This window comes from Bacteroidota bacterium (assembly GCA_018266755.1).
In the GTDB taxonomy this organism is placed as follows: Bacteria; Bacteroidota; Ignavibacteria; order Palsa-1295; family Palsa-1295; genus JAFDZW01.
The window spans coordinates 1-47,355 of the sequence record JAFDZW010000010.1 but is presented as its reverse complement, the minus strand read 5'-3'; the positions used below and the strand labels follow the sequence as shown (position 1 = coordinate 47,355).

Annotated in this window: 31 protein-coding genes; 11 read left to right on the top strand and 20 right to left on the bottom strand. The window is 51.8% G+C overall.

Features of this window, described 5'->3' with window-relative positions:
* Window positions 1-1,002: hypothetical protein (locus JSS75_14475; GenBank protein MBS1904908.1), on the bottom strand; the 1,002-nt coding region annotated here is incomplete at its 3' end.
* Between the two features lie 642 nt (window positions 1,003-1,644).
* On the opposite strand from JSS75_14475, the gene JSS75_14470 reads away from it, so the two are divergent.
* The 4 genes from JSS75_14470 (at window position 1,645) to JSS75_14455 (ending at window position 9,918) form a co-directional block, all read left to right on the top strand.
* Window positions 1,645-2,316 (top strand): sigma-70 family RNA polymerase sigma factor, encoded by a 672-nt coding sequence (locus JSS75_14470; protein MBS1904907.1) that lies wholly within the window; start codon window positions 1,645-1,647, stop codon window positions 2,314-2,316.
* A 21-nt stretch (window positions 2,317-2,337) separates the two neighbouring features.
* Window positions 2,338-3,003, top strand: a complete 666-nt coding sequence (locus JSS75_14465; protein MBS1904906.1) for a hypothetical protein — start codon at window positions 2,338-2,340, stop codon at window positions 3,001-3,003.
* A gap of 145 nt (window positions 3,004-3,148) precedes the next feature.
* Window positions 3,149-5,317 carry an OmpA family protein gene (locus tag JSS75_14460; protein ID MBS1904905.1) on the top strand — a complete coding sequence of 723 codons (2,169 nt, stop codon included), beginning with the start codon at window positions 3,149-3,151 and terminating at the stop codon, window positions 5,315-5,317.
* Window positions 5,314-9,918, top strand: coding sequence for a choice-of-anchor D domain-containing protein (locus JSS75_14455; protein ID MBS1904904.1), 4,605 nt, complete (start codon window positions 5,314-5,316; stop codon window positions 9,916-9,918). Before JSS75_14460 ends, JSS75_14455 begins: the two co-directional genes overlap by 4 nt.
* On the opposite strand, the gene JSS75_14450 is transcribed toward JSS75_14455, so the two are convergent.
* Window positions 9,915-11,426 (bottom strand): NAD(P)-binding protein, encoded by a 1,512-nt coding sequence (locus JSS75_14450; protein ID MBS1904903.1) that lies wholly within the window; start codon window positions 11,424-11,426, stop codon window positions 9,915-9,917. The two genes, JSS75_14455 and JSS75_14450, sit on opposite strands and share 4 nt — an antisense overlap.
* 70 nt (window positions 11,427-11,496) lie before the next feature.
* On the opposite strand from JSS75_14450, the gene JSS75_14445 reads away from it, so the two are divergent.
* The gene (locus JSS75_14445) at window positions 11,497-12,054 is read left to right on the top strand and encodes a dCTP deaminase (protein MBS1904902.1); all 558 of its coding nucleotides are present in this window, start codon (window positions 11,497-11,499) and stop codon (window positions 12,052-12,054) included.
* A 52-nt stretch (window positions 12,055-12,106) separates the two neighbouring features.
* Here JSS75_14445 and JSS75_14440 read toward each other — a convergent pair whose 3' ends face one another.
* A complete protein-coding gene (locus JSS75_14440; GenBank protein MBS1904901.1) occupies window positions 12,107-12,820 on the bottom strand; it encodes a VOC family protein in 714 nt (237 codons plus the stop codon).
* 169 nt (window positions 12,821-12,989) lie between these two features.
* Here JSS75_14440 and JSS75_14435 point away from each other — a divergent pair, with 169 nt between their 5' ends.
* Complete coding sequence (locus JSS75_14435; protein ID MBS1904900.1) at window positions 12,990-13,274, top strand: hypothetical protein; 285 nt, start codon at window positions 12,990-12,992, stop codon at window positions 13,272-13,274.
* 121 nt (window positions 13,275-13,395) lie between these two features.
* On the opposite strand, the gene JSS75_14430 is transcribed toward JSS75_14435, so the two are convergent.
* The 10 genes from JSS75_14430 to JSS75_14385 all read right to left on the bottom strand — a co-directional run bounded on the left by JSS75_14430 (window position 13,396) and on the right by JSS75_14385 (window position 20,820).
* Window positions 13,396-13,845 carry a MerR family transcriptional regulator gene (locus tag JSS75_14430; GenBank protein ID MBS1904899.1) on the bottom strand — a complete coding sequence of 150 codons (450 nt, stop codon included), beginning with the start codon at window positions 13,843-13,845 and terminating at the stop codon, window positions 13,396-13,398.
* A gap of 196 nt (window positions 13,846-14,041) precedes the next feature.
* Entirely contained in the window at window positions 14,042-14,428 is a 387-nt protein-coding gene (gene acpS / locus JSS75_14425) for a holo-ACP synthase (protein ID MBS1904898.1), read from the bottom strand.
* Between the two features lie 142 nt (window positions 14,429-14,570).
* Window positions 14,571-15,146, bottom strand: a complete 576-nt coding sequence (locus JSS75_14420; protein MBS1904897.1) for a pentapeptide repeat-containing protein — start codon at window positions 15,144-15,146, stop codon at window positions 14,571-14,573.
* The gene (locus JSS75_14415; protein MBS1904896.1) at window positions 15,143-15,811 is read right to left on the bottom strand and encodes an HAD-IA family hydrolase; all 669 of its coding nucleotides are present in this window, start codon (window positions 15,809-15,811) and stop codon (window positions 15,143-15,145) included. The genes JSS75_14420 and JSS75_14415 overlap by 4 nt, the downstream gene beginning before the upstream one ends.
* Window positions 15,812-15,862: 51 nt before the next feature.
* On the bottom strand, window positions 15,863-16,267 hold the full coding sequence (locus JSS75_14410; protein MBS1904895.1) for a GNAT family N-acetyltransferase: 405 nt from the start codon (window positions 16,265-16,267) through the stop codon (window positions 15,863-15,865).
* 138 nt (window positions 16,268-16,405) lie between these two features.
* Complete coding sequence (locus JSS75_14405; GenBank protein MBS1904894.1) at window positions 16,406-17,182, bottom strand: hypothetical protein; 777 nt, start codon at window positions 17,180-17,182, stop codon at window positions 16,406-16,408.
* A gap of 238 nt (window positions 17,183-17,420) precedes the next feature.
* Complete coding sequence (locus tag JSS75_14400) at window positions 17,421-18,188, bottom strand: MBL fold metallo-hydrolase (protein MBS1904893.1); 768 nt, start codon at window positions 18,186-18,188, stop codon at window positions 17,421-17,423.
* A gap of 16 nt (window positions 18,189-18,204) precedes the next feature.
* Window positions 18,205-18,483 carry a hypothetical protein gene (locus JSS75_14395; GenBank protein MBS1904892.1) on the bottom strand — a complete coding sequence of 93 codons (279 nt, stop codon included), beginning with the start codon at window positions 18,481-18,483 and terminating at the stop codon, window positions 18,205-18,207.
* Window positions 18,484-18,495: 12 nt separating this feature from the next.
* Window positions 18,496-18,786 (bottom strand): hypothetical protein, encoded by a 291-nt coding sequence (locus tag JSS75_14390; GenBank protein ID MBS1904891.1) that lies wholly within the window; start codon window positions 18,784-18,786, stop codon window positions 18,496-18,498.
* Window positions 18,787-18,816: 30 nt separating this feature from the next.
* Window positions 18,817-20,820 carry a M1 family metallopeptidase gene (locus JSS75_14385; GenBank protein ID MBS1904890.1) on the bottom strand — a complete coding sequence of 668 codons (2,004 nt, stop codon included), beginning with the start codon at window positions 20,818-20,820 and terminating at the stop codon, window positions 18,817-18,819.
* Window positions 20,821-20,900: 80 nt separating this feature from the next.
* Between JSS75_14385 and JSS75_14380 the strand changes: the two genes are divergently transcribed.
* Together JSS75_14380 and JSS75_14375 are read left to right on the top strand one after the other, a co-directional pair.
* Entirely contained in the window at window positions 20,901-22,070 is a 1,170-nt protein-coding gene (locus JSS75_14380; GenBank protein MBS1904889.1) for a sigma-54-dependent Fis family transcriptional regulator, read from the top strand.
* Complete coding sequence (locus JSS75_14375) at window positions 22,067-22,552, top strand: LptE family protein (GenBank protein ID MBS1904888.1); 486 nt, start codon at window positions 22,067-22,069, stop codon at window positions 22,550-22,552. The genes JSS75_14380 and JSS75_14375 overlap by 4 nt, the downstream gene beginning before the upstream one ends.
* Window position 22,553: 1 nt before the next feature.
* On the opposite strand, the gene JSS75_14370 is transcribed toward JSS75_14375, so the two are convergent.
* The 3 genes from JSS75_14370 to acs form a co-directional block, all read right to left on the bottom strand.
* The gene (locus tag JSS75_14370) at window positions 22,554-23,297 is read right to left on the bottom strand and encodes a LysE family transporter (GenBank protein MBS1904887.1); all 744 of its coding nucleotides are present in this window, start codon (window positions 23,295-23,297) and stop codon (window positions 22,554-22,556) included.
* Window positions 23,294-23,770, bottom strand: a complete 477-nt coding sequence (locus tag JSS75_14365; GenBank protein MBS1904886.1) for a DinB family protein — start codon at window positions 23,768-23,770, stop codon at window positions 23,294-23,296. Before JSS75_14365 ends, JSS75_14370 begins: the two co-directional genes overlap by 4 nt.
* Window positions 23,771-24,014: 244 nt before the next feature.
* Window positions 24,015-26,006 carry an acetate--CoA ligase gene (gene acs, locus JSS75_14360; protein MBS1904885.1) on the bottom strand — a complete coding sequence of 664 codons (1,992 nt, stop codon included), beginning with the start codon at window positions 26,004-26,006 and terminating at the stop codon, window positions 24,015-24,017.
* 213 nt (window positions 26,007-26,219) lie between these two features.
* Here acs and JSS75_14355 point away from each other — a divergent pair, with 213 nt between their 5' ends.
* The 3 genes from JSS75_14355 (at window position 26,220) to JSS75_14345 (ending at window position 36,744) form a co-directional block, all read left to right on the top strand.
* Complete coding sequence (locus JSS75_14355) at window positions 26,220-28,004, top strand: T9SS type A sorting domain-containing protein (protein ID MBS1904884.1); 1,785 nt, start codon at window positions 26,220-26,222, stop codon at window positions 28,002-28,004.
* A 1,282-nt stretch (window positions 28,005-29,286) separates the two neighbouring features.
* Complete coding sequence (locus JSS75_14350; GenBank protein ID MBS1904883.1) at window positions 29,287-31,098, top strand: hypothetical protein; 1,812 nt, start codon at window positions 29,287-29,289, stop codon at window positions 31,096-31,098.
* A gap of 36 nt (window positions 31,099-31,134) precedes the next feature.
* Window positions 31,135-36,744 carry a T9SS type A sorting domain-containing protein gene (locus JSS75_14345; GenBank protein ID MBS1904882.1) on the top strand — a complete coding sequence of 1,870 codons (5,610 nt, stop codon included), beginning with the start codon at window positions 31,135-31,137 and terminating at the stop codon, window positions 36,742-36,744.
* Between the two features lie 194 nt (window positions 36,745-36,938).
* Here JSS75_14345 and JSS75_14340 read toward each other — a convergent pair whose 3' ends face one another.
* The 4 genes from JSS75_14340 to JSS75_14325 form a co-directional block, all read right to left on the bottom strand.
* Complete coding sequence (locus JSS75_14340; GenBank protein MBS1904881.1) at window positions 36,939-37,520, bottom strand: hypothetical protein; 582 nt, start codon at window positions 37,518-37,520, stop codon at window positions 36,939-36,941.
* Window positions 37,521-37,605: 85 nt separating this feature from the next.
* Entirely contained in the window at window positions 37,606-40,686 is a 3,081-nt protein-coding gene (locus JSS75_14335; GenBank protein MBS1904880.1) for an IS66 family transposase, read from the bottom strand.
* A 736-nt stretch (window positions 40,687-41,422) separates the two neighbouring features.
* Window positions 41,423-46,660 carry a T9SS type A sorting domain-containing protein gene (locus tag JSS75_14330; protein ID MBS1904879.1) on the bottom strand — a complete coding sequence of 1,746 codons (5,238 nt, stop codon included), beginning with the start codon at window positions 46,658-46,660 and terminating at the stop codon, window positions 41,423-41,425.
* Between the two features lie 13 nt (window positions 46,661-46,673).
* Window positions 46,674-47,057 (bottom strand): T9SS type A sorting domain-containing protein, encoded by a 384-nt coding sequence (locus JSS75_14325; GenBank protein MBS1904878.1) that lies wholly within the window; start codon window positions 47,055-47,057, stop codon window positions 46,674-46,676.
* Window positions 47,058-47,355: the final 298 nt, after the last annotated feature.

The following is a 47,355-nucleotide window of genomic DNA, read 5'->3' as shown; positions in this document are numbered from 1 at the left end:
CGAGTGCCCGGTCACAACGGTCGTACCGGAAAACTCCTGCAAGACGACGGCGTTCGAGCTTTTGTCGATATACGCAACGTCAAATTTCGGTGTGATACCGGAATTTCGAACATCACATGCCACCGTGGGGCGCATTCCCGAGGAACCCGTTGTCGAGACTTTGATCGGGAAACCGCTCACTTGGGTACCGTCGACCATGTCGATCACAGTAGCCCAAACCTCCTCGGTTACGCCGATCGCCGTATTCGTCTTGGACGACCACACGATATAGAGACGATAGACGTCGCATGCAATATCGAACTCGTCGCGTGTGTCTGCCTCCGTGTTGTCAATTGTATGGTTTAGCGGTGTAGGAACGGCATGATCTTGAACAGTTGCATTTGGATAGGAATAGATACCATTCTTGACAATCTGGAGCTCAATTGCCGGGACAGGCAAGGAATCGACCTTGATATCAAGTTCGGGAGAGTGTCCACCTCCGGCCGAGCGTATATCGCTGAGACCCTGCACGATGAAGCTCAAATTATCGCTTGCTGGCCAGACATACCGAACCGCACCGTTAAGGTTCGCCGTTGCCTTCGGACTTCCCAAAGTACCCGAGAACGAACCGCCACTCACGACTCCGGGTGGCTGGCAATCGGGAGCGCCGCTGGAGGCATTCCATGCAGGTTTTGCCAGCGTATTGCCGAGTAAGAACCATCCGCTTTGACCATTCGTGAAGCTTCCCGCGGGGCTTGCATTCCAATCGTGCCCGGAGATGTTCGCATTACTGCCAACATTCGTCGTCATTGTCCATTGTCCGTAGCCATTGGCTGCGAGACAGTTCATCGTCAAATTGACTCGTGGATCGGTAGACGGATTGAACGCCGCATCGTCATCAACCTCGTACTGCACGGTATTCTGGTACTCGGTTGGTGTTGACGTGTACGACCACGGCTGTGCAGCCGAAGGTGCCGGCCGCAGGGACATCGCAAAGAGTGCGCCAATGAGATGCAAGAACATCGCTCGGCTTAAGTTGTGTGTGTGTCTTGTGGGCGCCCCACACGATGGTTCGGGTTCGTTGTTTTCATAGTATCAGTTTCTCTAATGGAAATGCGTTGATAGAAACCAGCTTTCCTGACCAGATAGAGTAGCGGCATCGGCAAATGTCGGACAATATCGTAGGGTTTGCAAATATATAAAGATTTTTCATAGTATGCAATAGGTGATTCACACTTATTTTTAGGAGATAGGTGCCCGTAATGTTAAATTTCCAAAAATAAGGAGTTAGCATGTTGCTAAAAAGGACATAATTCCGTATATTTGTACTCCATTCCACTTGTCATTCCGAGCGGAGCGGGGAATCTGGGGTTGGGGCCGACTTACGGGCATCCACGCGACTGAAAGAGCGGTATCGTCACGGATTCCTCCCGTTGGTCGGAATGACACACTGGAGAGATGAATCGTTACCAAGAGCCGGCGTTTGCCGGCTCTTGTGTATGGGGGAGACGGTGCGGGAGTGCACAATTAGGACGTTGATATGTAATGGGTTAACGGTACATCTTCGCGGATTCGGACTTAGGGACTGGGGATTACCCACAACTTTCACACAAATATTTTGTAACCAATTGAAGGGTCAGGTGTCTTCTAAGTAGACGAAACTCTATGTCAAAGCACGTACAGACCATCCCTGCAGCATTACCGGACGCACCCGATGCGATCTCGGCGGAGCAGAGCGAAGAAGAGCGCCGAGATCTCGAGCGCATTTCGGCGTTCATTGCGGGCGACGATCGTGCGTTCCTCGATCTCTACGCCAGATACGAAGCGCCCCTGCTCCACTACTGCATGAAGATGTGCCCGGACCACCGGGTAGCCGAAGACGCGTTCCAGGAAGCCTGGACGAAGATCTTCGAATTGCGGTCCAAACAAGGGACGGTCACCCGCTTCCAGCCGCTGTTGTTCCGCATTGCCCGGAACATCTGCTTGAATGCGCTGCGAGGCGAGCGTGTCCGTAAACGCGACACCGTCAATGCCGACAGTGTCGAGATCGGTGCACCGCCCGAGCACCTGCATGAAGACGAAGAACTCCGTGCATTGCTATCGCGCGCGCTGGGCAAACTCCCCGTCGAGTGGCGCGAAGTGTTCGTCCTGCATGAGTACTGCAATTTCACCTACGATGAGATCGCGACCATGCTGGGCCGGACATTGACAAACGTCAAAACCACCGCGTTTCGCTCGCGCGTTCGCCTTCGCCAACTCGTTGCCAGTTGGCTTGGGCTCGGCGAACACGACGAGCATCCGCACCTCCCGTCATCCCTTCTGAAACGCCCACTATAAGTTGATACAAAGGATACTGCCATGAACCTTCGCGACGAAGAACAACTGCAACGCTATTTTGAGCACAAGATGAGTGCCGGCGAGGAACAGAATTTCCTCATCGACATTGCCGCGCGCGACGATATGCGCCTGGCCTTCCGCTCCCAGCTCGAACTCCTCAAAGCGTTGCGTGCCGATAAGGATGCCACGATGGTTACCGCCGCGTTGGTTCGTTCGCATACGCTTTCCGCGCTCGGCCTCGGCGCTTCGCTGCTACCGAATGCGCTCAAAGAAAAAGAACAAGAAGTTGCTCAGTCCGCTGCGATGCCGGTCTCGAATGGCTCCCGGCTATGGTCATTCGTCCGGCGTCCGGCGGCAATGCTCGTTGCCGGCCTCTTGGCCGGTGCTGCCATCGTGTACTCGATCGTACCGAACGGCACAACCACACAGAACCACAATGCGTCGAAGCCCGTGATCAGCGCACCTGCGACGATCGAAATTCCGGCGCCGACGCCACAACAGGAAACCCACGCCGTCGAAACGCCGAACACTACGGCCCCGGCTGCGACGTTCTCGGCTCCGCATCAGCGCGTTGTATCGAAGACGACGAAGCCGCAGAAGGATGCGCTGCCGATCGTCACAAAGACGAACAGCGCACCGATCCAAGTGCACACGAACGTGCATAGCGGAGACGATTCCTCCAAGTAAGAATAAGCGATACTTCCTTCAGTAAGATTGAAGCGGCCCGCCACTACGGCGGGCCGCTTCTGTTTGGGGCCTTCGGACAACGAGCAACTACACGAACCTTGCAGGATTTGAGGGAGTTGTAGTTAACGGATAGTTATCGTCTGGAATGAAGTCCTGTACGACGAACGGGGGTACACGCAACACACAGACCCGAGGCCTTGTGGTCCGGCAGCTCCGCGCACTGTACGCGGCGAGTATTGTATTGTATCTTGTCAGCGCCACTGCAGTCGCACAATTGCATCAACCGACTGCGTCGAACGATGAAGCTATCCGCCCGTCGCTGCTACTGGGAGGGACGTATAGTTCTAACTTTACCCGTACTTCGATAGACGCCTACAGCGGGGATATCCTGTGCGGAGTGTTCACCAGCGGCAATGGCGGCCATTTCAGTCTGCGGGCCCAGTACGAGTCGCCGTTTGGGAGCGCATTCGGATTGCTTGTCGGTCTTTCCTTCCGAAATCTTTCGAGCCGATACACGACAGCACCGTTCAACAACGAACGAGCTCTGTATCCGACGACCGGTTCGCCGGTCACCATCAATCGTGAGCGTATCTACGATGTCTCGATGAATGCAATCGGTCCGAGCATCGGCGCAAGTTGGCATCCGTTATCGAGGGTCTCGCTCGGTGCATCGATGGCGCTCTATGCGGTGCCCAATGCATCCTATGTGCAGAGCGAGCACCTCATCACCGGTGGAGTTGTATACACCGATAATCTGCTTTCGACGCGACCCGTAGCAAACGGTTTGCTGCCGACGAATCATATAGCGAGCGCTCTCGAGCTACAAGCAGGGTACGATTTGCCTGTCTCATCGAGGATGGCGGCCCGAGCGTATGCCGAAGGCGTCATCGGCCTGACCTCACTTGCAAATGTCGCGGGCGCACCGTATCGGGCATACAGCGTGAATGGCGGGGTAGCGCTTGTCTATACGTTCCCGTCAGAGAATGTCGAACGCCCCGTAGAACCGATCATTATTCCACCACCAGCGCCAGAGCCGAAAGCAACGCCACCGGTTGCCACTGCAACGCCTGCTCCGAGACCGAAGCCATTGCGACTCGAAGTGCGGGCCGTCGGGTTGACCGACCATGACGAAGAAGTATCGCAGCCGGTCGTCGCCATCGAGAACGTACTCGTCACCGACGTATCGCCCATGCTCGGCTACGTGTTTTTCGACGATGGCTCGTCGAACATCCCGCACCGTTACCACTGCTACGAACGTGCGTCATCGACAAGCAGCTTCTCTACGAAACAATTTTATTCGCTCAATGCCGAAGGAATCAACCATGAGTTGCTGAATATCATCGGGAAACGATTACAGGATCACCCGAAAGCAACCATCACACTGACCGGAACGCGCAGCATCCATTCTCCACTGGATTCCGCAACGAGCGATACGATCGCGTTCGCCAGAGCACAGCGGGTGGCAGAATACCTGCAATCGGTTTGGCAGATCGCCCCACAACGTATTCGCACCAGATCGCGCGCGTTGCCCGAGCTCAGTTCGGACGATAACAACGAATCGGGACAGGCAGAAAACCGGCGAGTCGAGATCACATCGAACTCGCGTGAGATTCTCGAACCTGTCGAGACGCGGAAATTCGAGCAAACGGCGACTCCGCCTCGCATCATGTTCCACCAGGATATCTACACCTCGCATGGAATCGCCTCCAACAAGATTATTATCCGTCAAGGCGACCGCGTCTTGCAAACACGAGATCAACTCAGCGGCGATACCCGGTCGGAATGGTTGTGGAATATTACCGACGGCGACGCGCTCAAGAGCAGCGATTCGGTTTCCTGGACAATGGTGGTTACCGACTCCATCGGTGAAACAGCCGAAGTCTCGGGCATCATACGCATCAAACCACAGGAGCACACGACGACAACGCACGCAATCGATACCAGTGATGCCGACAAGTCGCTCGAACGGTTCCATCTGCTGCTGTTCGATTACTCCTCGAGTTCGGAACTCGGGCAAAATAGCGAATCGGTATTGAACCGGCTTGCCGCCTCCGTCACGCCGGATGCGGAGATTACCATCACCGGTCATACCGATATCACCGGAGATGCGGCATTCAACGAAAAGCTTTCGTATCAGCGCGCGTCTCGCGCGGCGCTTTTGCTTGGCAGCAAACTTCGCGCAATGGGCCGCAGTATCCCTTCGCTCCAACTGGAAGCACGAGGCTCGAAGGACCTGCTCTTCGATAACAGCGTCGCCGAAGGTCGCATGCTCTCGCGCACGGTACGAGTCTCGATCGAACGCAACTTGAAGTGATCCGAACGCGACTGAAATATCGCTCTGCTCTGGTCGTTGCATTCGTGCTGATGAGCATCGCTGCGTGTGCAGAACCGTGTCACAAGAATATGCTTGTGATCCCGGATGCCGACTCCTATGTCTCGGTCGATCTTCCGAAGCGAATGCCGACCGGTGCGCTCACGCTCGAATGCTGGGCGTTTGCAACTGGCGCAGTGACAAGCGGCTCCGGATTGATTGAATATGGCGACGCACCGGATACCGGCGCATTTAGTCTGCGTTTCGGCGATAATAATCGCATCGTCACGACGCTTCGGCTGAACAATGGGATTGTGACGTTGCTTGGCCCGAGCATTGCAAGCCCGGGTTCATGGCATCATTATGCAGTGACGTTCATTCCTGGCGACAGTATCTGTCTCTATGTCGATGGCAATTTGATCGCAGGCACGCCGGTAAGCGGCACATCGCTCGCTGGTTCGTACAATACGCTCTTTATCGGACGAAGCCCAGCCGGAGGGGTGAGCTTTGTCGGCGATATCGACGAACTGCGGATCTGGAACACGGCGCGCACCGCCGGACAGATCTCTGCATCGATGGCCCAACCGCTCAGTGGGTCAGAGACAGGACTCGTCACCTACTTTAAGTTCGACGACGATCCTGGCGCAATACACATACACGACTTTAGCGGCAACGACAACAATGCAACGTATACAGGAAGTGCATTCCTGACTACCAGTACCGCACCGATACAAGGCTCTGCGCCGAACGGCTATATGATCGCTTCGCGGACGTCGTCGCTCACATTTCCGACGCTTGCCTGTGGCGAGACGACAACTGATACCGTACGCGTGTACAACCGCGGAGACGAGAGCATCGAGATCGGGTTGATCGGATTTCTCAGTGGCAAGGTATTCAGCGTTGCATCGACGACCGGCTTCCCACTGCCGGCTGGCGATTCGACAAAAACCGCGTTGATCATCATTCAAGCCAACGTCTCGAAACCGGGCCTCTATGTCGATACGCTGGTTGTAGTCAGCTCGACTGTCTGCGGCGGTGAAGTGCGTATTCCTGTATCGCTGCGTAAAGACGTCATTGCTGTCGGCTTTCAGGATAGTATCTTCTACCTGAATAAACCCTACAAACTTCTCAATTGCAATCTGCCCATCGAGCGCCAAACGCGTTTGGAGAATCGAGGCACGAAAAAAGTCACGATCACCGCTCTGAGTTTTACTACGGGCAGCGGACCGATCACGATCATTTCTCCGTCCGTGCCGTTCACGATCGATAGTGGATCGTCTCAAGAGATCAAGTTTCGTGTCAATCCCGGACCACCGGCAATGATCAATGCAACGCTGCGAGCAGTTGTCCAAGAGTGTCCGGTACAAACGACAATGCAATTCATCGGCGAACGAGTATCACAGAGTTTTACCTTCCCGACGAACATTCTCTTCCCAATTGTTCACGATCCCCCGACGCCGTATTTCCTTTATGACACGATCCAGTTGCACAATACGGGTACAACAGATCTGATCTTTAGTCCCGCAATGCAGTTATTCGGTGCGTCCGGATTTCGGCTGATCACACCGACAAACGGGCTCGCTGTGGTCCGGCCCGATTCGATACTGCGAATCGTCATCCAGTTCCATGTGATTGAGTGTGGCTCCTATCAAGCCACTCTGACACTTCATTTACAAGATAGCAGGAATTGCCCGCTCGATACATCCATTTCGATTGGTGCGACAGTACTGGAACCGGATCTCGCAACGGTATCTGATTCATTCGATCTTGGTGCGGGCTGTTATGACCGCGATACGACCATCGTTCTGCATAACCGAAGCGGCCGTACCGTCACGATCTATCCGCCTGCGTTTTCTCTCGACAGCGTCCTTTTTCTTTCCGCGTCAACGCCGTTGCCCCGTACCCTCGTCGATGGCGACTCAGTAAGTCTCCGCTTTCACTTTGCGCCAAATAAGCCCGGAGAGTACGACTTTACTGCTCGTCTGCGACTTGATCCGTGTGGTGACCGGGTGCTGAATTTCCGTGCGATCTATGGTGTCGGCAAGATGTCGGTATCCGACAGCGTCATCGACTTCGGCAGCGGATGCGATCTCGTTCCGCAGACCCGAACCATCCGACTTCGGAATCTTGCCGGCAGAACCATACTCGTGAACGATACCACAATCGCTCATTCGGGTTCGTTCACGCTCGTCGATCCGACATTACCATTTGTAATGACCAGTGGTGAAGAAAAGACATTAACGATCCGCTACGCACCGACAACACTGAGTGCAGAACGTGGCGAGATTACCTTGAGTGAGGATGGATGCTATGTGAAAACATTGGTTGCAAAGGCGGTTCGCGAACATGCAACTGTCGTCGCTGACAGCAACTTCATTGAGTTCGGTCGCACATGCCCGTCGGACACGTCGTATGCCTCCGTTACGTTGACCAACCACGGTTATGGTTCGGTGCAGATCGTCGGTGCAGCGGTGATCGGCGACTCACAATTCAGGGTAGTGTCGATACCCACGACTTCATTCGCGCGTGGCGAGTCGCGTGATATCCCCCTTGCTTTTCTGCCGAACGATACACTAGAGTATGCAGGCATACTCGAAGTGATCTTCGGACCGTGTAACGATACCGCCTATTATACGTTGCATGGAAGCGGTGGACCAAAACCGACGATCATTGCTACTCCTTCTATGCTTGATTTCGGAACAGTCAAAGTCGGATACCCGGATACACTATGCCTCACATTGACCAATCCGAGTTGCATACCGATCCCTGTAATGCCGGGGATGTTCCCTCCGCTGCCCGCACCGTTCTCGTATGCGTCGATCTCGTTGGCGACAGCGATCGACAGTGCTCATCCGCTTGAAATGTGCATCGCATTCTCGCCGACGGCTAATGGGACATCCGAATATTTCGACACCATCCGAAGTGCGGGATATGGGGTCATTCTCGGTCTGCATGGCAAGGCAAGAGCCCCGAAGCTCCAATATGCCCATGTCGTCGATTTTGGGTCCGTCCCACTCGGCTCACCGCACACTCGGGTTTTCGCGGTGCAGAATATTGGTGATACAAGTACGACCATATCGTTTACCCCACCGATCGGGCCCTTCGATATACAACCTCGCGTTCTCGATGTTCCATCCGCTTCGTTGATCCTGACAGACTCCACGAAGTTTACCCCGACCACATTCGGTTTGCAGTCTGTGCTCGTACCGATCCACTATGATAATATCGACGATACGATCTCCTTGCGCGGAAGAGGCGTCGGTCCGGGGCCACTTTTCTCTGTTTCGGATATTGATTTTGGACCGGTACGCGTCCATACCCAACGAACGTTGGGGATCGATGTCACTGCCGACAAACCGACGAATATTACCAATGTAAGCCTTGCAGGTGCCCAGAGCGTGTTCAGCATCTACCCCACGGGTTCTCGAACGATCCGAGATTCGCTCGATACGATTCACTACACAATCACCTATACTCCGTTAACGGAGACGCACGATAGCACGACAATCGTTCTTTCGACGACGACATCGAATGATGTCACGCTCGGCGTAAGCGGCGACGGGGTTGAAGCACATCTTTCGGTGAGCGATTCGCTGATCGACTTCGGGGATGTTGCACTGCGGTCAACGCCTGCAACGCGCTTACTGCGAATTGCAAATACCGGCGGATACCCGTTGACGATCGCAAACAGCACGCATGTTCTTCCCGTCTTCGGCGCAACGACCGATTCGCTGCGGATCGGACCTATTGAGCCGCACAGCGACACATCGATCGTTGTGAGCTTCAAACCTCGCACCGATATCGCCTATACCGACACACTCACAATCGTTGCCGATGCGCCGGAGCGCCAAGCACGCATCGTCCTTCGTGGTAATGGTGTGTTCGCTCCGTTCGGGTATCCGATGATTACCTACTCGCTCCCGCATCTCGGAGCACGTGTCGGCGACGTCGTCGATGTGCCGGTATCGCTTGGCGGTACTGATCTGGATCTGGTAACGATCGATACATTCACCGTCGATATCAACTACGACCCGACAGTGGTTTACTTCCGCGACTCGCTTCATACGACGGACCTCACAGTAGGTTGGACGCTTTCGTTCGAGCGCCGAGCAACGGATACAATCCGGATCACGGGCCGCGGACCGAAAATCGTCGATACACTCGACCTTACGCTCCCTCTCTTTCGTGTACGCGCCGAAGCGCTGCTCGGACCGCACGACTCCACCGGGCTTGTCGTCACGGCAAGTAACCCGCGCAATGCAGCGACACTCGCGGAATCTGCCGGTTCGTTCATCGTGACCGATTGCGGCAATTACCGAGGCGGCATCGTGTTCGTCGGACCGTATTCGCTCTCGACACCAACTCCAAACCCCGCCGGCAGAGTCGTAACGATTCCGTATGAACTCGGGCTTGCGGCCAGAGTGCGTATAGAACTCTACGATCAACTCGGTCGACACATACGAACATTGTTGGATGCGGACCGTGGGATCGGCAAGCATACGCTGAGCGCATCACTCAATGATCTGCCGAATGGCGAGTATTACTATGTTCTCGAATCGTTGGAGTACCGTGCGACTCAGAAATTGATCCTGGTAGGACATTAATTTCTCGAGGCAATGCGATCGCAGAGGTTCATCGCACTCTGTACAACGGCCGGAGTCCCTTGACCCGGGAATACGGTATCACCGACAAGATAAAACCCATCCAGCGCCGTGACATTCGGCTGCCACCGTGGCATCCAATTCTTCACAGAGTGTGCGATCCCGCCAACCCAGCCATGCTTGCGGTGCGTATAAAATTCAAACGTTTTTGGAGTACCCATTTCAAGCAGTAGTTTTTCTGCATCCGCGTATCCGGGTAACCGTTCACGAAGCACTCTATCAAATCGTTTAAGCACCTCTTGTTGTGTGCGTGCATACGTTTGGTTATCCATCATTTGCCAGCGCGAGGCATTCGGTTCGTGCGACGAAACACTGATGGTACGATACCCGAGCGGTGCGCGAAGCGTATCGCCTCGGTGCGAAAGCGAGATGAAGAGCGAGCCGAACGATGTATGATACTGATGATAGAGCGACCCGCCGTCGTCGATACTATCCCCAATGACCCCGGTCATCATCATCGCCCCCCAGTGCTCGCCGTAGGGCTTGGATATGGCTCGCTGCAACTGCTGCTTCAACGATTGCGGCACGGTGCGAAGTAGCTCAGCAGTGTTCCAGATCGTTGCATTACTGATAAGACGATCGCACTCATACCTTCGCTCTTTCGAATCGGTTACTATGAACCTCTTCCGAGATCGATCGTAGTCAATCGCCGTTATTCTGGTTTTATGTTGGATTGCTCCTCCTCGATCGACAAGCGATCGTTCGAGCAGTTCGGCGAATGCATATAACCCGCCGTTTACATAGAATGTATGCGCCGGGTATTCGAGGCCGAGCGCGGCCACGAGGGTGCTTGCTTCGCTACTTGTGCATTGAACGGAGATCATCAATAACTGATCGACGAATTCCCGAAAACGCGCGTCCTCTGCCAGGCCGTGGTTGCGGAGTATCGTCACCAGTGGCGTACGAGCGAAATGAAGGAGTCGTAGGTCCGAGAGACGAAATCGCAGGCCCGACGCGATAATATCCGTAGCGGAAGCAAACGGAAAGCGTGGATACCGTGAGGACACCTCCCACGCCCGTGCTGCAATCGCATCGATCTCCTTCCAGAACCCGATGCTGCGCTCGCCGAACACACGAGAGGATTCGTCGTACCATCGGGCAGGATCGGCGTGACGGCGGACAATCGTACCGTTTTGAAGCATAATACTAATGCCTGGATCCATCGGAACTGCATCGAGTGCAAGACCGAGTTCATCAAGGAGTCGTTGGACGGGGCGAGTACCACCGAGACCGCTCAACGTAGTTGCACCGACATCGAGCCGAACGCGGAGCTTCTGTTCGCTCTTATCGATTCGTATATACCTATCGTACGCCGACGCGCAACCGCCACTAACGGTATGCGCTTCGAGAACGAGGACATGCTCGTCCGGTCTGCGGTGTTGCAGCAATGCCGCGGTTGCCAACCCGCCGATCCCGCTGCCGATAACGATCGTCTGTGCCACTGTGCTCATTCCTTCGGTGACATATACGTTCGTTTCGCTGTTGGTGTGTTTAAATCGAAGTATTTTTGCAGCCACATCTATGATTCTGACTGACGCCGAAATTCTCCGCGAGATCGAACGCGGCACCATTGTGATACAGCCCTACAACCGTGATAACCTCGGTTCGAACAGCTATGACGTCCATCTCGGTGCAGCACTCGCAACGTACAAAACGGCGGTCCTTGATGCTCGCGAGCATAACGAGATCGAACACTTTACCATCCCACCCGAGGGGTACGTGTTGCGGCCGGACACGCTCTATCTCGGAGTAACTGAAGAGTACACCGAGACGCACGCGCATGTCCCGTTTCTCGAAGGCAAGTCGAGCGTCGGCCGTCTTGGCATTGATATTCATGCGACTGCCGGAAAAGGCGACGTCGGGTTCTGCAATACCTGGACGCTTGAAATTTCGGTGAAACAGCCGGTACGTATCTATGCCGGCATGCCGATCGGCCAGTTGATCTATTTCGTCGTGCAGGGCGAGTGTATCAATCCATACGATTCGAAGTCGAGCGCCAAGTACAACGCTCGCACCGTCAAGCCTGTAGAATCGATGATGTTCAAGAACTTCGACAAAGAGAAGGGTACCTGGAAATAACTACAACCCGACCTCAGGGTAGTACCCCCAGTACTTCAAGACATGTGAACAATCAATACGCCCAATAGAAATTATCTACTTCGACCGAGAACCAGTACGGGTCGTTGCCGACCTTTAGCGGAATCGGCTCGAACCGCGTGAGTGTGAAGTCGTTGCCACTGCCCATGTGCCAGTAATCGCAGCATCCCTGATGCGCCTTGTTTGCCTCTGTAAGCGTGAGAATCCGCTCCATGACCTGTTTCATCCGCTCCCCACATGACAGTAGAATCCAATCAAGCCGGTAGACACCGTTTTTATGCCTCGTTGCCTCGTCACGACGAGAGAGACGGTGAGTTGGCTCAAAGACGATATCGAGAGGGTGACAAGAGTCCAGCGCAAAGCTCATGACCGCAGCATTCGTGTCGGCAGAAGACCTGCCGAGTATCCTGCATGCTATCCCATTATTACGCAATAGCTTATACAGAGAGTCCGGATCATTTACCTCGAACGTAAGCGCGGACATATGCGCCCCGTACCGAGCAACCGCCGCTCGTTGCCAGCCACCCGGATTCGCTGGGGATGCAGCAGCGAGTTCGATCTCGAACCCACTCTCTAAGTATATATTATCGCTAAAGATACCCGATGGTTCACGTTTACCGATCTGTACAGAAAATCCCTTTTTAGTGTATGAGCGAACAAGAGAGTCGAGGTTGCCGGTGAGGATTGTGATCTTCTTTGGCAGGATGCCGACGGATCCTGCTGGCTGGGCAAATAGAGCCTCAGTCATTAAACAACTGAAAAATAATAGGTTAGCCACCACCCGGCATAGTCGGAGCATTTTCACCGGACGAAAATACGGCACTTTTCGGACGCCGGACACTGTTGAAAACCGGAATTTGCAAGGACGCTCATTGCCTTGCGTCACAAAACAGAGAAGGAGACACAGAATAATGAGAATGGTACCGAAGGAAAAAGAGCTAACCCCCGGCTCTGAGGAACCGTCTATTAAGATTGCGACCCCCCTTTCGCGCCTTCAGGTTTCGTCGATTCAGGAAATGCTCCGCGACACCGGCTGGAAGCATTCCGATCATCTCCATTCGCACATGACGAACACGAGCATTCGCCCACTGTATAAAGTGACGCTCTTCCAGGCGAAAGTCGGCCTCAAGCGCAGCGAGGTCATCGACAAGCTCAAGAAAGAGATCAAAGTCGTCAAGATCGAGCCCGTCCGCTCGCGCTAAACGGCGACTCTATTTCAGGTTCTACGCTCGAAGAGGACTGGATCGGACTGTGAGTCCGACGCAGTGCTATACACCTCGTTTGCTGATTCAATCGCCCCGAATCGTGGCGGTCTAAATGGTTTTACGACTGCTTTGCCAATAACTCTCGGAGTTCGACCAGTTCTTTACGCAGGTCCGTGAGCGATTCGCGTTTGATGGCCAGCTCTTTCGGCGGCGGAGGCGGGATGATGGCAAGCTGGGCTTCGTCCACTTCTATACGCTTCGGCGGCGGGACTGTCGCCATGCGGCGCTCTTCTTCACGCTCTTCCTTGAGTACTTGTTTTGCTCCTTCGATCGTATAGCGCTCGTTGCGCAGCAGCTCTTTGATGCGGAAGATGAGCTTGATATCCTTCTCTGCGTAGATGCGGTTGCCGGCGCGATTCTTATGCGGACGCAACTCCTCGAACTCAGTTTCCCAATAGCGCAATACATACTGCTCGATCCCGGTCATCGCGCTCACCTCGGAGATCGAGTGATAGAGCTTCGGGATCGTGAAATCCTTGAGTCCGCGGCGTGTCCGTTCGGCCGCCATTACCGGTTCGGGTAGTTCGTCACCCGGCTTCGGGTCGCCAACATCGAAGAATTCACCTTGCACAGTCGTCTGAGGGGGTTTGGTTCAACGCATCTCTTCTACAGCTACAAATGACAGAAGCGGATGGAAGATTCCGCATTCCTCGGCGATACTCAGTGAGATACGACGCTTGGTATTCAGATCTACGCTCGACGATCTATAGCAACTCGATCGTCACGATCGCCTCGGCGATCTCGGCAGTGTGTGTCAGTGACGTGTGCACCCGAAAGTGCGAGCCGATCACATTCTTCGCCCGGTCGGTCATGTAGCCGGTCAGCTCGATCTGCGGGCGACCGGACATCTGGTTTCGCACCGAAACCTCTTTCCACCGAAACCCACGGCGCACTCCGGTCCCCAACGCTTTTGCAAATGCTTCCTTCGCTGCAAAGCGCGCCGCAAAATGCTCGTACTTCTTCGCGCGGCTCATACAGTAGGCAAACTCGACCTCGCTGTAGATGCGGTCGGTAAATTGTGCGCCATAGTGTTCGATCGCTTCTTGAATGCGACGCACTTCGATGGTATCGATGCCGATGCCGAAGATCATGAATCCAGTCTCTGCTGCGCGTTCATGGATTGTCTGTCATGTTGAACGAACCATTGCAAGGTGAAGAATCTCTTCGGGTGCAGTTCAACGGTGCATTTGTACCCGAAGGGATTCTTCGCTTCGCTCAGAATGACGTACTGTTTCATTCGATGATAATATCGTATTTGCCAAGGAGCCCCAACGCTCCGGCGAGTGAGAACTTCGCTTTCTTTATCTTGTTGCGCTCGGGGTCGAGCGTAATCTCGTTGCAGGTCGAGAGGTCTGCCTTCTGCAGGTTCGTACCGATAAACACGGCGCTTGCGATCTCGCATTCGTCGAACGTAGAACCGCTGAGGTCCGTATCCTCGAACAAAGTACGGATCATCGAGCACTTGCGAAAGATCGTCTGCTTGAGTGTCAGGCCGGAGAAGACTGCATAATCAAGAATGCAGCCGCTAAACGAGAACGATAGGAGCATCTCATTGCACGATCTGAAATCAACGCCGGTCAGCTTCGAGTCGATGAACGCCGTTTCGCGGAAGCTTGCATTCGCCACCACGGCGTTGCTCAGATTGCACGAGCGGAACGTGCATTCGCTGAACACCCGACCGCCGAGATGCTTGTCGGAAAAATCGATCCCACGAAATTCGCATCGCTCGTAATTGGCAAGCCCGAGTTTGCCATCCGGCAAATCATTCGCCTCAAATGTCTTCTCCTCTATGTATTCTGTTGCTCTCACACGACGATCTTCAAAAGTTCGGAAATATCGTTAAGCTCGAAATCCGCATCGTGCGTCGTCGTACCGAACGTGTCGCCGTAGCGTGCGAAGGCAGTCTTCATCCCGACCTTCTTGGCGCCGACGATATCGCGTTCGGGCCAATCACCGACCATGAGCGCCTCCTCCGGCTTCACCTCGAGTAACTCCAACACTTTTCGAAATGGTTTTTCCGACGGTTTGCGCTCGCCGGTATCGTCGAAGGTCACGGCCGTCGTAAAGATATGATGAAAGCCGATAAAGCACAGACGCAGCCATGCTTCGCGGCTGGGCGCATCGCTCAAGACGGCAAGCTTCGTCCCACGCCGAATGAGCTCCATGAGCGTCGCCGTCACATGCGGATAAGGTTTAAGCGCTGCCTCACGCGCACGGCGGTAGGCTACGATGCCCGAAGCAAGAATGCGATGATCGACTTTATTGAGCAAGCTGAACAGCAGGTCGTCGAAAATATTCTGGTACTCGATACCGCGCTCTTTGTAGATGGCATCGATGCGGGAAGCGACCTCTTCGCGCTGCAAATCCAGACCGGCATCGAGCATGGCGTCGATGGCCGCATCGATGGCGCGTCGCTTCATCGTCATGAAGTCAACGAGCGTGTTGTCGAGATCGAATACGATTGCTTTGATCATGAAGTTAGGTATGTCTCACAAAGATACGAGGCGTCCGTGCTTTCGCACTCTCTAGATGGTCCGCTTGATGATAAATCCGTTCTCCACACGCTCCATCCCGATCTTTGGGTAATACTCCATTGCATCGGGAGCCGACAACAGCAGAAGCATCGCACGATCGCCGATCTCGCGCTTCGTCAATCGGACGAGCTCCGTGCCAATGCCCTGATGCTGCAACGCTTTGGAGACAGCCAGATCGGATAGATAACAACAGTAGGAAAAGTCGGTGAGCGACCGCGCAAGCCCAACCAGCTTGCCGTCGAGGCGTGCACTCACGGTGAGGTTGGCGTGCCGCAGCATCTCGGCGATCCTTCCCCGATCGTATGTCGGACGCCGCAGACCGGAATCATCGTACAACTCAATGACCTCGTCGACGGTCGGATGATCGTTCAAACTGTAATGGATCGTTGACTGCATAGAGGGAAGAACACTTCTGCACTCGGATTTCTTCCGGCAAAGACCGGTATGCAGCTACCGGTTAGCCAACTTCACATCAAGCCACAGCTTGAGCGGTTCCATCGACTCTTGATTTTGTTGGCTGAACCCGCCGCGACCTCAAGCGCCTCGCATGCCTCCACCCATCCCGCCAATACCACCACCCATTCCACCGCCCATCCCGCCACCACGAGGCATTTCGCCCCCGTCGTTCTCCGGTCGTCGCTGTCGCATTTGCTCTCGCATATCTGTCGTCTCGATCCCGACGCCGATCTCTTTTCCTACGGCGGTACCGATCGCAAGCGGCGCAGAAGCGGATGGGTGCAAGGGCACGACAAGTTCATAGACAAGCGTCCCCAACGAATCGCTCAGTCCTACTTTGATACCGTTCGTGTTAAACGATGAGACAACCGGCAGCCTCTTACGATCGAGAGGATTCGGACCGATCACCTCGACCTCTCTCAGAGTTTCACGAAAACGCTCACGGATGCTTTGTATTTCGGCGCCGTCATCCTCCATCGCGCTAATATCGGGACGCCTGCCACGTGTTATGCCTATATCTTCGACACCCAGCGGAAAACGAATCCCGAAGATTTTTTTTGTACCACCGGTCGAATCGAACCAGATGGTGGTGCCGGTTCGTACAAGTTTGAGCATTGTCGGACGATCAATCGTTTTCAACACGATATAGAGATTGTCCCCATCATTCGCTATCCCCACTCCGATCTTCTCTTTCTCGTGATACTCAAGCCGGCCGTCCCAATCGTCATCTTGTCCGTTGATCGTCAGTGGCTGGGTGGTGTACCAACTTGCCTGATTGGGTGAGCCACAACCAGAGAGGATTGCACCGACAAATGCGAGCAGCGAAAGGCAACGAAATATCGAGTTGGTCTTCATAGCAGTAGAGTTGTTACGGGTCGTAACTTTTGGGGGAAATTGCGGTGTCAGAGAACATTGATATCCCACGATCTTTCGCTGAATAATTTGTAATGAACAGATGAACGTCATCATCCGACAGGTTGACACATAGGACTCAATCTCTCTGAAGCAGTGGGCTTTGTCGATGAAGGGTACCCGCAGAAAGTCTCTCTACCAGGACGCCGAGTACCTCAGCGATATCATGATGGCGATGCTGCTATAACTCGATCGCCAAACCATCGTAGGCAAGCCGAATGTTCGGCGGCAACCGTGACTCGGTTTCGGCGTGCAGCACATCGTGGTTCATGTGCGTGAGGTAGGTCATCTTCGGCCTGAGCTCTTTTGCGTACGCAATCGATTCGTCGATAGCCAGATGCGTCGGGTGGGGCGTGTGACGCAATCCATCGAGCACCATCACATCCAGGCTCTTCAGCTTCTCTTTTGAATCCACTGGGATACGCTTGCAATCGGTCAGATATGCAAAGCCCCCGATGCGAAAACCGAGAATATCCATCATGCCGTGATCGATGCGGACGGGTTCGATGAGCAGATCGCCAACGGCGAATGGCGTTTGTTCGATCACCGTAAACGGCACCTGCGGCACCCCGCCGCCGCCTGTATTCTTTACAAGGTCGAACGCATAGGGAAAGGTCTGGCGAATACCATCGTAGGTATCCTGATTGGCATAGCACATCGGCACGCCAAGGCGCAGAAATTGGAATGCACGAAGATCGTCGAAACCGGCGATGTGATCGAAGTGGCGGTGTGTATAGAGGATCGCATCGAGTTTGCGGATGCCGCGGTTGAGCATCTGTTGGCGGAAGTCCGGTGTCGTGTCGATGAGGATCGTGGTCTCCGGGGTTTCGATCAGTGCGCTCACGCGCAATCGTTTGTCGCGCGGATCGCTCGACGTACAGATACGGCACTGACACCCGATCATCGGGACGCCAGTAGACGTTCCGGTGCCGAGCAGGGTTATACGCATGGATCAGAGGTACCGCTTATGCGGCGCGCTTTTCGGCAAACGATTTGCTGACCTCGTCTTCGATCGCTTCGCGAAGCGCAGGCGCAACATATACGCTGTCAAGCCCGAACTCGTGTAAACCGAGGGCCAGGGTTCGGATCTTGCGCGGGACGCTCGTGCGACGATTGATCACGAGCATTCGCTGCTCGCGAAGCAGGCAGTACCCACCTTCGAAATTTCCGGTTTCGCTGCGGACTTTCAGCCCCATCTCGGAGGCCAGTGCTTTCAATTCATCCAGTAATTCTTCGCCGGTCATCGGTGGGCAGGGTTAGGCAAGCTTTCCTTCGGTGTCAATCGAGACCAATCCTTTCGAGAGCAGGTCGAGTTGCTCCTGAATATGAGCGACTACATCCTCGATCGGGAGTGTCTTCGGCGAAAAGCGCGAACGCGCAACACGCACAGCCTCTTCGAGCGTCGGCAGTTCGCCGCGCAGGTAGAGCCACACGTGATAGCCCAAGCGGTTACGGTCGTTCGGTTCGACGGTCGGGACCGCCTTCACCGAAGCATACGCCTTCTCGGCAAGTTCGTTATCTTCCGGTTTCGAAATGTGAAGCGACATGATCTCCAGAATTTCTACAAATATACCAGCCTATTTCGTCACGACGAGCTGGGCTTCGCCGACGACGGTATTATTTAACACGACCTTGGCGAAATATGTCCCACTCGAAAGTGGTGCAAACGGCAGTCCGAACACGTAGGAAACGTCATTGCCACGACGAGAGACCGATTCGGGCCGCGAAAGAGGCCCGCCGACCACCTTGTGGCCGTTCGAGTCGAAGAGCAACAACTCGGCCGATTCACCGGTCAATTCGTTCAGACGCTGAAGCTGGTACGTCGTTTCGTCGAACAAGTCAGTATGAACAAATGGCAATGCACTCACGACGAGCTTCGGCGTCGTGCTCTTCGAAGGGTTCGGCATGAACTGAACCGAATAACGGATATCCATCGACACCGGCTGCGTCGGCGGAACATCGAGTGTCGTCACGCTCGTAATCTTTTTGATGACCGCACCGTCGGGATCTACGACGATCGTGTCCGGCGCGAAGGCGCAGAACACGTTCACGGTCGTAAATGCGACCGAATCCATCCAAACGACCGTACGGTCAGTGAGCCCACCCTTCGTTCGCGCTTCGACGACGAACGGCACACGAAAGTATTGGTACTTCGCCGGATCTTGTACTTGCTGCAAATTGAGCGTGTAGGACGCACCGGCACGGCTATAGCTCACTTTGATCTGTGGATACCACGTCCCGAAGACCCACTGCTTGAAAAACCAATGCAAATCCTGCCCGGTGAATTGTTCGAGATCGTGTTGCAGGTCGTAGCTCGTTGCATTACCATAGCGATGAGCATTGCCGTATGCACGCAATGCGGGGAAGAAGATCGAATCGCCAAGCATGTAGCGGAGCATCCCGAGTACCGCCGCTCCTTTTTGGTATATCACCTCGTACGGGTAGTTGTCTCGTGGTGTGGTGTGAAATGGTGCACCGTACATTGCGATCGACGCGCCTCGGGAAGTCAAAGCACCCGTGATGTTCGCCTTCTGCTTCTGCCAGTAGCGCGCCGTACTGACATCATGTTCGAGCACGAGCGATTCGCAAAAGGTCGCGAACCCTTCGTTAAGCCATGGGTCGTTGAAATCTTTGCACGTCACCCAATCGCCCCACCACATGTGCGCCAGTTCGTGCTGTGGCGTTGTCGAGTTAGTATCGATCGCCTGATTGATGAGCGTGATCATCGTCTGATGCTCCATCGAACCGATCGGCGCGACGACATAGCCGACCTTCTCGAACGGATACGGACCGAAGAGCGAGTCGTAGAGTGCGATCGTCCGGACGATGCGACGGTCGAACAGAGTGCGAAGCCTAAGGGAATCAGAAGAATAGCAATACCCGATGATCGGGAGAGACGACGGTCCCTTGTCAACAACCAACGAAAACGGTCCGACGGCAAACGTTAGTAAGTAGCTCGCGATGGGATGCGTCACTCGACATACCGAGATTCGGGTACGCGCAATCGCATCCAGGTGGGACTCGATGACACCGTTCGAAGCCACAACATCGGAATCGGGAACCGTGAACCGAAGCGTAACGGTGTCCGCCTTGTCGTCAGGCTCATCGTAGCATGGAAGCCAGAATCGTGTTGTCGATACGAACGGTGCGCTGAAGCCAACGCCCATTGCGAACATCATCTTGCCGTCATTTGTGACGCCACCCCATGGATTCGTGCCGCCTTCGTTTCCGGGATTACCGTGATAATAGGTTGTTAGTTCGAATGCACTGTGTAGTGCAATCGGTGTGAAGCCCGTTACGAAGTAAGAACCATCCGTTGAATCCCTCTGCGTGAGGCCGGCCTTTAGCGAACCGACGAAGATGCTATCGATCGTCAGCCCCTTCAAATGCTGGAGGATGGCGCTGAGACTATCGGTCGTTGCCACGGCCTTCATCGTTACGTGACCTGCCAGAAAGTTACGCGCACGCTCAATCGTAAGTGTTGCGTCATACTGCGTCACATCGTAGCCTTTGTCCTGTGCACGGACCGGGACAGTCGCGAGGATCACAACGAGCACAATTATCTTTTGCAACAACTTCATACCCATCTCCGTAGGAACTGACAAAATGTCAGAAGTTGAACCCAATTCCTCCAAAAAGAAGTTCTACGGTGGCTGTGAGTATGCACTCCTTGTCAGAGCTGCCGCGTGGGATCGTCGCTTCGAGCGATGAAATGCGCGAGCTTGTCGGTGTCGTCCGGGCTGTTGCCCCGACGCAGATCACCGTGCTCCTGACCGGCGAATCCGGCACCGGGAAAGAGGTCTTTGCCCGCCTGATCCATGACTGGAGCCAGCGCTCCGATGGTGCGTTCGTCACCGTCAACTGCGGCGCCATCCCCGAAGGACTGATCGAAAGCGAGCTTTTCGGCCACGAGAAAGGCGCCTTCACCGGAGCCTCGGCCGAACGCAAGGGTTTCTTCGAGGCCGCCCGAGGTGGGACGATCTTCCTCGACGAGATCGGCGAAATGCCGCTCGCCGCACAGGTGAAACTCCTGCGCGTGCTCGAGACGGGCAAGTTTACCCGCGTCGGTTCGAGCAACGAGCGCACGACCGATGCACGAGTGGTTGCCGCTACGAATCGCGATCTTGAACTCGAAGTACGGGCCGGACGCTTCCGCGCAGATCTCTACTACCGCCTGCGAGCCGTGATGCTTCGCCTGCCACCGCTTCGCAACCGTCGCGAAGATATCCCGATGCTCGCCGACCGCATGCTCGCGGACATGACGACAAGACATTCGCTGCCACACAAACCACACATCACGAGCGACGCCATCGAGCGCCTGACGAACGCCGAATGGCGCGGCAACATCCGCGAGTTGCGCAACACACTCGAACAACTCGCCGTCATGGCCTTCGCACCCGGTGCGACGAAGGAGCGCGGCGCGATCACGGGCGACGATGTCGATGCCGTAATCGCCATCCAAGAGCAATACGAGTGGAATATCGAAGGTGCACCCATCGGTTCGCAGTTACCGCTCGTCGCATCCGCACGAGAAACGCAGCCCGCAAGTGAACTGGCGCTTGTGTATCGCGCACTGCTTGAGCTTCGTGCGGATCTTGCGGATATTAAGTCACACCTCTTCGGTGCGACGGTCGCATCGCCGCAATCCGTGATCGCGCTGCCTGCGTCGACAAGTTCTGCAGACGACCTGAACATCGAGACGCACGAACGGCGGCTCATTACCGATGCACTCGCTCGCTTCGGCGGCGACCGCGCGAAAGCCGCTGCGGCGCTTGGCATCAGCGAACGAACACTCTATCGGAAGATCAAAGAGATGGGAGACGGACAATGAAAGCACTCTTTGTCATCATCGCGTTGGCCTTCGCCGGGTGCTACAGTTTCACCGGAAGCAGCATCCCTGCGCATCTGCATACCATCGGCATTCCGCTCGTGCAGGACAACTCCGGCTACGGTCAATCGCAGATCCGTCAGGACCTCACGAACCAGCTCGTCACGAAGTTCACGCGCGACGGTTCGCTGCAAGTGCGCGACCGCGCTGTCGCCGATGCGCTGCTCGAAGTGACCGTTACCACGATCACCGACCAGGCTGTTGCTGTTCGCGCCGGCGACCAGCTCACGAACAAGCGCGTAACGATCTCGGTCGATGCCATTTATCAAGATCAAAAGAAACAGAAGACCATCTGGCAGCGCGGCTTCTCGCAATCGGCCGACTACCCCATCTCCGGCGGACTCGACGCGCTCAACAATGCGATTAAGCAAGCCGAGGATAAGCTCTCGGATGACCTGTTGCTCGGGGTGATCTCGAACTGGTAAGTTAGCGGACCTCGCCGACAGTGTCGCGCATACCTTCTTTCATCCTCGTATTCACGCGCGCCCAATCGGTGCCGAAGAGGATCTGATACCCGAAGTACACACCGAAGGCAAGCATCGCATACGCTGAGATGCGGTTGATCAGTTGGATCGTCTTGGGTTTGAACCCCTGCCGACGCTTTGAGAAGAACCGCACGAGCGTCGTGAACCACCCCGCCGTGCCGAGCGCCGCACCGCTGGCGAAGACCACATTGTAGTCGAACCCTTCGCCGAGAATCCCCCGCTCGCGCCAGAAACCGGAGATGAATATCCATTCCGGCACACCCGCCACGTTCGATGCATAGAGCACGATACCGATAAGCAACGAACCGATAAGGCTCGATTCCTTCACATGTAGCTGCTGCAACCGATGCTCGGCGACTTCTTCTTTATGGTGTATCTGAGCATCGCTCACCAGCGGCTTCGTGTCGTTCTTCGTGCGAAGCGTGCGAATGCCGAGCCAGACGAGCAGCACGAAACCGACGAGCTGAAAGCAAAGATTGATGATGGGTGAATGCGAAAGGAATTGGTGGATCTGCGCGGCACCGGCACAATAGATGAGGTCCATGATCGCCGCACCAATGCCGACGAACAAGCCGTAACGGAAGCCATACTGCAGCGTCTTGGAGATGGCCGTCGCATTGACCGGGCCGATCGGCATTGAGATAGCCCACCCAGTGACGAACCCGACGATGAGCGCAAGGATCATTTCTTCTTGTTCGAAACGGTATCGACCGTGCGCTTCAATTGTTCGAGATGCTGCATGTCGTGATTGGCCATGACGTCGAGAATGCGGCGCACATCCATCTTGCCATAGCGCGGATGCTCGGCTTCGATGTCGAGTTCTTCATCCTCCATCGACTCGACGACATCGAGCGTTCGTTCGCGCAGTTCGCCCCACTGCTGCAGCGCATCGTGCATGTGCTTTGTATTATACTGCCCGTCGTGTGCGGTGCGGTCTGGGTCCATGGGCTCGAAGATTACGTCCTTCTTCTTACGCATCTCTTCGAAGCGTTCGTGCCAAAGCTTCTCGACGTCACGCAAGTGATGGATAATCTCGTTTGCGCTGAATGCAACTGCATCGGGCTTGACAGTCCGGAGGTTCTCGGGGATCGACTGCGCAAATTCCTGCACCGCGTTGTGCGTACGTTTCAGCAGGGAGAGTTTTTCGGGATGTAGCATGATGTATCGACTTGTGTATGACGGGTGATACCTAGTCTGCGAGTGCCTCGGCAGTGTCATTGCGAGGACTGCGCCGCTCTACGCTTGACTACACAACAATCTTCCCGCGCAGTCCGTGGCAATCTAAAAAGCTTCAGGAGCGCGGAAGTTCTTAGATTGCTTCGCGCGTCCCAAAATATTTGTGGTTGACGAGAGTTCGCTCTGGCGGCGGCTCGCAATGACACCTGTTCGGCCACCAACATTTCTATTCCTCTTCCTCCGCCACCCGCAACTTCTCTAACACTCCGAAGTCCTCAAGCGTTGTGGTGTCCCCTTTCACGCTGCCTGTGGCGGCGAGCTCGCGGAGGAGTCGGCGCATGATCTTGCCCGAGCGCGTCTTCGGCAACGCGTCGGTGAAGTGGATATCATCGGGCTTCGCGAAGGAGCCGATCTCGTGCGAGACATGCCTTTGCAGCTCTTCCTTCATCTCATCGGTACCAACGATACCGCCCTTGAGCGTCACGAACGCAACAAGCGCCGAGCCTTTGATCTCGTCCGGACGACCAACGACCGCCGCTTCCGCAACGGTCTTGAAGCCGACGAGAGCACTCTCGACTTCCATCGTCCCGATGCGATGACCTGCGACGTTGATCACATCATCGACGCGACCCATGATCCAAAAGTATCCGTCTTTATCTTGTCGAGCGCCGTCGCCCGTGAAGTAGATACCTGGGTACTCCGAGAAGTACTGCTTCTGAAAACGCTCGGGATCTTTATAGATGCCGCGCAGCATCCACGGCCACGGACGTTTGACGATGAGATACCCGCCCTCGTTCTTTCCGACGGGCTTGCCTTCTTTACTCACAACCTGCGGCTCGATGCCGAAGAACGGCCGCGTTGCGCTGCCGGGCTTGGTGGCGATGGCTCCCGGGATCGGCGAGATCATGATCGCGCCCGTCTCCGTCTGCCACCACGTATCGACGATCGGGCACTTGCCGCCGCCGATGACCTTGTGATACCACATCCACGCCTCCGGATTGATCGGCTCGCCGACCGTCCCGAGCAAACGCAGCGACGACAGGTCGTGCCGTTTCGGATGCTCGTCACCTGCGCGTATGAATGCGCGGATCGCCGTCGGCGCCGTATAGAATATCGAGACCTTCCGGCGCTCGATGATATCCCAGAAACGATCGAACGCCGGGAAGTTCGGCGCGCCTTCGTACATCACGATCGTCGCGCCGTTCGAGAGCGGACCGTAAATGACGTAACTGTGTCCCGTCACCCAACCCACGTCGGCGGTGCACCAGAAGATATCGTCGTCCTTCACGTCGAAGATGTACTTCGTCGTCATGTATGCGCCGAGCATATAGCCGCCTGTCGAATGCACGATGCCCTTCGGTTTACCCGTGGTGCCGCTGGTATATAAGATATAGAGCGGATGCTCGCTGTCAAATCCTTTCGCTTCGTGCTCGCCGCTTGCATCCTTCATCAGGTCGCTCCACCAATGGTCGCGGCCCGGGGTCATGTTCACGTCCGTACCCGTGCGCTTCAAGACGATGACATGCTCGACACACGGACACCCGGTCGCGCCTTTCGAGTCGCTTGCGTGCAGCGCCTCGTCCACTTTGTTCTTGAGCTCGATGACCGCACCGCGACGAAAGGTGCCGTCGGCGGTGATGATCGCTTTCGCTTCGGCGTCGTTGACGCGGTCGCGGATCGCCTCCGACGAAAAGCCGCCGAAGATCACCGAATGCGTCGCGCCGATGCGCGCACACGCCTGCACGGCAATGACAAGCTCGGGCGTCATGCCCATATAGATCGCGACACGGTCGCCCGACTTAATACCGAGTGAGAGCAGCATGTTCGCCGCTTTGCAGACCTCGCGATGTAGTTGCTGATACGTCAGCGTGCGCTCGTCGCCATACTCACCTTCGAAGATGATGGCAGCTTTGTTGCGCTTCCACGAGTCGAGATGACGATCGAGACAATTATAGCTTGCGTTGATCTTCCCGCCGACGAACCACTTCGCGAACGGGGCTTTCCACTCGAGCGTCTTGCGCCACGGCTTATGCCAATGCAACTCCTCGGCCTGCTTCGCGAAAAACGCTTCGGGGTCTTTGACCGACGCTTTATACATCCGCTCGTACGCCGCGAGCGAGCCGATGCGCGCCTCGTCGCTAAATGCCTTCGACGGCTTAAACGTCCGCTTCTCGCTCAGTTGCGATTCGATGTGGGTTTGTTTGGTGGTGTCGCTCATAATTTGCTGTATCCTGCTTATGGGACAAAAATACCGCGACGAAATGTGGCTGCGTTGGAAACAGGTCGGTTGGGGATGATCATCATAACTACGAAGTGCAATTGACATACCCCTGGCACAACCCTACCCTACCCTACCCAAGGTCACATCTTCGGCACCCTCATATCGTTCGCGGCGTTCGGGTGTCTACTCAGTACGATAGTGTATCGCATCATGCGTATCTCGGTCAGCTCGCTGTGCATCCTCTTGGTAGCCCTCGCCTTGTCGGGCCGCTCCGCTATGGCCCAGGGTGCGCTCGACCCTAACTGTTACTATCCGACGATCGGCAACGGGATCGATACCATCTACGACGAGCATACGGATTCCTCGTTCTTTGGATACAATCTTATCGACCTTGGGCCGAATCCTCAGACAGGTGACCAACGTGTGATCTGCGGAGGCGTACCGGGAAGTCGGTTGACAAATACCGTTCTTAGCTCTGGCCCACTTGTCGATCTCCACCACTTGCAAGTTACAAAACGATGGAACATTAGTCTTACTAACTTGCCCACCTACTTTGGCCACTTTCACTCACCTAAATTGCTGGATGCTTTGGTGGTACAATCGTATCAGTTGAGAATTTACTGGGCCGACGAAGATGGGAATTATGACTCCAGCCGCTATACCTATCTCCGGTCTTCGGTAAATGGGAATGAAGGAACAACCGAGACGGGGGGAGGATTTTTTTTCGGGTTTGTCTTAGGTCGACCCTACATTGCAAAATTGGTGAGTGATTCGCTGGACGATATTCTTCTCTTCGGACTCACTAAATGGCAGCCTCTTCAGATGCAGCGAGATAGCGGAAGGAATGTTATCGAACTCTTTCGTGGTGATGGGTTGTATTCCGCGGCGAGTCAGTCACCATATTTGATCAATGATTCCTCATACGATTGTGGGATTGCATTGCGAATCGACCCGATCGACAGTTCTTCCTATTCGGATCGTCGTGACGTGGTTGTGACGGGTGACTTCCGCAATTCTGGCCGGCAAAGCCTGATCGCAGGTGATATGTATGGTAATTGGTTATTCTACCCCAATACCGCACCGTTCTCGCTGGCGGCATTTGCCAAGAGTGTGTACTACGATACCCTGATGACTCGGTGGGAGAATCCGCAGATGAGTACTTCGCGCTTTGATGCTCAGTATGCGATGCGAGTTCTACCGAAAGAAGACTGGGATCATTCTGTCGATCTAATCCTTCGCAGCGGAGCTCCGGATGATCGCAAGGATGCGTATGAGTTCTATAAAGGCGGGCCTGAGTTCGGAACGAAGCGATTGTTTTTTGACAGCGCCTTCTTTCGATTATATCCTCCATACCACTATGGCGGATTTAGTTCTTCCATGACGTTTGGCGGCATAGGATTCTGTGGGGATATGACCGGCACGAGAAATCCGGTAGTGAAATTTGTGGCATTTACTCAGACGGTGGTTGGCGAATACGAACTGTATTATGTTCTTGGTAAAGCACTCGACGACAAGATCGATATCATACACCAACGCGGCGACGGGTACGCAGATGCGGATGTGGTTCCTGTAGATGCAGATGGCGACCGTTTTGGGGATGTGATATATAGTTATCAAACACTGGCTGGTGATTCGTTGTGGCCAAGTTGGACAGGACTCGCACTATTGCACGGCTCGTCGAAGATCCCAGTGCATCTGAATCCGTTGTACGGAGTAGCACAGGGGCAGGGATCCGACGAGGAGTCGCTGCTGATTAGCCCAAACCCGGCGATGGCGGGCAGCGTCGTGCTCACGATGCACCAATCTCGCGGCGGAGCGAGCGAGATTGAGGTGGTCAACACGCTCGGCGAGGTTGTCTGGCAGGAACAGCAGAATATTCCGAATGGCGATGCGATGATCCGGCTCGATCTGGGCGGGCTTGCGAATGGGGTGTATTACCTACGAGTCCGTAGCGGCGAGCGTGCCTGTGGCGGGAGTCTGGTGATCGAGCGGTAAGCCTCGATTTCCTCTGTGAACCTCTGTGCATACCTCTGTGTACCTCTGTGGTTAGACAGATTCTTTAACCACAGAGGTACACAGAGGGCACACAGAGTCGCACAGAGGGGCCCGACAGCAGAGACCATCCCCACGCAGTGACCGGATGAAGGAGGAGACGCGCATGCGCGCGTCTCTACGTTCGGATAATGCCAATGATTGATTGAGTGGTGTGCGAAAGAACCACCCCACCCCCTCCTTGTAAAGGAGGGGCTCTCTTATTTGTGTAAAAGTGCGCGACTAAGTCCTTTATTTTGCGCGATTCAAAGTGTAAAAGGCTTAAGTCATTGTGATTGATTATGAATAAATATCAAGAGTTGCGCCCAGTAATTTACTGAGTTTAATGAAATTACAATATCATTCAACCTATAACTTAATAACAGTTAATAGCTTGCCAAACGGCATGGTTGTCTATGTGCTTAGAAATAGTTTTAATTGAGAAAGACCTACATGGTCAAGAAGAAAATCTCTCGAAGTAGGTCCTCAACCTACCGCTCAATGAATTGCCTCGATTTTTCACTCGGAATACGAAAAAGTGGTAGATGGTTGAGTATTCGAGGATTGTGATTGAACCTAAGTTGATTGAGTTCGCTGTCAAATACCCCTACTGTAATGGCAGTGTTAGCCACAAATTGAATCGGAATATCTGTGCTGCTTTTGGGGTGAGGACTCTGACCGAATTCGTTGTCTTGACTATCTCAGTTTAAGTGCATTGAGACATTGGTTCCAATCGCTTCAAGACGACCTCGGCATTCACCATATAATATGGGAATACCTTGAGTCAGTTAAGAGAAGAACACCTAGTCTCATTGCAAAAGCTCAAGGGCGAATGACTACAAACAAAACTTGAAGTATCACGGTTGCAGCACGAAAAATACACATCAAGTAGCCGGAGTTTGTGATGTGAAAGATGAGGAAGCACATGACTTTGGCTGTTGTCTACACACGTCATTGTGGTCATCAAGTGTATGCATAGATGTCCCTTTAGAATGGCAGTAACTTTCATGCATTCGAATCGTTCTCTGTAGAATAACTTGTGGAGATAAAAAAGTGACCACCTGTTCTATAAGAAAATGCAACTTTTTTCAAGAACAGGTGTCTCTTAGAGAAATCTATTGATGATTGGAATTCACTATGATCAGCTATATACAGTGCCTTTGTTAAGTCATCGATTGGTTCTTGAGAGGGCATTATAGGCAATCTGTTTTCGTTATTATAGGCGTCCTAACTTTCCTAAGATATTATGAGCGGGACTCATCATGTTACAAAAATTGCCCTACCCATTACCTTGGTTTTGGGGACAATTTTCTCTATTATCTGTATAGGCATATTCCCTGGGCGTTGTAGTTGTCAAGTTGGTGAATCAGTATATGATTCTAACTGCTATTTCCCATCCCTCGTTTATCCTTCAGAGATAGACTCTGTTTGTGGTGACGTGCAAAATCAATTATTGGGAGAAAATTTGCATATTGTTAATCTTAATTTAGGCATGACCAGTAACTTCCCTTATTTATTCACAACTGGCATGTTACCACTCAATAGTAATTATTCTGCTATCAAGAATACATCACCATTAAATATACATTCATTAGTCCCTACTGTTCAGTATGAACACTTACCCAAAGAGACGTATCTCAAACCTCCATATTATGACAGGCTTATCCCTTGTCACTTTCATTCAACAACTGTGGTTGACTTCTTTCGGAACGATACAAAACAGGTCTACCTGTCAGATGAATTTGGGAATGTTGACACAGCACGATACTGCACTCTTAGTTTTCATACTTCAGGAGTAAGTTATGATCTTACCGCACTCCAGAACCCAATTATTTGTGATCTTGATGGTGATGGACTAGATGACATTGTCCTTGGGGCTGACATAGGACCTTATCCGGGTAATAAGCCTGATTCAGTTTTTCTTATGTTTTATCGCGGAGGTCAAACTACTATTATTGACAGGGCAATACTGTTCCCGGATTCAGTTTATTTCCTAGCTGAAAAACCTTCCGAAAGTTACTTAAGTTGGACAACTGCAGTTGGAGATTGGCGCGGTAGTGGTATGAAAGACATTATTATTGCTGACAAGCCTGCTAATCTATTCTTCTTTAGGAACACATACAAGTTTTCACTTTCGAATTTAGCTGAATCGATTATACATGACACACTTCTAGCTGGATGGGAAAATCCTGAACTGGGCACTTATAGCAGTCAAAACTTATCCAGAATAAGGCTGGATGGGGCTTTAGCTGTAACTTGTCTTCCTAAACTTTCTAAGGATATTTCACAGGATTTAGTTTTCCAATACAAAAGCAATACTGGCTATTATCGAATTGCAATCAAGCAGGGTGGCGCTGACTTTGGCGACCAAAGATTAAAATTAGAACATATGGATTTAGTTCTCGAATCCGCTGATGAATTGGCAAATGGGGATGGTTCACCTTCATTCAACGGGCATGATTTGTACGCAGGAGGAGATGTCAATGGTTCGGATAATCCGACTTTGCTAGTGCACGCTATGAAAACTAGTTCTGAGCACTATTACTATTTATATGTACTTGGAAGTTCCAGCGATAGTAAGGCAGACCTTTTTTATGACCCGAACTTCATTAACGATGAAGCCTCGCCGGTATTCGTCCGCGCAAATGATGACACCCTTGACGATGTGCTTTTGGGGTTTCCTTCATATTCTGACATGAGTTCACTTCGCGAACAGATTGGTTCTATACGCGTCATTTTCGGATCGCATTTAATTCCATCCCGACCCAACCCCAAATATGGCGTGCCGTTAAATACAACCATTCTGGATGACAATTTCAATGTTGTACCTTTGAGGTCTCGTTCGGCACTCTTAATTGAGGTCGATAAACCGATCCTCTCCTCGTCCGTCGTCAGAGTGTTTGATTTATTGGGGAGATGTATATATAGCCAGTCAATCAATAGTCAAGAATCAAACATGTCTTCTATTGAGATCCCATTTTTAAATCTGCCGAAAGGTACCTATGTCTGCGTCTTGACTCGTAACAACATTCCACAATCAAGAATTTTTAACTGGTAATTCTCCTTTCTTCCACAAACACATAGAACTACTACAATGAGACTAACACAAACACTACCTGTCCTTTGTATTGCAATATTATTCTGGTTGTTTTCAGATCAATTATATGCGCAACCACAAGTTGACCCTCCGCCCCTATCTTCCGATGAATTTCCTATCGGACCATTCGAACTTTCAACTCTAAATTGGGGATCTGTTGATTATAGCGCAGACAATCACCCAACGATTCTTTTTCAAAAGATGAATGAAGCTGGATTCAATCTCTTCTATTCGGGAAACCGACCAGGAGGATGGACTAATTGGCAAACGCAGGATGCTACTTACTTTCCTAAGGGGATGAATATCTACCTAGGGGCAACCTATTCTGAATTTGAGTATAAGTACATTGGCAACAGGTTCGGGATTCCAGGCGCTGAGATTCGCGATTTCTTAGCTTCATATGAAAACGACAATGAGTTTGATGTTGAAAGAAATTGGCTCAATGAATTTTTGCAGAGTGGACATTTTTCGTATTGGACTACCGTAAAAGGGTCTGCGGTAGGGAGCGAGTGGCTTATCGATCGGAGTACAAGTGGCACATTGCTTGATCTAGATCTTTCAAAATCAGATCAATACCACGGGCCACAGCAAGACCTGTTTTATTATGGTGGTGACTATGATTATCGGTATACTCACGATCACGACATTATTGAAACCGACGACAATGGAAATTTTGTGGCTGATCACGGGCCCAAATATGCCTATGTTGATTTTATTTACCGATTAGATGGTTCACAGCCGTCTAGCAATGCAATTAGCACCAGGCCGAATGACCCGCTTTTTGCAGTTAATTATGATGCGAGCCTACCGACGACATCAGACAGGCAGATAATCATTACGTACCAAAAGTACCTTGATCAAATCAATTCCGGAAGCTATGCGCCCAAAGAAAGTCCGTATCTGACAAAGTTTCCTGCCCCCAAAGCTGGGATTGCATCTCAACCATATAATTATGCAATAGCCAGGATGAAAATAGATATAACGCAGGCAAACCACCTCGTTCTTACAATACTTACAAGTCAATCACCTGGGATATATGTAAGGGGATTTAGAATCAGATCAAAAGTAGCTGATAAGATATTAACAGGCGGGTGGGATTATCAAATCAGAAAGGATGCTTCCGCTATCAAAACTGCTGTAAAATCCGTGTCTAGTTCTGCATGGGATCATACACGGGGGATTGCTCTTGGAGGAGAAATGACTTATGAGGGTTTTAGAACACTTGCATATGTCGATCAAATTGTAGCAAAACAAATAAGGGAATTTGACTACTCTTTTCTGAGCACAAATATCACTCATAATAATTACCCGTGGTATAGAGCAATATATGAAGATCAAACAGATAAACCGCCCACCACAATTATGCAAGAAAATTTCGAAATGTTTCAAAAGGGACAATCGAGTGACGATCCTCCATTTGTAGCTTCCGACGCCATCCCTTTTGCGTATCGCCAGTCAGGATCTAACTTTATAGATTTAGGCTTCCCGATCAAGCAGGGGGTTGTTGGTTCCGGAACGGATAGATTTCAAGGCTATTTGGATTATACATCAAACATGCAGGGATATTTGAGTAAGTTTGATGAACTTTTTGGAACAGCAGCAGATGCCGCGTTCAAGAAAGCACCAGCAACTAAATGGTACACGTTACTTTCAACTATTCTAAATTTTAGGAATTCGGGTGATTCGAAAGATTGCAATGGAAGTACAAGCCCAACATATCCAATGTCGACGATTCGTTCTACCGATATTGGTGGGGGCAAAACTCTACTTGATCGAATAATCGAAGGTGCTAAGTCAGGAAATATTACTGATTATTTGGAACAGAACCACCACATCGATTACTCATGGATATGGAAGACGGATCACCTTGGCCTGCAGTATTGGGGTAGTGGTTGTGATATGCTGGTTTCTTCACGGGGTCCGTCGAAAAGTGAGATAAGGGCAGAAACTTGGGATGCCCTAGCGTGGGGAGCAACAGGGTTGTTTTTCAATAATGTTGGAAGTGATGGCGGTGAACAGATTGGAATAAGTGATAATGTATTTAATACGGATTATGACGGGAATATTCAGGGTTCGAGTACTGAAAAGGGCCTAATTTGGTACGGCTCCGGTGATTGTAACAACCCTTTTATTCCGCAGAGTTCATTCACGCACTATTTGATTCACAAAACATTTCCATCCTCTTGCACTGGGAACACAGACTATGACGGAGTATGGGATGAACAATGGGTTCCAGTGTCATTCGATCTCTCCCAGCACACTCTCGGCTACTATTTAGACAACAATAATATAAACGTGATTAACAAAGTCAGTGGCAATCCGCAGCGTGATGTGAACCCAACTCCATCAAAACTTCCATGCATAGATGGATGGGCTCCAACAACACTCGGAGATTTTTGGGACAAAAATTGGGGTGGATGTGGGGATCACACAAGCAGCACCGACCGAGCAAAACTAGCCTATTTTTTTGACGTCTCAGACCCTCGGGTAGTTAACGGCACTTGGCCAAATTATTACCCATATTCCCACGTACAATTCAAAGTTCCAATTCCAACCTTCTACGGCTTTCATGAACGATGGATAGGAGCTAAGCAATCAGTTTCGGATGTCATTCCCGTCGGCAAACGGCTTTCTGAACTTCGTTGGCAGGAGGTTGTCAATTACTCTCAAGTAACATCATTGCCGACAGATTTTCCAATTACGAGTATACATAGCCTTAAATTTGAGCCTGACGACTACCAAAATAGAACCCTCGCTACAGGAAGCGAATCCTTGTTACCAGAAAGTGGAGCAGAAGATGTACAGTCTAAGAGTTATTATACATTAACCCAATTCTCTGACCCTACTGAAGATTTAGCCCATTTCATACTTGTACTCAACAGGAGAATGTGGCCTATCAATTACGCTTCAGACGGTTCTGTAGTGATGTTAGATAAGTCTGCTAGTGCCACAAACTCAAGCCTATGGCAAAATATGCTTGGTGCTGTAGATGCAAGAAGATTTACATTCGAGCCATATCGGAATGTGCTTGATCCATCTCAGTTGTATACTTATTATTCAGTAACGAATCTTCGTACAGGAGTTGAAGAAGTAAAGAAATTTTCTGACAACTCCAACCATCCATCACACTCGATAGATTTCGAGCCAGGAGAGGGGACACTATTACGTATATCTCCTGCAACGAGTTTTCCTGTTGGTAAGAGTTCGCCTCTTGGGATGGCATATAACAATGGCCATCGTATTGCGGATTTTAAGAACAATCAACGGATTATTGTTTGGGAACGTAAAGGGAATATTCAGTATAACATCACCAATAATCCACATCAATCTACAGAAGACAACTATTCCGAAGAAGCAAATGCAAATTCATTTGGGAATTTCTCGGATGCAAGAAATCCATCTGTAGCGGTAAAGCATCAATCGACATGTACTTCTGGTACATGCTATGATACTGTCGCGATTGTATTCAGTGATGGTATACAAAATGGCACTCAGCAAGCGGTGCTTTTTGAGTGGGGGGTCAGACCAGTCTCATCGGGCACCTCTACTGTGGATGTAACCTGGCGAGGAAGTAAGGTCGTTTTCACACCATCAAATGGCGATCCTTGCCATGATAGTAATCATCCGGATCGATTCCCGACACCTTCGGTCGTCCCGACCAAAGATGGTTTCTTCCTTGCTTGGTCTGATCCCTCCACAAGCGATATTCGTCCAATGGTTGTTACAATCTCATCTTCGGGAGGCAATTCTATTAGTAGTTTCCCTCTAAATACACAACATGCCGATCCTAATTCACTCTGTGCATTATTTCCGAGTGTCGCGAGCAGAAGAGATTGGGCTGACTTCCCTAACGACCCTGAGCGGTTGTATTTGGTTTGGGAAGAACAATTCAACCCAAATGGTTCAAAACCAAATTCTCAAATTTATTATCAACGGTTTGACTATAATGCAGTAAATAATGCTTTCCTTTCACAATACTCTCAGCCGGAGCGTGTTACAAAAGACGCTCCTTATTGTGAACACCATCACCCGAATGTCGCCGTCGTTGATAGTAGGAAGTGGCAACCGATCATAGTTGGTGGCCAACAAGAGTATGTTATTGCGCCGGCACCGGGCGAACCCATTGTTACGTGGGAAATGGTTGAAAGTCGATGCAATTCTAAACTTGAATTTGGCAATGCAACGAATAATGTAGTAGTGGCACTCAGATCGAGGGATGCACTACCCCCCGTTCAGTTTGCATGGGGGTCCTTCACAACATTTTATCCAAAAAAGGATAATCTTCCATTGCCTCAAATTCGGGTCAAGACAACCGGTGCTTCTTCGCTTGATCCTAGCGATGATCAGGCTGTTGTATTCCAAGATACGTTCACCCGACAGATTCATATGGAACGCATTTCTTCAGAATCAACACCGAGTGACAACTCACTTTGGCAACATCACCAACTTCGGGATAAGGGGCTTTACCCAAATCAGTCTTTGCAGTTCGACAAGGTGGACGGGGGGAATGCTCGCACTTTCGCTTTCCGGGGAATTGATCGAACATATTCAAGTAATTCTGAAGATGATGGCTTATTTGCCGTCAGAATTAACGCTAGGAATGTCGGAGATGAGACTTCAATTCGTTCATCTCTCACTCAAACAATTTCTGTGTCGAGTAGCCAATCCTCATGTAATAAAGGGTTGACATATTCGATTGGTGATGGAGGAGGGTGTTCGACTTGCCCAACAACCAATCCGCCGGATACCAATCATAAATGGAAATACAACACAACAGACATTACCCATGTCGGAATGTTTCAAGTATACCCTCCTCCTGCAAAATATTGGCCTAGGACAGAGGATTCAATACGTACAAATATGTTCACAGTCCAGCTAGGTGATTCAATTCGGTTTGAACGAGAACTGGCAATTGATGATTCGGCGTGGATTTCAGAGACTTTCCCTTCTCAAATTGATACTCTTTCGATGTTGCTCGTATTGAAGGATTCCGTTTCACATCAAGTTGTCGACACATTAGATGGAATCATTATACAAGGTGGGACTACTCCGACGATCACCTCTATTAAAGTACCATTCCCACCTCCGGTTCCTGCACCACCAGTGGATTGTCCCCCGATTGCAAAACTCGCACATGTCTCAATTACACATCCAGTAGATAATCCATCTCGTATTCCTACTTCTGGCAAAGGCTATCTAACGATTATTTCTAATAAGGATACATCCAGCACTCTATACTTGTCCCAGATACAGGAGCACGATAGAACATTCCAGGATAACTATGTATATCCTGTAACAGATACCGGTTTTAAGAAACCTTCAACACCGAGTGTTTCATACATTACCAATCCTCTTGAGATCAGTGTGTATCCAAATCCATTTACGTTGCTTTCAGCCGTTGATGTTAGTGGCGCCAAGGGGATGCCCCTTACTATTGGCATATATGACCTCTTAGGCAGAGAAGTTAAAGGCATCTTCAACGATGTCATCGATAATCCCAACTTGAGGTTTATACTTGATGCGAGTTACTTTGCGAGTGGCAACTATTACCTAAGGGCTCAATCGGGCAATTTTGTAAAAACAATCAAATTGGAGGTAAAAAAATAGTCATATCCATTTTATAGATATTTTAAAGTGAAGGAGTGGCCGAAGTTGTTTTTCTTCGGTCACTTTTTGTATACATGGATAGACAAATGATAATTAATTCTCATTTAATATTCAGTAACTCAAAGATCAATACATGATATAACGGCATAAATACTTGTTCGCTAACTCCAATTAATGCCTATTAACATCGTTACTCAATCTCCATATTTTGCTAGCCAATCTTGAAAATCGTTAGGGAATTCAGACGCATACGTATCAAACTGGCGCATCCAAAAATTAGCAGAATCGTTATCCGATTCGTTATGAGATTCGTGCTCCAGAAACGTGAAGTTCATCCGTATTGCCAGCATTTTGAACCGAACGCCTTGATTATCGTACGGATTAAGTTGCAACATCTGTCGATATACTGCCAGTGCTTCGTTTGGAGTGCCCCGTCTCCATAACATATCACCGTACGCCTCGATTGCACGCAGTAGGTGTCGATTCTCTAACCACCCCCATATTAATCTATCTGGCCACTTGCCATTCACACAAACTATCTCAACAACACGACGGTATGCCTCCGCAATGTGAGCATCGCCTTCTTTTTCGTTGCCTATCTCGTATAACAGATCTGCAATCGACAAAATAGGATGCATGTACGTAGGGTCTAACTTATCCAGCTCTTTGAGAAGATCCATCAGTTGGATTAGTTCACCTCGCTCAAATTGGTCAAAATACTCGTAATATTGATCATCATACGGATGAGGCCTATCCTCAAATTCAAGATATTCCATACCTTTAGTAAACTATGTAACAGCAGTTCAAATAGTGAATTTACTCTCAATAATTCTTAACGGTGACTTTTGCATTTCAAATCCTTCAGTATTCTTTTTGAATAGACTTAAGCGCGCCTTTCAAGTGCAAGAAATCCCGATACCCTTTCCACGTCCCTTTCTTCCGGTAATAGGCCTCAGGATTTCTCGGGATTTCCGGTGGTATCCTCCCGTCCAGACAAAGTGCATGAAAGTGTTTTCTTGAGTCAACGTTGAGAATCCGAAAGAACGACTTGGCCAGATCGTAGTCCCAGTATCGCTTTCGTTGGTTTGCGATTCGTCCTGTACCGAGGAATGCTCCCCAGCCTTCAAACTCAGGATACGTTTTAACGGGATCGGACGGAATGGTATCCGGTCGCTTACCGGTTTTCCGCCATTTGAAGAACTGATGCTGCGTCCGTACGTTCGTTGAGCGCATATATTTCTTTGCTTCTTCATACGAGAGTCGCATCTTCTTTCTCGACTTCGTCCCTAACCAATCGTTAATATCGACCCAACCCGTATTCTTGTATATCTGGGCAGGGTCTGCCGGGATATTTCTCGGACGTTTTCCGCTCTTCGACCATTTGTCATACTCCCGCATGGTCTTGATCTTTCGTGACCGAACATAGACCCGAGCCTTCGCGAACGGTAAGAACTCAAACCCAATCCAATCCTGCCAACCCTTCCATCCTTCACCTCGATAGGTCAGGTGTGGGTTATAGGGAATGAACGGCGGTCGTTTTCCCGATTGAACCCACTGCATCCATTCTCGCTTACGCTCGAAGTGAAGTCTATGAACATAGAGCCTCGCCTGAGCGAATGGCAGAAAGGGCGGGAGACTCTTTTCCCGTGCATGCTCCCATATCCCTCGTTTACGGCGTAATACCCCTAGAAATGGGATATTCCGATACCGACAGGTTTGCGAGAGGGAGAGCATCTCTAAGTAGGTACGCAGTCCCCGAGGATGCATGACCCCTTTGAACCCACGCCGGTGCTGTGCAAATGCCTTGATCGCCGCCTCGGCGTTGTTGTTATTCCAAGGGATATTATCGTGATGAAGAAAGGTCCAGAGCTCGTCCCAGTGTTTCTGGAAGCGTTTTGCATATTTAGAGGCTAATTCGCTCGAATGAGCACAATCGACCTGCTTCCGATAGAACCGATCGGTATCGGATACATGCTTTTTCAGACGCGATTGCTTCAGTCCGTACTTCTCGATTGTCTCTACGATCTGCCGTAAGAGCGTCCGAAACTCCGATACCATCTCACCGAACTCAGTATCGAACGGGCTCTTGAACAGGTCGTCGTTGAGATCTCTAATGAGATGAATCAGACATTTTTGTCTCTGAACGTTGATCGCTTCATACGCCGGGAAGAAATCGGAGATCACTATCCCTTTATAGTCTCCGAGTATCTCTTTAATCACATCCGCAGAGCGTGTCGGCGAATAGTGGTAGAATACCGAATCAGGAGTAGCACAGACCCAAACATATCCGTTCTCACGGGCAAGTCTGACCGGAGTCTCGTCGATATGGATGAACGGACTATTGAGTACGATCCGCTGTATATACTCCGCTTCCTGTTTCCATGACTTATTCCACCACGTATATTTATTCATCACGAGGTATTGCGGACTGATCCAGATGCCGAACTGCTCTTGGATGAGTTGGCTGATCAGGGCGTTACTGAGTCGGTAGTTCACGTAATAATGGACTGCCAGAGCAAAGAGGTTATCCCCGTAGTGCATCATTCTCAGGCTACGGTTATTGGTTCGTCCGTCGCACTCGAGGCAATCCGAGTACCGTGTACGATGTTCAATGACGTGCTGACGGACTCCCGTACGGGTAAACGCAAGGTCGGTTTGAATGGTCTTGTAAAGTTTGGCTCCTTGACGCAGAGATCGTGAGCCGCAGCTCGGGCATCGTTTCAGTGGCGGAGCTACCGATATTTCATGGACATGCTTTGGCTGCCAGACCATCAGGCCTTTGGACGTCTTTTGAGGCCTTCGGCTTAAAGGGCTCTCTTTGGGTGTGTTCTTCTTTGGCTGTCCTCGCCAGTAGATCTTTTCCCGTTGATAGTTGAAATAGGAGGCTTTACTGATCCGGTCGTAATCTTCCCCAAACTCCGGATTGCTCTGGAGCCGAAATGGAGAGTGCCGTTTCATCTCGGACACCTGCTGAACGCTATCGGTAATCGCTCCCTCCGTCAGTTGACGGAACCAGTGGTGTAAGAGACTCAAGGCCATACAGTCGTCCCTGTTATACTGGATGAGGGCTTCTTGCACCGATACTTCGTTTGTCGCTTCCCAAGCCTTACGCCACTCGGTACTGCTATAGCCGTCTGCTATCGAGTCGGACCACGTGTACCCGAGAAACCCTGCCACTTCTTTGAGTCCGTTTCCGTAGGTAGGCGGATAGACGTGAGTTCTGAGATAGCCAAGCAGGTTCACCAATCGGGGTTCGAGCAGAGCCCATTGCTGTTGGTATGACTTTCCGAGTGCTTTTAGTACCGAACGCAGTGCTTTGGACTCGTAGCTTCCGTAGTGGTAGATCGGTGCATCGGGATACTGATGCAGAAGACTAAGGAGCTGAATGAAACACTCTTGTTCTTGTGATGGGGTATCGGCCCACCAGTGATAATATTTGGGTTCTTGAGACGTAGAAACGACCAGACAGCCGAGCAGATAGTATGACTGCTCTGTTGGAAGGCCTTCGAAGTCAATGAAGATCGAGACTCCTTGCGAATGAATATCCGGCGCTTGGATGACATAAGTTTTCTTATCCCTAATAGCAAGTGCCTTTAGCTCCCACTGATAACGATTAGTGATATGCAGAGCACGACTTCGCCTGCGGGGACGGAACAGGTGGGCAAGTTGAGTGATTGTTGTGATGCCTTTACGGTGGTACTTCTCTCGTACGGTCGGTGTCATGCCGGGAAGGAGGCTGATGCAATCGCGCTCTTGCAGTTGGGTATGGCACTTGTTTCGATACTGGCACTCCGAACAATGGGCGATCTTGTAGAACGGTGGTGGGCTTCCGTTTGATACTATGGCATACGTTGTACGAATCAACTCCTGAGCCTTTGTTATATACTTGGTTAAGAGTTTGGTATCTTTATGTGAGAACGAGGCCTCGGAGTGCTCAATCACCCATGCTGAAAGAGAGATTCTTTCGTTGACAGATAAACCGCCGAGTGTAGTTGGTGGTACAGATTCCTGTAGTGACGGTCCACGTGATAACTGCCATGCCTTGTAGGGGCAGTCAGCTATAGCTTGTAGTACTTTCAGTTGCATAGGGATATAGTTTTGGAGTTCATAGTACATACTCAGATGTCCCACAGAAATGTTCTGGAAGTATGTGGGAACACAATCTACCTGCCGAATTGACTGGTTCGTAATGAATGAGCACAGAAAAGCCTCCGGTTTCAAATCTGCTGTCTATAGCGTATGGTAAGTTCTGCTCGTGTCGGAAATAGGCAGAGTACTCATACATGCACAATGATCGTGAAGTATTTACCCGTGACCTTAATAAGGTATGGAGATACTCGTTCTTCGCTTGCACTATTGATGTAGCAACCTCAACCGCGACCCCAAGTGATGAGGTGCATTACATAGCCAACAATAAGAACTTTTTAAGGACTATGGCTTTCGATTTTTCTGCATATGCGTACAAAAGCGGGGTCAAAGCACCCTTGCTGACTTGGCTTTTGCGTTGCTTTGTTGACCTGCCGAAACATGCAAAGGCAGGTGGTGAGAACTTCCTCAATAGGTAGAAAGTGTGAGTGTATAATCGTACCCGCTTACCTGGGGTTCCAACAGAAAAGACCGGGACGCATCAACACCGCCCCGGCCTCCTCCTTTTCCGGTTAGTCGGATGTCGAACTGCTTATTTCATCAGTTCGACCTTCCGTGTGACAACAGTACTACCGCTTTGTACTCGTAGTAAATACATCCCACATGCAAGAGTGCTTCCGTCGAGCGTCAGATGCAGTTCACCGTTTGCAACATCCGAGTACAGTACCTGCATCCGTTTCCCGCCGATGTCATAGAGTTCGACCGTCGTTACCGCCTCAGCCGGAAGTGAGATGTTCACCGCCGCCGTGAGCGAGAGTGGGTTCGGGACGATAGACACCCCGAGTGGTTCGGTCGCAGTAACCGATGGCTGAGTCGTCGGGCGTTTATATGACGTCACCGGCAACGAGTCGTTGTCTTCATATTCGATATACGCCTGTACCAAACTATCCGTCTGCGACCGCTTCACCTCCATCGTAATAAATGCACTATCTGCTGGGCCTGTGTACATATACCGTGTTGAACTCGTATCAAGTCCGTACCCCGGGAAGTTGATCGCCGTCTTCGTGATCCATGCATGCTCGACCGTCCCGATGACCGACGAGTCACGGAAACTGCGCAGTATCAGATCGAGCGAGAGCGTATCCGTCCCACTTGCCAGCGAGTTACGAATGATCGTGATGTCGTTGAGATCGTAGCGTCTCGGTACGAGGATTGAGTCGCCGCTCTGTACGGAGAAGGTATCGGAATAGACCTCGATGGGATTCGGGGCTGTCGTCGGCCAACTCTCGCCGAGAATCGTCGGATCGGTCACATCGATCTGAGCCCACGAACGGGCAAGGGCCGGACCGCCGGACTTCTGCACCGTCACCGTCGGGACGACGCCGACAATACTGCTTTTGATCGACGTGCACGAGGATACTCCCGTACTGTCAAGCGAGAACTGCAACCGCGATACCATCGGAGCCGTCACATCGATGTATGGTACCCATCCATTGGTAATGCGAAGTTGCTTATCGGAGCCCGACGATTGTTCGCCGACAAACACGATCGAGCGCGGGACGCTCGATGTATGCGTTCGGTGGGAAATACTGTCGGTCGAGAGCGCAAGCGAGGGAGCGAGTCCGCGTTCACGAAGACCGCCGCGTGTCCAGCCCCATAACCACGATGCGAGATCCAGGCGGTGCGAGGTGAAGTTTTGCCACATCACTCGAACATAATCGAGATTATTCCGTGGGGAGATGATGCTCCCTCTCGGTTTGCCGACCACCATCACATCGCTGAGTGCAAATGCCCGGTTCTCGGCCGTCACAATCGGATAGCGGTATCCGGTCGAGGTCGTATCGGGTTTGAACACCAGGAAACTGCGTGCCCACGAGCCTGTTATCGTATTGATCGGCTGCGTCCGCGTTTTGAGTACGGGATACGACTTCGTATTCGACGTGTATCGCGGGGGTGCATTGATCTGTGCTTCCCACGTCACGTAGTCGTTGATCGAGGTATTCGACGGTATCGGAGTGGGCACCCCGTTCTTCCATGCGGTCGGTATATCGTTCTCATACCCGATGGTTGCGATACTTGGATGCTGGTTCGTGCAGTAGCTCGGCAATCCCCGTGAAATAATCGTCATGCCGTCGAGTACCGGGGGAAGCGAGTCGATACTCCACTTAATTCTGCGGTAGAGAATATTCCCGGCCTTCTGCCATGCCAGACGAATGGGCCACAGGCTGTCTGGGATCGGACGCGAGGAGACGGTCGGATACTCCGATTTCAGGAAGTCAGTCGTGTCCTTCACGCCGTCCTGAAAGAGATACGTAAACGGATCGTTCACCCAGACGACCTGCGTAATCCCCCCGACGGTATCGAGTTTGAAGCGGGCTCCCACGATACCGGGCAGTTTCCCTGCCGCCGCATCTCCGTTGAAGCCGGCCGCTACCATCCAGAGGTTATCGGATGCAGGAGTCAGTACTGGTGTCACCTCCCATAATCCCGACGAGGTATCGATCGCGTTATACGTGAAGTTCGCAAAGCTCGTAATCCATGCACTGTCGGGATGGCTCTGATAGGCTGCGAAGAGTTGGTTGTTCTTCCAATACACCAGTGCGACAGCCGTATCGTTACGGGCGACACAGACGGACGGACGCGCGCACGTCGTCGTGCCGTCTATGAGCGTCTCTCCGCCGGTGGCGGTGTTGTCGCCGTCGGACTCGATCTGGATCGACGCACTCGCGAGTCCGCGCGAGGCGTTGCTGACAAAGAGCTTTCCGCCCCGTGTATATGCCTCGATTGTACGTGTTCCTTTCATGCGTTCGGCGACGCGACGACCGTTGTTATATGCGAAATCCATCCCGGAGGTAGCCGCGCCCGTCGACGCCCGGATGGAGATACCCGGCTCGAAGTAGAGAAATTTCGCATCGCCCGGTTTGATATACACCGAGAACGACGAGTCGGGCGTCACGAGCCAGTTGGTGTCTTTTCGCCACAGGTCATGCACCACGTAGTAATGGCTTCGCATCGACGTCGGCATCATAGTCGTGTCGATCTTCAGCGTGACCTTCCGAACGTCGATATCCCCGTAGATCGAGCGGGCTCGTTGGTTTTGTTTGTTACTGGCCTCGAAGCCCTTGTTAAAGAACAGGCTGTCGTCATCGTCGCGGATCGATGGGTAGACGCGTGTGTTGACCAGAAGCGCGGCATAGTTCTTTCGGGCAGTCGTGACGGAGTCGAAGAAGAGTCCGACCTCGACGAAGGTACGATTCGCCGAATCGATGGCGGCCGAGTCGACGAACGTTTTGCCTCGCCCTCGTTGCCAGAGTTTGACCGAAGACGTGGAGAGCACTTTCAGGAACGCACTCGCCTCGGTCGCACTGTCAGACGGAGAGTAGGTATAATGACCGGGTGCCGTCTTGAAATGCGTATACGCTCCGAGCCATGTCATACGCGCAAGCGTATCGTACGCGGAATTGATTCTGCTAATGATGCGCGCAACCGTGCGGAACGTGTTCGAGTACCCGAGGTAATATGCCGGGAAGCCGCCGTTGACATCGTTCGTGTCGTTGATGAACACCACATGCCCACTGTCGTTGTTATTACTACCCCTTGCATGTCCGAAATTGAAGTCGTGAGACCATCGGAAGGTGTATTTGCCGCCGAGGGTCGACGACCAACTCTCGGGGCATAACAGCCCCGGTGCATTCACTCGCATCCGGGCATCGTCAAACCCCTGCGCATCGTTGAACGCCGTAATGCCATTGGCGAGTGCTCCGTAGGTGAGGCCAGAGATGGCTTCGGGAAACATGATCTGTTGATGCCACTCCACATTCTTCGGCAAGAAGACCCAGTGATGTGCCACCGAGTCCCAGTAGAGTGCAGGCGTCTTCACAGAGCCGTCTGCAATGTGTAGTTCTCCCCATGCAGGGATACCGAACTCGACCGCAAATTGCTTCCCCTTCGGATGGGCGCGAGCGATCAGCGTTGAGAGTCGAAGCGTGGAACTGAGAAAGTCCAAGCCGTTATTGAGCGTATCGAATGCCCGGTACGATTTATAGGGGTCACTGCTCGTGCGACGCGTGTAGAGTACGCCCATCGTCGTATCGGCCGTATTCGGCCACCCTAACGCGGGAGCGATCGTATTGGTATGCCCGTAGTATACATAATCGCCCGGGCACACACCAATATTGTACCATGGGGTCGCTTCGTTCTCATACATCGACGGTACCCTGCCGTCGTAGCTCAACCGGTCTCGCCGGTAATGAAGAATGTAATTTCCCATGTCCTGCTCGTGGATATGGCTATAGAGGTGGTACTTCGATCCGATAAAATCGATCAGTGCGAATGCCGGTTGCGAGTATGCATGGAACGGTTGCCACGTATCGAAGCCGAAACACTCCCAAAGACGGGGCGAAACGGCGGCGGCAATCTGGCTCATGGTAGAATCGAGTACGTCGTCGAATCCGCCGACGGCGCCGTTCGGCTCGCGTGAATGCGACGTGTCCCCGATCATCTTCCGGTAATAGAATTTATCCGCTGTCGTATCCTCGAATGCAAGTGAACGAACTCGGACCGAGTCTCGGTATGTCGAGAGGAGACGGATCTCCAATATTGGAAGCCTCTGAAGTGCAGTATCAAGAGGGTCGTCAACCAACGAATCGGGATGAATGTACGTCGAATATGCATTTCCAGAGCCATCTCCGAATTTTTGAAAGTTATTGTCGTTATTCAGTCGAACGCCATCAGCGAGTGAGAGCAAATCACTTGGGAGATTCTTCAAAATGAGATGCAACTGCTTAAATTTCCACGAGCGAGCGGCTGTCCCATTTGCAAGGGTATCCTGAACACGCCAGTCGTCATCGAGCGAATTATAGATCGACTTCGTTATGACTGTATCAATCAGAGCATACCATCCGGGATTACTCGGTTGCGCGGCAGTTCTATAGGGTACCATTGGCAGCACCGATTGACCTGTTGGAAAGCTTAACGGTACAACACCGTGTTTGAACAATACTTGCAATCGAACCAAAGGAAGGCTGTCCGTGGGTCGTCCATTTGCAAGTGCAGTGTCGATTTCGTTCGCAACATTGAACACTGCCGTAACAGAGAACCCTCGGGCGTAGTCGAAGAATGTGTTGGTGTCAGGGTAATGGTATGGCCCTAACACTCGCCGATACCCACCGGAGATCGGGTAGAAATATCGATTGCTGGACTCGATGAACTGGCCATTGGCATTGCGAATATCGGACATACCCAGAATGACTCTCCCTTCATCGCCATAGTTGACCCGTTGATCCACCCCGCCATACCGATACGTATGAAATGTATCGATAACATACGCATGCTTCGCAGGGTAGAGACTAAAGGGTGAGATATCGTTTGAGTCGTAGGTGTTATTGAATGACCTCGCATCGGGGTTGATCCCATTTGCATCGTTATACCTCCACATCAGACCATTGAGGAATCGGTCGGGGATGCGATACGGGAGCGCATAATACGGGAGCTGCTTGAACCGGGCGACATCCCATGGTGCGGGAGCAATCGGGTCGACACCTGCCGTTGTGGAGCCCACAATACTATTGCTATATCCCGGGTTGGCCACAAGGGTACTCCACTCTCCGTCCCAGTTGACGCCGAGTGAGTCGAGCTGTCGGTGAAGTTGTGCCGTATCCGAGGATTGCCAAACTTCGCTGCCTGCGAGAAACATCGCAAATCGAATGGCATGTTTATTCTCCCAGCCCTTCGGTACGACAATTTGGGCCGACGATCCGGAAACAAGAATGAGTGGTAGCACTACAGACAATACTACCGTTAGGCGCAGTGCGCAGTTAATCGTTTTCATGTGTATGTTCTCCTTATCGTTGGACCGTGATCGAACCGGTAGCTCTACCTTGCGTGGTGGACAAGGTGAAATAATACACTCCGTTCGGAAGCAGCGTAGCATCGAACGGCTGTGTGTGCGTTCCGACATCCTGGAGTTGTGGCGCGGTACTGGAGACGATAACCCCTCGCGCATCGGTGAAGGTGAACGAGACCGTAGTCGCCGAAGGCAGCACATACTGAATCGTGGAAGCCCCCGGAGTGGGGTTTGGATAGACCTGGACACTCAGATCAATCATAGGTTGCTGTGGCACACCCGATGGCAGACCGCCGGTGGTCGTGCGGTAAATATTGCTACCTACGCAAATGACCATAACACTATCGTTGAGCATAGCGACACCATTTAGCTGTGCTGACACAGGGAATGGTAATTGTTTCCATGTCGTGCCTGAATCAGATGTTAGCAACACTCGACCTCCCGATCCGACAATTACACCGTGAGCAGCATCACGAAATGAGATGGGGCCGAGTAATGGTTTCGGAAGTATATGAACCGTATCCCATGTTGTGCCTCCGTCTGTGGTTCTTCCGATATAGCCTTCGGCACCTGCAACATAAACTAATTGATCAGACAACGCTGTGCAGTACCAAATATCGGCAGGTATCCCGGTGTACACCTGCTTCCATGTAAGTCCCGCATCGGTTGACTTCTCGCAG

Coding starts and splice junctions, on each gene's coding strand:
- JSS75_14470 (MBS1904907.1), top strand. CDS start 1,645: ATGTCAAAGCACGTACAGACCATCCCTGCAGCATTACCGGACGCACCC.
- JSS75_14465 (MBS1904906.1), top strand. CDS start 2,338: ATGAACCTTCGCGACGAAGAACAACTGCAACGCTATTTTGAGCACAAG.
- JSS75_14460 (MBS1904905.1), top strand. CDS start 3,149: ATGAAGTCCTGTACGACGAACGGGGGTACACGCAACACACAGACCCGA.
- JSS75_14450 (MBS1904903.1), bottom strand. CDS start 11,426: ATGAGCACAGTGGCACAGACGATCGTTATCGGCAGCGGGATCGGCGGG.
- JSS75_14445 (MBS1904902.1), top strand. CDS start 11,497: ATGATTCTGACTGACGCCGAAATTCTCCGCGAGATCGAACGCGGCACC.
- JSS75_14440 (MBS1904901.1), bottom strand. CDS start 12,820: ATGACTGAGGCTCTATTTGCCCAGCCAGCAGGATCCGTCGGCATCCTG.
- JSS75_14435 (MBS1904900.1), top strand. CDS start 12,990: ATGGTACCGAAGGAAAAAGAGCTAACCCCCGGCTCTGAGGAACCGTCT.
- JSS75_14430 (MBS1904899.1), bottom strand. CDS start 13,845: ATGGCGGCCGAACGGACACGCCGCGGACTCAAGGATTTCACGATCCCG.
- acpS (MBS1904898.1), bottom strand. CDS start 14,428: ATGATCTTCGGCATCGGCATCGATACCATCGAAGTGCGTCGCATTCAA.
- JSS75_14415 (MBS1904896.1), bottom strand. CDS start 15,811: ATGATCAAAGCAATCGTATTCGATCTCGACAACACGCTCGTTGACTTC.
- JSS75_14410 (MBS1904895.1), bottom strand. CDS start 16,267: ATGCAGTCAACGATCCATTACAGTTTGAACGATCATCCGACCGTCGAC.
- JSS75_14405 (MBS1904894.1), bottom strand. CDS start 17,182: ATGAAGACCAACTCGATATTTCGTTGCCTTTCGCTGCTCGCATTTGTC.
- JSS75_14400 (MBS1904893.1), bottom strand. CDS start 18,188: ATGCGTATAACCCTGCTCGGCACCGGAACGTCTACTGGCGTCCCGATG.
- JSS75_14395 (MBS1904892.1), bottom strand. CDS start 18,483: ATGACCGGCGAAGAATTACTGGATGAATTGAAAGCACTGGCCTCCGAG.
- JSS75_14390 (MBS1904891.1), bottom strand. CDS start 18,786: ATGTCGCTTCACATTTCGAAACCGGAAGATAACGAACTTGCCGAGAAG.
- JSS75_14385 (MBS1904890.1), bottom strand. CDS start 20,820: ATGAAGTTGTTGCAAAAGATAATTGTGCTCGTTGTGATCCTCGCGACT.
- JSS75_14380 (MBS1904889.1), top strand. CDS start 20,901: ATGCACTCCTTGTCAGAGCTGCCGCGTGGGATCGTCGCTTCGAGCGAT.
- JSS75_14375 (MBS1904888.1), top strand. CDS start 22,067: ATGAAAGCACTCTTTGTCATCATCGCGTTGGCCTTCGCCGGGTGCTAC.
- JSS75_14370 (MBS1904887.1), bottom strand. CDS start 23,297: ATGATCCTTGCGCTCATCGTCGGGTTCGTCACTGGGTGGGCTATCTCA.
- JSS75_14365 (MBS1904886.1), bottom strand. CDS start 23,770: ATGCTACATCCCGAAAAACTCTCCCTGCTGAAACGTACGCACAACGCG.
- acs (MBS1904885.1), bottom strand. CDS start 26,006: ATGAGCGACACCACCAAACAAACCCACATCGAATCGCAACTGAGCGAG.
- JSS75_14355 (MBS1904884.1), top strand. CDS start 26,220: ATGCGTATCTCGGTCAGCTCGCTGTGCATCCTCTTGGTAGCCCTCGCC.
- JSS75_14350 (MBS1904883.1), top strand. CDS start 29,287: ATGAGCGGGACTCATCATGTTACAAAAATTGCCCTACCCATTACCTTG.
- JSS75_14345 (MBS1904882.1), top strand. CDS start 31,135: ATGAGACTAACACAAACACTACCTGTCCTTTGTATTGCAATATTATTC.
- JSS75_14340 (MBS1904881.1), bottom strand. CDS start 37,520: ATGGAATATCTTGAATTTGAGGATAGGCCTCATCCGTATGATGATCAA.
- JSS75_14330 (MBS1904879.1), bottom strand. CDS start 46,660: ATGAAAACGATTAACTGCGCACTGCGCCTAACGGTAGTATTGTCTGTA.